The organism is Trinickia diaoshuihuensis, from assembly GCF_003390925.1.
GTDB classification, from domain to species: Bacteria; Pseudomonadota; Gammaproteobacteria; order Burkholderiales; family Burkholderiaceae; genus Trinickia; species Trinickia diaoshuihuensis.
In genome coordinates this window covers 172,156-229,826 of the sequence record NZ_QUBS01000027.1, presented here as the reverse complement: position 1 = coordinate 229,826, position 57,671 = coordinate 172,156, and the positions used below count along the sequence as shown (strand labels likewise).

The following is a 57,671-nucleotide window of genomic DNA, read 5'->3' as shown; positions in this document are numbered from 1 at the left end:
CGCAAAGCCTACCCGCCCGCGTGCCGCGTCTTCGCGGCGCGCGGACGGCGCCTACGTCTACACGCAGATCGGCGCTCGCATGTTGTGGCGGGATATCGTCGAATGCGCGCGCGAGAGCGCCGAACCGGGGCTCCTTTTCATCGACACGATCAACGCAGCGAACGTCCTCGCGCCGATCGAAACGATCGACGCGACCAATCCCTGCGGCGAACAACCGTTACCCGCATGGGGCAGTTGTGTGCTCGGACCGATCGACCTCTCGCGGCTCGTGCATCACCCGTTCGGCGCCGATGGCGAGCCATGCTTCGATTACGCGCGGCTCGCCAGCCTAGTACGCACGCAAGTGCGCTTGCTCGACAACGTCATTACCGCCACACGCTGGCCGTTGGCGGCTCAAGCGCGCGAGGCGCTGTCCAAGCGGCGTATCGGCGTGGGCGTCACCGGTCTCGCCGATGCACTCGCGATGATGCGCTTGCCCTACGACGCGCCGCCCGCGCGCGCGCTCGCCGCTCGCATCGCTGCCTGCATACGCGATCATGCCTACGCGGCGTCGAGTGAGATCGCCGCCGAGCGCGGTCCTTATCCGCTATTCGATGCCGCCTACCACCTCGCGCCCGGTAGCTTTGGTTCGCGTCTGCCGGAGCCGGTGCGAGTCGCGATTGCCCGGCACGGTCTGCGCAACAGCCACTTGCTGTCGTTTGCCCCGACCGGAAGCGTCAGTCTGGCGTTGGCCGATAACTGTTCGAACGGTATCGAGCCTGCCTACGATTGGGTGTATGGCCGCGCGGTGCGCTTGGGCGGTCGCGAGGCACGCGTCTATCGCGTCGAGAATCACGCGCACCGGCTTTACCACGCGATATATGGCGCGCAAGCGCCTTTGCCCGGCTACTTTCGCCGCGCGCGGGAGATCGGCGCGCTCGAGCATGTCTCGATGCTGGCCGCTTTGCAGCCATTCGTCGATGCGGCGATTTCGAAGACCGTGACGATCGACTCCGGCGCTTACGACGCGCAAGTCGATACGCTGCTCTTCGCCGCATGGAAAGCGCGGCTCAAGGGCATTACGGTGTTTCGTCCGGATCCGAAACTCGAGGCGGTGTTGACGCCGCGCTGTCCGACTTGCTAAAGCGCGGCAGCGACGCCGGTCGCGCCGCCGCCCATACCCGCTTCGAAACCTCAGTTGATTTGCAGATGCTTTTTCGCGGTCGTCGTCTTCTTCGGCAGGCTCAGCGAGAGCACGCCGTCTTGATAGCTCGCGGCAGCGCCGGCTTCATCGATATCGCTCTCCAACGAGAACGACCTGCTGATCATGCCCGAATAGCGCTCGCTGCGAATCACGCGCTCGCCTTCTTTCAATTCCTTGTTGCGCTCGGCTTTCGCGCTAATCGATACAACGTTGCCGTCGATCTTCACATCGATGTCCTTCTTGTCGACGCCCGGCATCTCGGCCTTCACCGTATAGGCGGTATCCGATTCGGTCACGTCGATCTTGACGTCCGCGAGCGGCATATCGCCGTTATGCAAGGCCAACGAACGCATCGGACGGAAAAAGCCTTGGAACAGATCGGGAATCGATTCGATCGAGAACGGGTCGTAACGCGTCACATTGCTCATTGCATTCGCTCCTAAAGTTAAGAGGACAAGCGAGCGTGCGCGCCTTCCGGCACCACGCACTTCGCTTGACTCACTGTAGGACGCGCTGCAAAAGCGCCATTGATTTGCGTCAACGGGGCAGCATGGGATGCGCGTTGCCGCCCCTTACCCCTTACCGCCGCAGCCCCGCCAACGTTTCTTGCGTCATCTCGACGACGGTCAGGCCCGCTCGCAATCCAGGCTTCACGGTACGGTTCGGGAACACGATTCGCTCTTCGTCGTGCGTCACCGTATACCGGTAGTCGCCGTCTCGCGCGAGCACGGTGCCGTGCGCGAAAGGCGTGAAGTTCGAGACGTCGTCCGCCATGAAAAGCTCGAACGCGTCGCTATGCTTCGTGATCTGGCCAATCACGGTGAACACGCGCGGCATCGGTGCCGCGTCCTCTTCGCCCGAACCCGAGACGAGCGCGCGCACGGCCGCATCGGCCGCCGCGAAACGCGTCAAGTCGTTCTCGCCGAACGGCCTCACTTTGCCGAGTTCGAGCGTGCAGGCGTTGGCCCCGAACGACTCCGCGGTGAAATGCGTATAGGTATTGCCCTTTGCCGTATGCAGCAATACCGCTTCGATACGCGCGTGGGCCAGCCATTCGAACATTGCGCGAGAAGGCGGGTTGCCCGTATGCGGCAGCAGCGCGAAGCGCTCGAACACCGAGGCTCGAATCGCCGTATGCATGTCGATATGCCAACGCAAGCGCGCATCGCCGGACGCGTCCGCGAAGAATTGCGCGGCCGCCGCTTCGAGCGCGCGCGCGCGCGGCGCCTCGCGACTCTCACCGAGTTGCGCGTGCCGTCCGCAAAATAGCCGGTTCAGATCGTCGTCGAGGTACCGGCAACCGGCTCGCATGGCCGCCACATTGCCTAAAACCACACCCAAACGGCAGGCCAGCGGCAGATCGCCGCGGGCGATATCGGCCAGCATCCGCGAGAGCAACTCGATCGGTGCCGTTTCGTCCCCATGCACGCCGGCCGAGACGAGCACGCTCGGCAAGGGCTGCCTATCGCCGGTCGCACGCGGCAAGTGCGGCGTAAGCTCGACGACACCGTCGTCGAGCCACCGATAGCGCACGCCGCCCGCGATCTCGCCCTGCGCCTGCCCGGGATCGGGGCGCGCGCCCGACAACGTATACGCCAGGAAATCGGCGAACATCGCCGGCTCAGCGCTGAAAGTCATAGAGCGAGCCGAGGCCCAGGATCTGCGTCAACTCGTCGAGCGCGGTGCGCGATTCGAGCAGCAAGCTCGGATCGGCGAGGTCGCTCGGCGCGAGGCGGTCGCGATAGTGTTTGCCGATCCAGGCATCGAGCCGCGCGAACAGCGTATCGTCGATCCACACGCCCGGCGCCACGGCGCCACGTTCCGCCTCGGTCAACACCACACGCAGGCGCAAGCAAGCGGGGCCACCGCCGTTTTTCATGCTTTCGCGCAAATCGAACACGAGCACGTCGTCGATCGGCCCCGACCCGCTGACGAGATCGTCGAGATAAGCCGCCACGTTCGGATTCTCGCGGCATTCCTGCGGAACGACGAGCACGTCGCGTCCGTCGGGCCGTGTCAGCAACTGGCTATTGAACAAATACGAAGACACGGCATCGCCGACGCTCACTCGCGCATCGGGCACCTCGATCACGTTCAACTGCGCGCCCGTGCGCGCTAGTTGCGCGCGCAACTGATCGTACACGGCGCTTTGTTCGACGAATGCCCGCTCGTGACAAAACAGCGTTTGCCGGTTGCCCACCGCGATGACGTCGTTATGAAAGACACCCGCGTCGATGACGTCGGGACGCTGTTGCGCGTAGACGGTACTCTCCTCCCCCAGCCCATGCCGCTGCGCGACGGCACGGCTCGCTTCGAACGTCTGCCGCGCCGGATACTTGACGGGTTCGGGGCCACGCCGGTACTCGCTGCGCCCATAAACGAAGAACTCCACGCCGCGTTCGCCGTACTGCCCGCAAAAGCGCGTATGGTTCGCGGCGCCTTCGTCGCCGAGCGCGGGGGTGCCCGGCAACGCCTCGTGCACGGCGAAGCGCGCCGGATCGGCGAAGATCGCCGACAGCGTGCGGCGCGTCGCCTCGTGCTCGATCGCGCGGTGAAGCTTGCTCGTCAGGTTGGCCGGCGTGAAGTGCACGCGCCCATCTTGCGTATCGGCCGACGGGCTGACCGTGGCCGCGTTGGCCGTCCACATCGCGGAGGCCGAACTTGCCGCGGCGAGCAGCTCGGGCGCGTCCTTGGCCGCGCGCTCGATCACCCGCTCATCGGAGCCCGAGAAGCCGAGTTCGCGCAGCAGCCGCAGCGACGGCCGCTCTTGCGGCGGCAATACGCCTTGCAAGAAGCCGAGGTCGGCCAGTTGCTTCATCTTGCGCAAACCTTGTTTGGCGGCGGCGAGCGGATTGGCGATCGATTTCTCGTTCGTTTGCGACGCCACGTTGCCGAACGACAGCCCCGCGTAGTTGTGCGTCGGACCTACGAGTCCGTCGAAATTGGCTTCCCGTGCTTGCATCGTCGATCCTTCATCTATCCTTAGAATTGAAGACCCGGCGAAACGCTCGCGGGCATCGTGAGTTGCGTGCTTTCGACCGAGGCCATCGGATAGGCGCAATAATCGGCCGCGTAATAGGCGCTCGGCCGATGATTGCCCGAGCGGCCCGTGCCGCCGAACGGCGCCGCCGACGACGCGCCGTTGGTCGGCCGGTTCCAATTGACGACCCCCGCGCGAATCGAACGATGAAACTGCGTCCAGCGCGCTTCGTCGTCGGCCAGCAATCCGGCCGAGAGGCCGTAGACCGTGTCGTTCGCGCGCGCGATCGCTTCGTCGAAATCCGCGTAGCGCACGACTTGCGCCAGCGGCCCGAAATGTTCTTCGTCGGGTAGATCGGCGACGTCGGTCACGTCGAGGATCGCCGGGCTTACGAAACCCAAGCCCTCGTCGCGTTGTTCCATTTTCAGGAGCGCTCGCGCGCCCGCCTCGACGAGCCGCTTTTGCGCCTCGACGAGCTTCGCCGCCGCGCGCGCCGAAACGACGGCGCCCATGAACGGCTGCGGCTCGGCATCGTACAAACCGTAGGCGATACGCGAGCTGACTTCGGTGAACCGTGCGAGGAACCGATCGCCGAACGCGCCTTGCGGCACGAAGATGCGTCGCGCGCAGGTGCAGCGCTGGCCCGCGGACAGATAGGCCGATTGGATCGTATGGTGCACGGCGGCATCGAGATCCTCGACGTCTGCGACGATCAGCGGATTGTTGCCCCCCATCTCGAGCGCGAGCACGATCTCGGGCCGCCCGCCGAACTGCTTGTGCAGCAGCGTGCCCGTATCGGAGCTGCCCGTGAAAAACAGCCCGTCGATCTGCCGATGATTGGCGAGCGCCACCCCGGTGTCCTTCTCGCCCTGCACGAGGTTGAGCACGCCCGCCGGCAGGCCGGCCTCGCGCCAAACCTCCACCGTGGCGCGCGCGACGTCCGGCGCAAGTTCCGACGGCTTGAACACGACCGTGTTGCCCGCGATCAGCGCGGGCACGATATGACCGTTGGGCAGATGGCCCGGGAAGTTGTACGGCCCGAATACGGCCACGACGCCATGCGGACGATGCCGCAAGACGGCGGTGCCGTCCGCCATCGGCATGCGCTTCTCGCCCGTGCGCTCGTGATAGGCCGTGATCGAGATGCCCACCTTCGCCGCCATGGCGGCGACTTCGGTGCGCGCTTCCCACAGCGGCTTGCCGGTTTCGCGCCCGATCGCGTGGGCAATGCTTTCCTTACGCTCGGTCAAGAGCGCCGCGAACCGTTGGACGATCTCGATGCGCGCCTCGAGCGGCAACGCCGACCACGCGCCGAACGCGCGGCGCGCGCCGGCCACGGCGCGGTCGACGTCCGTCCCCGAGGCGCTCTTGCCTTCCCACACCACCGCACCCGTTCCGGGGTTGCGCGATACGAAAGCCGGGCCGCCGGCCTCGCACCATTGTCCGTCGATAAAAAGTTCGCTCATGTTGTTTCGGTCCTTACTGATTCTTCTTGCTCAGCGCCAACACGCGCACGCGATCGCCGTCGCCCACCTCGAGCGCGGCCGCGTCCTCGGCCGACAGGCGCATCGCCCCATCCGTGACGACTCCCGGCGCAACGCCTACGCGAAAGCCCGCCATCGACAAATTGGAGACGAGCGAGCGCGCGCCTTGCGCACCCGCCTCGACGCTCACCGGCCCTACGACGACCGGCACGACCTCGCTCTCCCGCACGGTGCGCAAGTCGTTGATATGGCATTCGAGCACGGGGCCCGCGTCGAAAATATCGACATGGTTTTGATACCGCAAGCCTTCGGCTTCGAGCATCTTGCGCGCCGGCGCCGTGTCGCGATGCGTGAGCCCGATCACCGCTTGCGCCTCGCTAGGCAGCAGATCGGCGTAGACGGGATAGCGCGGCATCAACTCCGCGAGGAACGACTTGCGTCCGTGCGCGCTCAGATAATCCGCTGCGTTGAAATCGATCTGATAAAAATGCGAGCCGACCGCGCGCCAAAACGGCGACGTGCCGTCCGCGTCGAAGTGGCCGCGCAACTCCGCACAAAGGCGCTCGGGGAAACACTCGCGAAACTGCGCGATGAACATGAAGCGCGAGCGCGAGAGCAAGCCGCCCACGCCATGCGCGCGGTAACGCGGCGACAGAAACAGCGAGCACACTTCCGCATAGCCCGTGAGGTCGTGCGAGATATTGAGCAGCGACATCTTGGTCCAGACGCCGAGTTCCTGGCTCGCATGCACGACCGTGCTGACGCGGTAGTTGTAGAACGGCTGCTCGAGCCCGACTTGCACTTCGATACCGCACACGCCCGCGACGTCACGCGTCGCCGCGTCTTCCATCACGAAGAAATAGCCCGCTTCGTGCGGCGCCGCTTCTCCTCGCATGGTCCGCTGCGCGCGCACGATGCGCGCGGACAGCGCGTCGCGATCGGGCTTGAAGGTCGTCAAGCCGGGGCCCGTTTCCCCCGCGAGCGAGACGAGCGCATCGAGGTCGTCTGTCTTGACGGCGCGAACGACGATCATCGCTGCTCTCCGGTAGGTTTCGATTGGTCGGCCGCGAGCGCGCCGAAGGTTGCATCGTCGCCGGCGTCGTTCCCCACACCGCGATGCAGCGGCACGCAGCGTACGGTATCGCCGTGTACGACGTCGAGCGCGGCGCGTACCGGTCCCGTGAGCGGGGCATCCAGCGCCCGGCCGTCGGGCAGATCGGCCAGGACGCAGCGGAAGTCGCCCGCGCGATGGCTCGACACGAGGTAGGCACGCGAATGCGCGGCGCTCTTGCTGCCGGCCTCGCGTACCGTGCGCGTTTCGTTCGACACGACGCAGGCGCTGCGATCGATCTGCGCGGTCAACACCGGACCCGCATCGAAGATATCGACGAAACGATCGGGCTCGAAGCCTTCCTCGAGATGGATGTCGTAGGACAGCAGCGCCTTCGCGTCCGGCTCGCCGATCACGCGCTGCGCCGGCTCGGGCAACAGCGGTACATACAGCGGATACGTGGGCATCACCTCGGCGATGAACGTGCGGCTGCGCCCGCCCGACGCGATTTCGATTTGCGCGAAGTCGCGCCCGAAAAACTTGCGGCCCACGGCTTCCCAGAACGGCGACGTCCCGGCTTCATCGGTGACGCCGAGTAGCAGCGAGAAGACTTCCGGCGTGAAGCGCCGCCGGTTGGCGGCCATATACATCATCCGCGCGCGAGAGAGCAAATGTGCCGCGGCGTCGCCGGCCCCCGTCGCCGCGCGATCGATATAGAAGCCGGCGAGCCGGCTCTTTCCGGTCAACTCGTGCGACATCGTGAGCGCGTGGATCTTGCGATTGACATGCAGCTCGCGCGAAGCATGGATCAGCGCATCGTTGCGGAAGACGTAAAACGGTTCGGCATAGCCGGCGGCCGCGACGATGCTGGCGGTGCCGAGCAGCTTGCCCGATGCGCTGTCCTCGAGCACGAAGAGATAGAACTCCTCGCCCGGGAAGTCGACGTCGGCGCGAAACGAATCCTCGGACAGCGCGACGCGCGCTTCGAGCTCGCGGCGGTCGTGCGGCAGCGAATGCAACACGGGCCGGGCCGCAAGCGCCATCTGCGCGAGCGCATCGAGATCGGAAAGCCTGCCTGGGCGGACGAAGAGCATGGTGGTTTCCTTGGCCGTTGCACGAGGATCAGCGGGATTGCGCGTCCGCCGTGGCGCCGACGACTTCCTCGATCGCTTTCACGAGCCGTGCGAAGCCCTCGTTCAGGTCCTCCTCCGGGATCACGAGCGAAGGCGCGAAGCGCAGCACGTTCGGGCCCGCGATCAACAGCATCACGCCGTGCGCGGCCGCCGCGTTCACGAAGTCTTTCGCGCGGCCTTCGTAGGCCGCCGTCAATTCGGCGCCGATCAAGAGCCCCTTGCCGCGCACTTGCTTGAACAGGCCGAAGCGCCCGTTGATTTCGCCGAGCTTGGCCGTGATCTGCGCGCCGCGTTGCTTGACGCCTTCGAGCAACGCCGGATCGCTGACGAGTTCGACGACCTTATCGGCCACGGCCGCGCCGAGCGGATTGCCGCCGTAGGTCGTGCCGTGCACGCCGACCTTGAAATGCGCGGCGATCTCGTTGGTCGTCAGCATCGCGCCGATCGGGAAACCATTGCCGAGCGCCTTGGCCGTCGTCAGGATGTCGGGCGTGACGCCCGTGTCCATATACGCGTAGAACGCGCCCGTGCGGCCGACGCCCGTTTGCACTTCGTCGAAAATGAGCAGCGCGCCGTGCGCGTCGCAGGCTTCGCGCAGCGCGCGCAAGAACGCCGGGTCGGCCGGAATGACGCCGCCCTCGCCCTGGATCGGCTCGACGATCACCGCGCACGTCTTCGGGCCGATCGCCGCGCGCGCCGCCTCGATGTCGTTGTACGCCAGATGAACGATGCCGGCCGGTACCGGACCGAAACCCTCGGCATATTTAGGTTGACCGCCCACGCTGACCGTAAAGAAGGTGCGGCCGTGGAACGATTGTTTGAACGACACGATTTCGATTTTTTCCGGGCCGTGGCGCTCGATCGCAACGCGGCGGGCGAGCTTGAGCGCGGCTTCGTTGGCCTCGGCGCCCGAGTTGGCGAAGAACGCGCGATCGGCGAACGTCAGCGATTCGAGCCGCTTGGCCAGACGCAAGACCGGCTCGTTCGTATAGGCGTTGCTGACGTGCCACAACGTCTCGCCCTGGCTTTGCAGCACGCGTACGAGTTCCGGATGCGCGTGTCCCAGCCCCGTCACGGCGATACCGCCCGTGAAGTCGACGTAATCGCGGCCCTGCGTATCCCAAACGCGCGAACCTTTGCCGCGAGCCGGCACGAAGGAGGCGGGCGAAAATACCGGCACCATGACTTCGTCGAAAGTCTGGCGGTTCACTGCGATATCGTTCATGGCGGGTCCTCTGGGGATGAGTGGGCGCCCCTTCGACCCGCTCCGAGGTACCGGGTCACTTGCCAGGGCAATAAACGTTAGTTTAGAAAAGGATCGTCGCGGCGTCTTGCGTGGGCGCGACGCGATCTATCGCGTTCGTCAGTCGCGATCGGGCGGCTCGATCAGTGCGCCCGCGCGAGGTTCGCCCGCATAAGCCACGCCTGCTCCGTGCTGTTTGGCGATCCAGTTGCGGCGCTCCTCGCGCGGCGTCACGCCGAAACGCTCGCGGTAGGCATTCGAAAAGTGCGCGGCCGACGAAAATCCGCACGCGAGACTCACCTGCACGATCGACTTGCTCGTTCGCTGCAATTGCATGCGCGCCTTGGCGAGCCGCAAGCCGAGGTAATACTTCGACGGCATCGAGCCCAGATACTGGCGGAACAGCCGCTCGAGCTGCCGGCGCGAGACGCCGACGAGATTGGCGATGTCGTCCGTCGTCAAAGGGTCCTCGATGTTCGCCTCCATCAGTTGCAGGGCGTCGTTCAAACGCGGATGCCGCTCGCCGGGCGCGGTCACGTACGGGATGCGTTGGCGCTCCTCGCCCGAGCGCAGGACACCCACGCCCAGTGCATCGGCGATGCGCTCGGCGAGTTCGGGACCTTGTTCGCGCGCGATCATGGCGAGCATGAAATCGACGCTGGCCAGGCCGCCCGCGCACGTAGCGCGATCGCGGTCGATTTCGAAGATCTGCTGGGTCACGATCGAGCGCTCGAATTGCTCCGCGAACTGCTGGTACGTTTCCCAGTTCACGCTGACGCGGTAGCCGGACAACTGCCCCGCCATCGCGAGCCACCACACGCCGTGATGGATGCCGGTGACGAGCGGCGTGCGTTGCCCGACGCGCGCGAGCGATGCGAGAAAGAGCCGGTAATCGGCGAATTGTTGAAAGCGCTCGGCCAACACGATGAGCCAGTCGCACGACAGCCCGTCGCCGAAGGCATCGTCGGCCGGCAGCGTGGCGCCGCCCGCGAGCGGCACGGCACGCCCGTCCCAAGACAGCACGCGCCAGTGGTAGAGCGCACGGCCGTCGATCTCGTTGGCCAGGCGCAGCGCATCGACGATCGGGGCGAGGCCCGACATCGACACGGGCGGCAACGCGACGATCGCCACTTGCGTCGTCCTCGCCGGACCGGCTTGCACGCGCGCCACCATTTAGCCCTCGCGCTCAGTGAAAACCGAAGCCACGACCGTCATGCCGCCTTGCATGCCGTTACTTCAGACTGCCGGACAAGAATTGCTTCAGGCGCTCGCTGTTCGGTTGAGCCAGAACGACCGACGGATCGCCCTCTTCCTCGGTGCGCCCCTGGTGCAGGAACATCACGTGATTGGAGACGTTGCGCGCGAAGCCCATCTCGTGCGTGACGACGATCATCGTGCGTCCTTCCTCGGCCAGCTTTTGCATGACCTTCAGCACTTCGCCGACGAGCTCGGGGTCGAGCGCCGACGTGGGCTCGTCGAACAGCATGACGTCGGGATTCATCGCCAGCGCGCGCGCAATGGCCACGCGCTGCTGCTGGCCGCCCGACAGATGCGACGGATACTGCTTTTCAAGGCGCGGCGCGAGACCCACCTTCTCCAGATACATGCGCGCGCGTTCCTCGGCTTCGCGCTTGGAGAGTCCAAGGACGTGCACGGGTGCCTCGATCACGTTTTCGAGCACGTTCATATGCGCCCAGAGATTGAAGTGCTGGAACACCATCGAGAGCTTCGTGCGAATGCGCTGGAGCTGCTTGTGGTCGGCCACTTCGAGGTTGCCGGCGCGATCCGTTTTGGTGCGGACCGTCTCGCCGTCCACGACGATGCTTCCCGCGTTCGGCCGCTCGAGGAAGTTGATGCAACGTAAAAACGTGCTCTTGCCCGAGCCGCTCGCGCCGATGATGCTGATGACGTCGCCCGCCTTCGCCGTCAATGTGACGCCTTTGAGGACCTCGTTGTCGCCGTAGCGCTTATGGATGTCGAGCGCCGCGAGTTTGGCGGCGGCGGATTGAGAAGTCGCTTGGAGCACCGTGCTCTCCCGTATGAATCGATGGCGTTTGAATCAATGCCGGCTTCAATGCCGGCCGACGGCCAGGTAAGCCAGCCAGTGCCGCTCGGCACGCCGGAACGCCGCGACGAGTGCGAACGATACCGCAAGATAGATCAGCGCGGCGATCCCGAAGGCCTGGAACGACATGTATGTGGCCGAATTGGCGTCGCGGGCGACCTTGAGCACGTCCGGCACCGTGGCCGTGAACGCCACCGTCGTCGCATGCAGCATCAAGATGACCTCATTACTGTACAACGGCAGCGCGCGGCGCAGCGCCGAGGGCAGAATGACGCGGCGATACATCGTCCAGCGGCTCATCCCGTAGGCCCGAGCCGCTTCCACCTCGCCGTGCGAGATCGCGCGAATCGCCCCGGCGAAGATCTCGGTCGTATAGGCGCCCGTGTTCAGGCCGAAGGCCAAAATCGCGCAATGCAGGCCGCTGCGGAAAAATTCGTTCAGCACCTCGTGGGAACGGATGAATTGCAGGCTGTAGACGCCGCTATAGATCAGCAGCAGTTGGACGTAAAGCGGCGTGCCGCGAAATACGTACGTGTAGCAGCGCACGGGCGTGGACAGCCAGCGGTTCTTCGACACGCGTGCGACGGCCAGCGGTAAGGCCATGCAAAAACCGATCACGAGCGAGGCAACGAGCAGCCAAAGCGTGACGGCCAAGCCCGAGAGCCCCTGGCCGTCGTAATACAGAAACGCGCGGCCGTATTGGGAGAGGATTTCGATCATGGGGTGGTCTCATCCATCAAAGTTCGGCGTGCCGCACGCCGATGGAATAACGCTTCTCGAGCCAGAGCAGCACGACGTTCGACACCGTCGTGATCGCGAGATAGATCAACGCCGCGACGAGAATGAAAAAGAACATATTGAACGTGCTCTTGCCGGCGTCTTGGGCGGCTTTGACGACGTCGGCCAGCCCGATGATCGAGACGAGCGCCGTCGCTTTCACGAGCACCTGCCAGTTGTTGCCGATGCCCGGCAGCGCAAAGCGCATCATCTGCGGAAACAAGATGCGGGCGAACACGCGCACGCCGCTCATGCCGTAGGCACTGCCCGCCTCCAGTTGACCGCGCGGCACGGCGAGAAACGCCCCGCGAAACGTCTCGGTGAAATAAGCGCCGTAAATGAAACCGAGCGTCAGCACGCCGGCGACGAACGGATCGATGTCGATCTGCTCCATGCCGAGGGCGTCCGTCATTTGATTGACGGCGATTTGGATGCTGTAAAAGAGCAGCAGCATCAGGACGAGATCGGGCACGGAGCGAATCAGCGTGGTGTAAAGCGTCGCGGCGCTCGATATCGCCCGGTTGCGCGACAGCTTCGCCACCGCGCCGACGAGCCCCAGTAACACTGAGACGGCCAGCGAAAGCACCGACAATTCGATCGTTTTGACCGCGCCGGCGAGAAGGATCGGGCCGAAGCCGTAGAGGAACACGGGCGTCTCCATCTTTGAATGTGATTGCTGACTGGCGCGGATAGTCGCAAGCGAAATTTGTTTTTTCAAACGCCGGCGGCCGGTATATTGCAGCGCAGCATTGCCGGGATCAAGCCGAGAAGGCGTGCTGACGCGTCGTCGAACGAAGCTACGCCCGCGATGACGCGGCGGCCGGGCCGGGGCGATTGCGCAAATTTCGCGTCGCTTTTTCGATATTCGCGGCGGTCGTCGTCGCGGCGTCCGTGGATGGCCCTGGAGCCGAGGAAAGGCACGGCGGGCCCCAAAAAACAGAACCGGCCGTCACTCGCGTGAACGGCCGGCAATCATCATGGCGCGCGACGCAAAAATCGTCGGCAAAAAGCCGGACACCGGCAGAACGACGTCGTCCCTTTGCGCTGCGTCTTTGGCTTGCGATCGCCCGCCCGTGCGGTGCACATGGCGTTCGATCGCCCCCCGTAGCCGGCGCGGCGCTGCGTCGTCTGGCCTTCAATCGGTGTCGATTTAATTCGAATGACGTGTCCGGTTGGCATAAATGTAGGACGAGACACGGCCTCAATGCAAAGCGTGTTTACACGCATAGGGAACATCTGTACCGCGCCCGTTACTCCTTGGTGCGTTATGGAACGGACATCGATCGTGCCCTTCCGCGAATTAAGCCGGATTTTCAGACTATTCGAGCAGCGAAATCAGACTCAATAACCTAGCGCTTTACCGGTTGAAATGGGACGCTCTTGTTTCCGGCGCTCGAGCCCAAATCGAGCCCGAAACGTTAGCCGCGAGACATTCCAATGATCCTGCATCGAAGAAAACGAGTCTTAGGATTTTTCTCCCCACTCGAACCCAGCAGGCCGATTCTGCTAGCGGCGGCAATACTCGCCGGCATCTCGATGACAACCCGCGCCGAAATTGCCTCCCCTAGCGGGAACCAAACGACGAACGAATCGGCGCCGCAAGCGCGCCCGCCGGCCGAACGCGTGATCACGTTCGACAACGCTAAGGGGACGGCGACATTGGAGTTCCGCGAGAACCTGCGCCAACGGCAATGCGTCGCCACGGTCACCCCCGACGTTTTTACGCTCGCTCCAGGCGAGACGGCGCAGATTCGCATAGACGCCAGGGATAGCCAACCCTCGGGCTGCCTAGGCGAGCCCAAGCATGTCATGTGGACTGTCGCCTCGCTCGATGCAGCACGCAGCCCACTCAGTTATCAAGTGCTATTCAGTGTGGAGCCGAAGATGGACGACGAGGGGCGCGTCCGTATTGCGAGCACGCGATTTTCCAGACCGGGAACCCCATACGCCGCAATCTGCGGCAGTCACGCTTGCCTGGATGAATGGGTGCCCCTATCCGGCAGCAACAGCACCGTCTTTCTGTACCACCGCGAGTGAACCGGTCAGCGGCGAAAACGCGAAATAACTTTTAGGAGAAGTCGTAAGATGGCTTTACGCAAACAAGTTCCGTCACTGGCATCCCTCTATCGGTACCGATCGCGTTTCGCGGCGGCATCGATTTTTACCGCATTGGTCCTGGCATCGGCGGGAACCCGAGCGGAGGGCCACCCAACGACCGACAACCCAATCACGAACAACGAGAATCCGCAGTCGGCGCAATCGGAATCGCGCCGTTCCGACAAAGGCCCGAACAGCCACATCATCAGGCTAGACAATACAAAGGGAACGCACACGCTGGTGCTTCGCGACAAATTTGTCTCGCCTCAGTGCATCAGCGGCGTCGGCGCCAATTTTTCGTCGCTGCCGCCGGGTTCCGTCGGCGAGATCCACGTAACGGAGCAGCAGGGTATTCTTTCGGGATGCGGCGGCATGTTCGACGACAAGCATGTGACGCTTCAAATCGTCGCAACGAGAACCGGCACGCCCGCACTGAGCTACCACATTCAATTCGGCATCGAGGACAGTCCCGAAATACACGGGAAGGTGGAAATTGCGGAGCGCAACGTCCGCATCCTCAGTTCCGACTTCGGCAAGCCCGGCACTCCATATAAAGCCACCTGCGGCCGCCTGCAATGCTTGAACGAATGGGCGCTCGATTACGGCGACAAGAGCGCCGTGATTTATTTCTATCGGGATGGCGCACCGGGCTCGCGAAACGCTGATATTTCGCGCTTTCCCACATCGTGACGACCGTTTGGCGTAACGATGTGGTAGTGCTGATCACCGGCCAACGGTAAACGTATAACTCTCCATGCGCGCCCGGGCAGTGCAATTCGCTGCCGAACGCATCCTATTGGAGAGCCCGAATGATCGAACAAGCAAAAAAGCAAATACTAAGACGCAAACTCAAAGACCTCGCATTTCAAGCGCTTGCAGCCCTCCCCTCGCTGCTGGCCTCGGCCAGCCCGGTGGGCACGGTTTACGCGGCCCCGGCTGCCGAACCGCACGCGCCGCTCGCCCGACCGGTCGCATCCAATGCACGAGCGCGCGGCAAGGACGCCGACTTTGTAGACACCGTAACGTTCGAGAACACCAGCGCGTACACCTTGACCATTTCGAGCGGCCAAAGCAGTTGCATTCGATCAGCCCAGCCGGGCAGCGTCGTCGTAAAACCGCGCAGCAGTCAAGTGGTTACATTGACGGAGAGCGGCGCGGACGACGGCCAGACCGAGTGCGGGGGCAGATCGAAACAGTTGACATGGAACGCGAGCGTGGACTGGGGCGGAAGCAAACCGGGGCAGTACGCGATTCAATTTAGCGACCGGGTCTCGTACGGGATCGGACAGATCATGATCACGAGTCCGGTTTCGAACCTCCCCGGGACGCCAAGCGCCGCGACTTGCGTCAATGCCAGCAACGAACATAAGCCGGCCGACCAAAACTGTTTCTTTCAAACGGTCGCGCAGTTCGGCAGGACAGCCATCACGATCACGTTCCAATAGCCATCGGGAGCCGCGGACGCGGCCCCGCACTCAACGGACGAGATTGACGTCGCGCGTGGATCGCGACTTGCGCGCGCTGCGCCGAGCGACGGCGATTTCGGCCCACTGCCAAGACAGCAGCGCGGCGCACCCGAAAATCACCTCACGCATCCGCTTGACGAGCGCGAGCGAGAATCCCACTTCGCGGTCGATGCCGAACATCTGCGCGAGCAGGACAACGGCCACTTCTTGAATGCCTAACCCCGCCGGCACCATGAACGCGGCGTGCCGAACGGCCTGCGTCAAGGCTTCGATCGCGATCGCTCCACCCGCGGATACAGGATGACCGAGCAAGGCAAGCGCCCAATAGGTCTCGAGCGCCCCGATCAAGTAACCAAGAAACTGCCAGACGAATGCCTTGACGAGCAAGCCGGCGCGCGTCATCAACGCGTCGATTTCGGCATCGAGCTTCGCGCCGTCGATGCCTTGCAAGAGGCGATGCTCGCTGCCCAGCGCGGTGGCGGCGAATCGCTCGATGGCATGGAAAACACCGCCGCGGCGCAGCAGTAAGGCCGTCACGATCGGCAACGGCAGCGACAGAACAAGCGCGAGCGCAATCGTGCGCGCGTGGCTGCCGCCCGTCGCGGCAAGGATGAGAACGACACCGAGCGCGGAAAACGCATATTGCACGGCGATCGTCACGAGCACTTCGACGATCACCGAGGCGCTGACGACGCTCGCATCGCGCACTCGCCAACGTGCCAGCCGGATTCCGACGATCTCACCGCCGACGGCGAGCACCGGCAGCAGCCGGCTCACCGCCTCGCGAACGGTGGCCACCCACCAGAGAAACGCAAGCGACGCGCGGCCGCGCAGCAAGATGCGCCAGCCGTAGGCGTCCAATAACAACGGGACCGCGTGAAACGGCACGAGCCAAAGCAGCGCGAAACCGGCCTGAGCGATCACGTGTACGACGTCGGCTGCGCCATTGCGCACCACGAGCGCGATAAATAGCGCAATACCGATCGGCCAGCCCGCCCATTTGAGCCACTTCGTCATAGCGGTGCCCCTCCTCGCGCGGCGCCGCCCGCATCGCATGCATCGCCCATGCCTTGCCCACCGGCCGCACCGCCGAAGATATCGGCGAATCCGCCGCACACGAGCCCGGCCCGCGCAATCGCCTCGGCCACGCGCGGAGAAAGCAGTGCATCGAGTTCGTCGGCGTGACGATAGGCATGCATGGAAGCCGTGATCGGCCCCTCGCCCGCTTCCGCCGGATGGCTATAGATCTCGCCCACTCCCTCGGCCGGCATACGCGCGAGCGCGTCCAGCATGGCGGCTTCATCCATGCCGCCTGTGTGCTCGATCCCGACGACATAGTCGTTGTAAGCGATACCGGCGCGCGAAAGCCGCGCGCGCATGAGTCCGATCCACGGCTTGAGCCACGCCGGGGCGTTCGCCTCGAACGGCAGCCGCACGGCACGCAGACCGAACTCCCGCCCGATCGACAGCACGAGCGAAAGCACCGTGGGATGTAAATGAAAGTGCTTGTGGGCGTTGACGTGATCGAGCGTCAGGCCCGTCGCGGCGAACGCCTCGAACTGAGCGCGGATTTCCCGCGCCAGGGCTCGGCGCACGGTCGGCAGGAAGAAGAAACGGAAACCGTCGCGCACCATCGCATCGCCGAAGCGGCCGTCGGGCCCGACGAGCGCGCGAATTTGCTCGGGAGGTAAGGTGGCGGGCCCGTCGGCGAGCACGAGGTGCAAGCCCACGCGCAAGCTCGGCAGCGCCCGCGCGCGCTCGACGGCATCGTGCGCCGCCGGCGCGCCGACCATCAGGCTCGCGGCTTTGAGTACGCCCTCCCGATGCGCACGCGCGATACCCGCATTCACGCGCGGATGCAACCCGAAATCGTCCGCCGTGACGATGAGGCCGCGCCGGCCCGAGCGTGTCACGTTCTTACGCCTCGTGCGCGCGCAGGAAACGGAAGAACTCGACGCCTTCGCGCAAACGCCGCTTCATCATGTCCCAGCTCGTCAGCATCTCGCGCACGATTTCCCAGATCTTCGAGGGACGGAAGTAGAACTGGCGATAGAACTGCTCGAGATGGTGATAGATCTCGTCGCGCGACAGGTGCGGGTAGCCGATCGCTGCAAGCTGCACGCCTTCCTTGCTGACGAGGTTGATCGTCTTGTTCTCTTCCATCCACCCGTTTTCGACAGCCTGCTTGTAAAGCGTCGTGCCCGGATACGGCGCGGCGAGCGACACTTGGATCGTATGCGGATTGATCTCCTTCGCGTACTCGATCGTCTTCTTGATCGTTTCCTGCGTTTCGCCGGGCAAGCCGAGGATGAACGTGCCGTGGATCTTGATGCCGAGCTTCTTGCAGTCCGCGCTGAAGCGGCGCGCGAAGTCGGTGCGTACGCCCTTCTTGATGTTCACGAGGATCTGGTCGTCGCCCGATTCGAAACCCACGAGCAGCAGACGCAGGCCGTTTTCCTTCATGACCTTCAGCGTCTTGTAGGGCACGTTCGCCTTGGCGTTGCACGACCAGGTCATGCCGAGCTTGCCCAGACCGATCGCGATCGCTTCGGCGCGCGGCAGGTCGTCGGTGAACGTGTCGTCGTCGAACATCAGTTCCTTGACTTCGGGCATGTTGTCGCGGATCCACTTCGCTTCCTCGAGCACGTTCTCGACCGAACGCGTGCGGTAGCGATGGCCGCTGACCGTCTGCGGCCACAGACAGAACGTGCAGCGCGACTTGCAGCCGCGGCCCGTGTAAATCGACACGTACGGGTAGTTCAGGTAGCCGATGAAGTAGTTGTCGATCTTCAGATCGCGCTTGTAGATCGGGGCGACGAACGGCAGCTCGTCCATGTTCTCGAGGATCGGGCGTGCTTCGTTGTGCTCGATCGAGCCGTCCTTGGCACGCCAGGACAGCCCCTTGATCTCGGCAAACGGCTTGCCTTCGGCGAGTTCCTTGCAGGTGAAGTCGAATTCCTCGCGGCAGACGAAATCGATCGCCTCGGTCGCCGTCAGCGAGTTGTGCGGATCGACCATCACCTTGGCGCCCACCATGCCGACGAGCATCGACGGCTTGCGCTTTTTGATGTCTTGGGCAAACAGCGCGTCGGTCGGGAACGACGGCGTGCTCGTATGGATGATGATCAGTTCGTAGTCGTCGCAGATCTTCAGCGTTTCTTCGACCGACAGGCCGTCAGCGGGCGCGTCGAGCACGCGGCTGCCCGGCACGAGGGCCGCGGGCTGCGCGAGCCAAGTCGGATACCAGAACGAGCGGATTTCGCGCTTGGCTTGGTAGCGCGAACCGGCACCGCCATCGAAGCCGTCATACGACGGGGCCTGCAAGAACAGCGTTTTCATGAATGAAGCTCCGGCAACCTATAGGTGAAGCAAATGTTGTTAAGACGACGGCCGCGCGAGAACGGCCGACCGCGAAATACGAATACGGCTGCGCTCAGGACCCGTCCGACCCCTCGGCCACGCGAGCCACCACGGGCATGCGCGCACCGCGCCAGACGACGTGCGAGCCGAACGCGGCGACGAACCATTGCGCGGCCAGCAACGCGTCGCGCAGCGGCACGAGCGGCAAATCGCGCCAGAACTCGCCGCGCTCGCGCGACGCCCGCGCATGCAAGCCGATGCGCGCGCACACGCCCAGCGCGGTGGAAGCGGCCAGTACCGCCTCGCGCCCGCCCGCCTGGCCATGCAGGGCCAGCAGCGCGCCGGCCAGCACCCAAGGAAACGTGAACGTGATGAACAAGAAGGCGAAGCCGAGCGGATTGATCGAACGAATCGTGCGCAACCAGCGCGTTTCGCGCAGCCACAGCGTGCTGAAATCGGGCTCGATGACGTCGGTATCGACCACGACTTCCGAAAGCACGGTCGTCATCCCGCGCCTGCGCGTATATTCGGCGAGCCAGTAGTCGTCGGCCAGGCAATCCTTGAGCGCGTCGAAACCGCCGATGTCGGACAACACGCTCGAGCGCAGCGCGAGCGTCGCGCCGAACCCGAAACTGCGCGAACCGCCGGCGTGCGCGATGCGCACCGAGGGGGCGAACCACTCGTTGATGAATTGAGCGCCGATGCGCGTCCAGAATCCGCCCACGCTTTTCGCGTGATACAAGCAGGTCACGATGCCCACCTTCGGATCGGCCAGCGGCGCCGTCACCGCCTCCAAATAATCGCGCCCCACGGCGATGTCGCTATCGGCCAGGACGATCAGCGGATGCTTGGCCCGCGCCGCCAGGTTGATTAGATTGCTGACCTTCAGATTATGTCCGTGCACGCGCGAATCGACGACGAGCGCAATGTCGCGCTCCGGATACGCCGCCTGCAAGCGCCGCACGACCGCGATCGCCGGGTCGGCGGACGACGACACGCCGAACAGCAATTGATAGCAAGGATGCGTCTGCTCGCAGAACGTCGAAAGGTTTTCGTAAAGCCGCGGCTCCGCGCCGCACAGCGGCTTGAGCACGCTCACGGCCGCGGCGGACCGGCGTGCGCCGCCGCGGCCGTCGTTCGACGCACGCTTGACGAGCGAGCGCGCCGACGGCAGCGCCAGCGCGGCCACGACGACATAGGCCGTCGCGATGCAACACAGGCCGATCAGCAGCCAGTCCCAGAGCGAGCTAGCCGAAACGGTCATCGGACACCGCCTTTACCGGCCGAGCGCGCCGTGAGGGCACCGGCGGCCGCGTAGGCGCGGCGCACGGGCAACCCGTTCGATGAGACGCTTGCTGGCACGTTCGCTACTCCTTCGTTCTTCTCGACGTGCGGCGCCAAGCCTGCCGCGGCTTGCGCACCACCCGCTTTCATGTCGCGTGGATGTTCGCGTGCCGCACATATAGACAACGACAACGGACCTCGGCGCACCCGGGAACCGGTATGCGACAGGCTACGGGGCCGGCTCGAGGACCGTGCGCTATCGCGCGCTCAACTTGTCTGATGCGAGGCGAAACGAACACGAAGCGCGCTGAAGCGACACGCCCTGAGGCGCCGTCGAACCGGCCCGCGGAAAGCCGTCAGCTCGCTTTGTAAACTTCGGAAACAGGCAATTGTAGCAGTGCATGCGGGAATACGCTTAGGAGGCGGCGCGGTACGGCCCGATTTCGTCGGATGCAAGCAACGGCCGCTCCGCCGCCCGCGCGCCAACCGCGGCCTTATGGAGACCGTTGGGGCGCTTTCGGCGAAGCCGCCCGGACGAGCGGGCCCGCGGCATGCTGGAGGCGCCCGATGACGCGACGCAACAACTCATGTATCTTGCAAATACCGGGCTGCGGGCGGCGCGGCGTCGCATGGCCGGAACCGGTTGCGCCGCCGATTGGAGCCGTGGCGCTTCACGCGAGCAAACTCATCATGAAAAACGTCTTGAGCATTCAACCGCACGTGGTCTTCGGCCATGCGGGCAACAGCGCAGCCGTCTTTCCGATGCAGCGGCTGGGCGTCAACGTCTGGCCGCTCGACACGATGCAGTTCTCCAATCACATGCAATACGGCCATTGGGCCGGCAGCGCCATCGACCCGCCGCAGATGGCCGAACTCGTCGAGGGAATCGGCGCGATCGGCATGCTTAGGCGCTGCGATGCGATCGTCTCGGGCTACCTCGGGTCGAAGGCGCACGCGCAGGCGGTGATCGATATCGTGCGCACCGTGAAGGCAACGAACCCCGAGGCCTGGCACTTTTGCACGCCCGTCATCGGGGCGGGCGCCGGCGCGAGCGTCGACGAATACCTGCTGGAGACGATGCCCGCGATCGCCGACGGCCTTTCGCCGACGCACGACACGCTGCAAAAACTGGTTGGACGGACGATCGAAACCGTCGACGAGGCGCTACGCGCATGCCGCGAAATCATCCGCGGCGGCCCCCAGGTCATCCTCGTCAAGCAGCTCGTCGACCGCAACAGCCCGGCCGACCGCGTCAACCTGCTCGTCGTCACCGAGCGCGAAGCGTGGATGACCCAACACCCGCGATATCCCTTCGCGCGCCAGCCCGTCGGCGTCGGCGAGATCACGAGCGCCACGTTCGTGGCGCGGCGTCTGCACGGCGATTCGCTGCGCACGGCCTTCGAACATGCCGTGTCGGCGGTACATGCGGTCCTTAAAGCCACTTACGCCGCGGGCCGCTACGAGCTCGAACTCGTCGCGACCCAAGACGAAATCGCCAAACCGCGCGAGTGGCTGGGCGCATGGTCGATCGACGCGGTCTAGGTCTAATCGAGGCGGAACTGCGCGACCGCCCCGGCGAGGTTGACCGCCTGCGTCTGCAAGGCCGCGGCGGCAGCGGCCGACTGCTCGACGAGGGCCGCGTTTTGCTGAACCATTTCGTCGAGTTGCGAGACCGCCCGGTTGACCTCTTGAATGCCGCGGGTCTGTTCGTCGGCCGCGTGGGTGATCTCCGACATGATCGTCGTCACGCTCGACACATTGGAGACGATTTCCGTCATCGTGTCGCCCGCGCGCTTGACCTGGCTCGAGCCCGACGAAACGCTGTCGATCGTCGATTCGATCAGCGACTTGATTTCCTTGGCCGCCTGCGCGCTGCGCTGGGCCAGACTGCGCACCTCGCCCGCCACCACCGCGAAACCGCGGCCCTGCTCGCCCGCGCGCGCCGCTTCCACGGCCGCGTTCAGGGCGAGGATATTGGTCTGGAACGCGATGCCGTCGATCACGCCGATGATGTCGCCGATTTTGCCGGAGGCCGATTCGATCGTCCCCATCGTCGCGACGACTTCCGAGACGACCTGCCCGCCGCGCGATGCCACGGTCGAAGCCGACGCGGCCATGTCGTTCGCTTGTTTCGCCGAGCTGGCCGACTGCGTGACCGTGGAGGTGATTTCCTCCATCGAGGCGGCCGTTTCCTGCAAGCTGGCCGCCGCCGATTCCGTGCGCCCGGACAAGTCGAGGTTGCCCGCCGCGATCTCGTCGGCCGCCGTGCGCACCGACTCGCTCGTATCGCGAATCTGGCGCATCACGTCGAGCAGCTTATCGACGAACGAATTGAACGAGCGCGAGATTTGAGCCACTTCGTCGCGACCGTCGGACGGCAAACGCTGCGTCAGATCGCCGGTGCCCGAACCGATCGCATCCATCGCATCGCGCACTTGCGACAGTCGTTTGAATGCCTTCGAGGTGACGGCCGAAACGATCAGCGCGGCCAACACCACGATCACGACGAGCGCGAGCGCCGAGGTCGTCAGGAACGAGCGGATGCCCGCTTTCGCCTCGCTCTCGTCGAGCGCAACGATTACCGTCCAGTCGGTGCCGGGCACGGCCACGCCGCGCAGCAGCACCGAGCGGCCATCGGCCACGGTTTCGAGCGGTTCGGCCGCGCCTGGCAGCGACGCGATGCTCGCGGCGGTCATGCTCGGCATGAGCGTCGAGATCGGCTTGAGCGTGAGCTTCTGATCGGGGTGAGCGACGATCTCGCCCGCGCCGTCCACGAGGACGCCGAAACTGGCCGGAGTCGGGTGAATGGCCTTGACGTTGGCGATCACGCTATCCATCGCGACGTCGCCGGACACGACGGCCTTGAGCGAACCGTCGCGGATGATCGGCACCGCGAACGCGACGACGAGCTTGCCCGAGCCGGCGTCCACGTAAGGCGGCGTGACCACCGGCTTGCCCGCGGCGGCAGCTTGTTTGTACCAGGGCCGAGCCGTTGGATCGTAGCCGGGCGGAATGCCCGCCGGATCGCCGAACTTCGCGCTCTTATCGGCATAGCCCGCATAGACGTTCGAGAATCCACCGGCGGCCATGGCCTGTTTGAATTCCGCGGAAGGGTCGGTCGCCCCTAGCGTGATGTCCTGCAAGGCCTGGATGGCGGCCGTCTTCGAGGCGACCCATTCGCCGATGCCGGCATCGTGTCCGTTGGCGAGTGCAATGAGGTTGTTGTTGATCGAGTCGTTTTCGTGCGAGTCGACTACGAGGAAGTTCAGTGCTGCATTGACGACGAGGGAGCCGACGACGATGGCGAGACAAGCTGCGAGCACGCGAGCGCGTATTGAAGCAAACATGCAAACGATTCCTTCAGACAATTTGGCTGTGGGGACTTGTGATCCTCCGTACAGGTAAACGGCATGCGGCGGTGCAAACTTGATGCATGGTGCGCTAGGGATTGTTCGGAGTGCTATTTATTTCGAATGTCTCGCTGCGACGCAAAAATGCGACGAGTACGACGAATAGCGAACGCAATAGCGGGCGTATTACCCCGGATTGATGGGTGCGATCGGCTGTGCCGAAATGCGCACAGGAATCGTCGCGAAAGGTCAAGACGGAGCGTTATTGGCTCCATATAGTCGTCCCGAATGATCGCAGCGGCGCTTCTCACGCCTGAGCGGTTCGTTCAATACACGCGCTTGCAGGAGGTACCCGCCACACGCCGTAACCCGACGAACAAGAGCCGTGCACCGGCCGCCGCCTCGACCAAGCCTCGCGCGCCGCGCAGGCAAGCGAGCGACCCGGCATGCACGCCATCGCAGTCACTTATGCTTGCCGACAAAGGAAACAACATGCGTTTTGCGAAGACTCTCAGCCCTATCGCAGTTGCAGTTGGAGCACTTCTCGCGCTCGCCCCGCTCGCCTCTCGCGCGGATACCGTCGTTAAAATCGGCTTTGCCGCTCCGCTCACGGGGCCTAATGCGAGTTACGGCAAAGACCTCGAAAACGGCGTGAAGATGGCGCTCGACGATGCCAAGGCGCAGGGCGTCAAAATCGCCGGTCAACCGGTCTCGTTCGAACTCGTCACGGAAGACGATCAAGCCGACCCGCGCGTCGGCGTGCAAGTCGCGCAAAAGCTCGTGGACGAGGGCGTATCGGTGGTCGTCGGCCACTTCAATTCCGGCACGACGATTCCGGCTTCCGAACTCTACGAAAAAGCGGGTATCCCCGACATCGACCCCGCCGCCACCAATCCGATCATCAGCGGACGCGGCTACAAAAACGTGTTCATGGTGATTTCGAGCGACGCGCAAAACGCGGGTACCGCGGGCGTGTACGCCGTCGAGACGACGAAGGCCAAGCGCATTGCCGTCATCGACGACCGTACCGCGTTCGGGCAAGGCGAAGCCGATGAATTCGTGAAGGCTGCGAAGGCCCACGGCGGCAATATCGTCGATCGGGAATACACGACGAACCAGGCGACCGACTTCAAGACGCAACTGACGAACATCAAGGCGAAGAATCCCGACCTCATCTTCGTTGGGGCGCTCAATCCGCAAGCCGCGGGCATCATGAAACAGATGACGCAGCTCGGCATCAAGGCGCAATACGTCGGCGGCGGCGGCGTGAAGGACATCGATTTCATCAAGCTCGCGGGCGACACCTCGGAAGGCGCGATGGCCTGGGAATACGGCCGTCCGCTGGAGAGCACGCCGGTCGGCGCGAAGTTCGCGGAGCGCTTCAAGCAGAAGTTCGGTGTCGACGTGCTCTCGTACGCCCCATTCGGTTATGACGCGGCATGGGCGGCGATCAAGGCGATGCAAGCGGCCGGCTCGACCAAGCCCGACGTCTACCGTCCGAAGCTGCAAAGCATCAGCTTCGACGGCATCACGGGTCACATCGAATTCAATCCCGACGGTTCGCTGAAGAACGGCTCATCGACGATGTACCAAGTGAAGAGCGGCCAATTCGTGACGGTCGTGACGAAGGGCGGCTCCTGATCAAGTGAAGAGCGGCCAATTCGTGACGGTCGTGACGAAGGGCGGCTCCTGATCGCAGGCGTGCACCCGGTCCGGCCGTACGGCGCGGCGCCCCCGGGCGCCGCGCCTTTTTCGCAATTCGCTTTGGAGTGCTAATGGTTTCGAAGATCGTAGTGGTGGGGGGCGGCGTCATAGGCAGCGCCGTGGCGTACTTTCTGCGCAGCGCCGACCCGAGCGTGGATGTGACGGTAATCGAGCGCGACCCGAGCTACGCGCGCGCCTCCTCGGCGCTTTCGGCCGCCTCGATCCGCCAACAGTTTTCGACACCGCTGTCGGTGCAGATGTCGCTCTACGGTATCGAATTTCTGCGTTCGATCGGCGAGCGCTTGGCCGTCGATGGGAATCGCCCCTCGATCGATTTGCACGAGGGCGGATACCTCTTTCTCGCCACGCCCGCCGGCGAATCGATCTTGCGCGAAAACCACGCGCTGCAAACGTCGCTCGGCGCCGACATTCGCTACTTGCCACGCGATGCCTTGCAACAGACGTTTGCCTGGCTCAATACCGAAGACCTCGTGGCCGGTACCTACGGCGTATCGGGCGAGGGCTGGTTCGACGGCTACGGGCTCGTGCAGGCGTTGCGCAAGAAAGCGCAATCGCTGGGCGCGCGCTATATCGCCGCCGACGTGACGGCACTGCGGCGCGAAGGGCGGCACGTACGTGAAGTGCTGACGGCGAGCGGCGAGACGTTCGCGTGCGACGTGCTCGTCAACGCGGCGGGCCCGTGGGCGCGGCACGTGGCCGATATGCTCGGCATCGACTTGCCGGTCCATGCCCGGCGGCGCAGCATCTTCAACGTCAGTTCGCCCGCCAAGCTCGAACGTTGCCCGCTGCTGATCGATCCGACAGGCGTCTATTTCCGTCCCGAGGGGACGACTTATATTTGCGGCACCTCGCCGAGCGCGGATCGCGACCCCGACGACCTGCCGCTCGACGAAGTCGATCACGCGCTGTTCGACGACGTCATTTGGCCTACGCTCGCGCACCGCGTGCCGCAGTTCGAGGCGTTACGCGTCGAGCATGCTTGGTCGGGGTATTACGAGTACAACGTCTTCGACCACAACGCGATCATCGGATATCACCCCGACGTCGAAAATTGCGTCTTCGCGAACGGCTTCAGCGGTCACGGATTACAGCAAGGGCCTGCAACGGGGCGCGGCGTCGCCGAACTGATCTTGCAAGGAAGATTCGTGTCGCTCGACCTTTCGCCGCTCGGCTTCGATCGGGTGTTGAACGACCGTCCCGTCGTCGAACGCAACGTCGTTTAGCGTGCACGGCGCGCTGCCTCGTCATGAAGCCACGCGCGCAGTGCATCGATCGCGAGGCGCTTGGGATCGTCGGCGCGCCATACGACAAAGTGCGCGTAAATATCGGTTACGCGCCGCTTCCATAAGCGCACGAGACGGCCTTCGCGCAATTCGCGCTCCACGAGCGAGGCACGCGCGAGCGCGATCCCCTGCCCCTGTACCGCCGCCTCGATGAGCCTGCCGGCGTCGTCGAACAGCGGCGCGCCGCGCGGTTCCGTCAAATCGAGACCGACGGCCTGAAACCAAGGCTCCCACGGCTGCGCGCGGTGTTTGAGCAGCATGCAGCGCGCGAGGTCGGCCAAGCGCCGGGGCCGGACGCCTTCGTAGCGGTTCGGGCTCATCACCGGAAAGATCTGTTCTTCCATGAAACGCTCGCCTTGCAGCCCCGGCCAGGCGCCCGGGCCGTAACGCAACGCAACGTCGACGCCATCGCGGCCGTTGAGCCGCGCCAGCGCCGCTTCCTTGCGCAGTACCAACTCGATGTGCGGATATTTGCGCCGGAAACGGCCGAGGCGCGGTTCCAGCCAGCGATCGGCGAACGGCGGTAATACGCTGACCGTCAAACGCGTCGATTCGCGCGTGCGTACGCGCCTAGGGCCCGTGCCGCGCGCCGGCGTATCGAACGCACGCTCGAGCACGTTCAGGCCCTGCCGAATTTGCAACGCGAGTTCATACGCCTGCGGCGTCGCCACCGCACCGGCGCGCTCGCGCGAGAAGAGCGGCGTGCCCAATCTCGCCTCCAACGCACGGACGTGCTGGCTGACGGCGCCTTGCGTCAGCGCGAGTTCATCGGCCGCGCGCGTGAAGCTCGCGAGGCGCACCGCGGCCTCGAACGCACGCAACGTTTGGAGTGGGGGAAGATGGGGACGTTTTTGCATCGGGCATTAGTACCACTAATGGCTGATCTAGACAATTAATCGTTTGTCGGCCGCAGCCGCCGCTCGCTAGACTGCCGCCGTACGAACTGCATGCGCTTAGTGTCATCGCATCTACGACATCCTCATCAAACTGAAGAGCCAGCCTCATGGACTATCGACTCTATTACTCGCCGGGCGCCTGCTCGCTCGCCGTACACATCGTGCTCGAAGAAATCGGTGCGGCTTACGCGCTGCAAGAGGTCTCGGTCTCGCGCGGTGAAAACCGGCAAGCCAGCTACCTTTCGATCAATCCGAAGGGCTTTGTGCCCGCGCTCGAGATCGCCGGTGAACGGCGGGTCTTGACGGAGTTGCCTGCCGTCCTGATTTTTCTGGCGAGACAGCACCCGCAGGCCGCGTTATTGCCGCAAGCGAGCGCGCTCGACGAAGCGCGCGCGGTCGAATGGCTGGCGTGGCTCGCGGGGTGGGTGCACGGCATCGGTTTTGCGCAGATCTGGCGGCCTGAACGGTTCAGCGCCACCGACCCCGCCCCGCACGAGGCGCTGAAAGCGAACGGCCGCCGAATCGTTCATGAGGCCTACACGAAGATCGAGCAGGCGCTGGGCGATCGGCGCACATGGGCGCTGGAAAGCGGCTACTGCATCGTCGATCCGTTCTTGCTCGTGCTCTATCGATGGGGCAATCGCATCGGCCTCCCGATGCGCGAGCACTACCCGGCGTGGACCGCGCACGCCGAACGGATGCTCGAACGCGGCGCGGTGCGGCGGGCTTTCGAGCAAGAGGGCGTCGCGATCGAGTGAGTTCTTGATTTCTGTATCCGATAAGATGCAATGGCAATGCGTATACACCACGGCCCCGGGTACCGGGTCCATTTTGCCCAGGAAAGGCGGGTCGTCTATCTATTGCTTTGCGGCGGCGATAAGTCGACACAAAATGCCGACATCAAGGCCGCCAAGGCGATGTGGGAGCAAATTCATCGGCAGTAAGCCGATTCCAATGAGGTGGGTCATGAAACCGGTCAAGATTGCACGATTCGATGCAGCGGACTATCTCGACAGCGAAGAGGCGATCGCAGCCTACATCAGAGCAGCATCGGAGGAAGGAAACGCCGACTTGCTAGTGGCCGCGATCGCGGACGTTGCAAAGGCCCGGGGTATGGCCAAGGTCGCTTCGGATGCCGGTGTTGGCCGCGAAAGTCTATATAAAACGCTTACGCCCGGATCCAAACCGAAGCTGGAAACCGTCTTCAAGCTGCTACGTGCCTTAGGCGTCAAGCTCACCGTCGAGCCCGATACGGCGCACACCTAGCTTCATCGGCCTGACCCACGCCGCCCGTAAGACGGCGCGGCGCTCTCCGCCTTACATCCTGTCAACCGCCCGCCTCGCGGGCGTCACATTCCTTTCGCGCATACGTCATCGGCGGCCGGTATCGTTACCGGCACAAACGATTCGTCGATCGAATCAAGCAGGCAAAGGGGCGGAAAACCCGCCCTACCACCACGCTACGCTTCCCATCCCCGCAGTCGACTGTCAGTCAACGGAGAGGTCAATGAAGCGATATAGCAAGTTCAGACGTGGTCACCGCATTTTACGCGCCGGTCTGACGATCGGCGTACTGTCGGCCGCCGCGTGCGGCGCCCTGCTGCCCGCGCTCGCGGAAAGCCAGCCGCGCGACGCATCGACGGCGACGATCACGCCGATCAAGCACGTGATCGTCATCGTCGGCGAGAACCGGACCTTCGATCAGGTCTTCGGCGCCTTCAAACCGCGCGCCGGTCAGCACGTATCGAACCTGCTCTCGAAAGGCATCATCACCGCCGACGGCGCACCCGGTCCCAACTTCGCCCTAGCCGCGCAAAAGACCGCGCAAGCCGTCGATCCGTCGCGCTTCGAAATGAGCCCCGGCGGCAAACAAAACTACGGCGTGCTGCCCGCGCCGAACACCGGCTCCGCACCGACCGCCGCCAGCGACACGAACGCCCCGCCGTTCGCCACGCTTGCCGCCGCGCAAGCCTTCGAGGCCGGCGTGCTCGAGCCGCAAGACGTCGCGCAATTGACGACCGGCGCGACAGGGCTGCCCCATCACGTGCCCGATACGCGCTTCGGCGCGAATACGTTCGCGCTGCCGAACGGCCCCTATCAGATCTCGCGCGTCGGCCCCAACTACGATCAGTACATCGCGAGCCCCGTGCATCGCTTTTATCAAAACTGGCAGCAAGCCGACTGCAACGTGACCCACGCGACGCTCGGCAATCCAAGCGGTTGCGCGATGGACCTGTTCGCCTGGGTCGAAACGTCGGTCGGCGCCGGCAGCAACGGCAAACCGCAGCCCGCCAATTTCACCGATCAGACCACCGGAGAAGGCTCCACGGCGCTCGGCTACTACAACACGAACGCGGGCGATATGCCCTACTTCACCGAACTCGCGCGCCGCTACACCATCAGCGACAACTATCACCAGCCGGTGATGGGCGGCACGGGCGCGAACAGCATCATGATCGGCGCGGCCGACGCCTTTTACTACACGGACGGACACGGCCACATCGCCACGCCGCCGTCCAATCAAATCGAAGATCCGCGCCCGGCGCCCGGCACCAACAACTGGTATGCGCAAGACGGCTATTCGGGCGGCTCGTACAGCAATTGCTCGGATCCGCACGCACCGGGCGTCGACGCGGTCAGAAGCTATTTGGATTCGCTGCCCTATCATCCGCAGGCCAACTGCGCCCCCGGCACCTATTACCTGCTCAACAACTACAACCCCGGCTACAACGGCGACGGCACCGTGAACACGAGCGCGTTCACGATCCCGCCATCGCCCGTTCGCACGATCGCCGATACGCTGCTCGAACAAGGCATCTCGTGGAAATATTACGGAGAGGGCTGGAATTCGTTCGTCAAGAATTCGCCGACCAGCGTCTACTGCAACATCTGCAATCCGTTTCTCTATGAAACGGCGATCATGACGAAGCCTGAGCTCGTCAAAGCGCACTTGCAGGATGCGACCGATCTGTACGCCGATATCGCGAGCGGCGCGCTGCCCGCCGTATCGTTCGTGAAGCCGGGCGGCCTGCTCGACGGACATCCGGCTTCGTCGAAGTACGGCTTGTTCGAAGCGTTCTCGCGCAAGATCATCGATGCCGTGCACGCCAATCCGAAGTTGTGGGCATCGACGGCGATCTTCATCACGAACGACGAGGGCGGCGGCTACTACGATTCGGGTTACATCCAACCCGTGGACTTCTTCGGCGACGGCCCGCGCATTCCGCTGATCGTCGTGTCGCCGTACTCGCGCGGCGGCCGCGTCGTGCATCAATACGCCGATCACGTCTCGCTCGTGAAGTTCATCGAACGCAATTGGCGGCTCGCCCCCATCACCGGCCGCAGCCGCGACAACCTGCCCAATCCGGTGCAGTTGCCCTTCGATCCCTACGTACCGGTCAATGCGCCCGCGATCGGCGATCTGTTCGACGCCTTCCATTTCGACCATCGGCACCATGGCGACGGCGATGACGACGGTGACGACAGCGGCCACGGCGATGCACACGCGCAAGGCGGGCTCGGCTGGTCGCCGTTCTAATGTTTTAACGCCCTAACGCTGCTCCGTTTTGCGCGGCACGCCGCACGACGATTTGCGCGGCCGTGTCGCGTTCGATGCGCACGAGGGCGTCTCGCATCGATTTGAAATCGCGAGGACTACACACTTGCTTCCCAAAACGGGCCTGCAGCCGTCGCGAGATCTGCACGGCCCGCGAAACGGGATCGAAGACATAGTGTGCTTCATACTCGATCGGGCCCGAATCGATGGCGAGATCCGGCGGCACATAGACGAGCGCCAAGTTCCGCGGCAACGTGACGATACCGTCCTCGACGAACGTGCCGCTCATGCAGACAAAAGATTGCGTTCGCACGGGATCGGTAAGCCAGCCGCCGACTTGCGAAGCAATACCGCCCGCGAAGCTCGATAAAGCGGGCAGCGCGCTCATGCCGTCCGTCCACGCCAGGTGTTCGATATCGCCCGTCGTCGTCGCCTCGAACGGGCCGCTCGTTGCATTCACGTCGCCCGTCTCGATCGACGCCGTGCCGCGCAGCCCCGTTTGCCGCAACCGTTCGCGTGCGATCAGCGCGGCCCGCGCCGGCGTCGCCCGGCGAAACACATTGCGCTCCAGTTCGGCCGTAAAACCGTCGTCTTCCACGCGATAGCCGTAACGCGCATCGCCGCTTTCACCGATTTCGATTTCGAGCCGTGCTTGCCGGCTTCGCGCTTGCGTGGCAGGGGTACGCGCGAGCACTCCTTCGTCGACGAGCAAAGCGGGCCGGTCCATAACGCTCGGCGGCAGAAATCCGAAGGCGATGCCGCCGCCTGCCGTCGTATCGGCGAATCGATCGAGCGACGGAATCCATACGATCACATGGTTGATCGCACCGGCGCCATAACCCGGCACCGACGGCAGCGTATAGACCGAGCCCGAGCCCAACAACGCCGGTTCGTTGCGAATACCCACGGCCGCGAGCAACGCCCCGTACAACGCCACGTGGTCCTTACAGTCGCCATAGCGGTGCTGAACGATATCGACTACGCGATGCGGCTTGGCCGCTGTCTCGCCGAGAAACAGCGCGACGTAGCGGATATTGGCCCGCACCCAGTCGTAGAGCAGCGCGGCCTTCGACCAATCGTCGGGGGCCTCGCGCGTGATCGCTTGGGCAAGCGCGACGACCTGCGGATCGGTTGCGCTCGGATCTTTCGCATTGTCCCGGTATCGCGCGGCAAATGCCGCATAGCTCGGGACCGTCGTCACCATGAGGCGATCGCCGTCGTTCGCGGCGCCCACCGCGCCGTACTCGCGCGGCGCGGAGGCGCCGTGCCGGTAATCGAACTCGTAGCGCGTGCGCCCGCCGCTCGTCGACGGGGCGAGTGCCATATAGCCGCGCGCGTCGTAGTAAAGCGGCATGTCGGCAGGCAAATCGAAGATAAGCCGCTGATCGAGGACGCTCTCGGGCGCCGGCACGGCGAAGTATTCGAACATGCCCGGCTGCGCCGCCGTTCGCGATTTGCTAAACGCTAGACGCGTGCGCCAGCCAGGTTCGACGCCGGGGAAGACGACGGTGCGCAACACGCCGTCCTCGAACGTGGGCGCGCCGGACGCGCGCGGTTCCTGAACGTCGCGGATCGCATCGGCGCCGACCGGATGCACGCCACCTTGCGGATCGACCGATGCGGCCGTTAGCGCGTCGATCCGTTCGATGTCCTTGTTGAACCAGACATAGCGCTGCGCGATGTCGTCGATGCCGGCGACGGTGTCGGCCCGCATCACCGAGTCGTCACGTTCGACGACGGAGCCGTCGCGCGCCACGATAAAAACGTGAACGTCCGATTCGATCGTCGCGGGGGTCGCGCCGTCCGGCTGCGCCGCGCCGGAAGCCGCGCGCGCGAGCGGCACGGCAAACCCGGCGGCCCAGAAGCACCACGCCAAAATCAAGCTCCTGCTCGCCCCGCGAACATGCCGCGATACGCCTGAGCGACGCATCGGCTCGTCGTTCATGGCCGCCAGCGCTTGCGATAGGCACGCGGCGCAACGCCGAATTCGGCGCGAAACGCCCGGTTGAAATTCGATAGATCGGCAAAGCCGCAAGCGAGCGCAATGTCCACGATCTTGTCGGGCATATCGGCCAAACGCTGCGCGGCCATCCGCAGACGCGCGCGCAAAACGTATTGATGCGGCGTCACGCCGGTTGCACGCTCGAACGTGCGCAAGAAGTGGTAAGGACTGAGTCCGGCGTGCTCGGCGAGCGCCTGCAGGCCGAGCGCCGCGTCGGGCGCGTCGTCGATTCGCTCGAGGGTGTCGATGACCCGCGCGAGGGCCGCGCGCGGCACCGGTTTCGCATTCGAGGGGCCGGCGCCGTTCGTATGGCGCAGCACCTGTGCGGCCAAGCTGAGCGCCATCTCATCCCACGAAACATCGGCGTAAGCGGGCATCGCCGTAATGGCCGCTCCAGCGGCGGCTACGAAAGGCGTCAATGCGCGCGTCGGCTCGATCCGGGCGCCGGCCAACGAAGGCGAGCGGCCGACATAGCCCGCATCGGCAAACAGGCGTTCGAAAAATTCGGGCCGATAGTGGAATGCAATGCAGCGATCGCCGGCACGATGGCGGTGACCGCATTCGAAACAATCCCCGTGATTGCCGAGCAATACGGCCCCCGGCGTCATCAGCGCGCGCCCGGCCGGGCTGCGGTATTCGAACGCGCCGGCCACGACGAGTGCGATGCAAAACGCGCCGTGGCGCTCCTCGAAGATTTCGTCGCGTGGGCCGCACGTGCACACGACGTCGGCCACTGAAAAACCGTCGCCGCTCGCGATGACGCGCGACACCGTCGCACCCTTAGAAGCCTCCCGCGCGCGGCGCGCCAGCGCGCGTTCCAGATCCAGCGCAATTTTTGCCAAGATTCGCCTCGCTGCAGGCCTTATCGTGGATCGGTAGTCCGTTGGACGTACCCTTCCCGCTGCGCCGCAACAGGCGGCGCCGGGCCATGACACTCACAAGGGAGAATGACATGAACCCTATCGGAAGCGGCGCGCCCGCCGCGTTCCTCTCCGCCCTCGCCTCGCCCGGCCGCGCGACGCAGATCGACGAAGCCGACGACGTCTACGGCTGGCTAGTCGGGAGCTGGGCGCTGCAGGTCCTCCACTACCGCGGATACGACGTGCGTGAGCAGGGGCTGACAGGCGAGTTGCATGCCTGCTGGGTGCTCGACGGGCGCGCTATCCAAGATGTATGGATTATGCCCGCTCGCGAGGATCGGCGTGCGGGCCGCATGGCGAGCGATCCGCAAAACGATATGTACGGCTCGACGCTGCGTGCATGGGACCCCGGCTTGCGCGCCTGGCGCATCTCGTGGAACAACCCCGCGCGCGGGCATCGCGAAACGCAGACCGGCCGGCGCATCGGCTCGGAGATCGTGCAAACGGGCGCGCGCGCCGACGGCCAAGCGACGCGCTGGCGCTTCACCGACATCACGGCCGAACGCTTTCACTGGATCGGCGAGGCACTCGACCCCGACGGCGAGACCTGGCGGCTCGAAGGCGAATTCATCGCCACGCGTATCGGTAGCGGCGCCTAAAACGCGCTATGCCCGGCGGCGGACGCCTTCGTCGAGCGCCCGGCGCAGCGACAGCGCGATGACCGCGCCCGCTTGCTCGATTTGGGCCGCGCTCGGGCAGCTCGGCGCGATACGCAAGTGCCGGTCGCGCGGATCGTCGCCGTAAGGAAAGGCGGCGCCGGCCGGCGTCAGGACGACGCCGGCCTCCGCAGCCAATTCGACCGTGCGCTTCGCATAGCCATCCGGCGTGAACAGGCTGACGAAATAGCCACCCTTCGGCCGGGTCCATGACACCTCGGCCAGATCCCCGAGCAACGCGTGCAAGGACGCGTCGAGCGCCGCGAACTTCGGTTGCAAGATGGCGCGGTGGCGATCCATCAACCGTTCGAGCGTCGCGCGATCCCGCAGATAGCGCACGTGCCGCAACTGGTTCAGCTTGTCGGGACCGATCGTGCGGACCGACGCGCAGCGCTGCCACCAATCGACGTTGCGTCGCGAGGAGGCGAACAAGGCCATCCCGGCGCCGGCCAGCGTGACCTTCGAGGTGGACGCGAAGATCAGCGCGCGATCGGGATGGCCCGCGCGCGCGCACTCGGCCAAGATGGCGGGACTGGCATACCGCTCTTCGGTCAGGTGATGGAAGCGATAGGCGTCGTCCCAAAACAAGCGGAAGTCGCTCGCCGCCGTGGTCATCTGAGCGAGACGCCGCACCACCTGCGGCGAGTATATCGCTCCGGTCGGGTTGCTATAGAGCGGTACGCACCAGATTCCCTTGATCGCGGGGTCCGCCGCGACGAGCGATTCCACGCGATCCATATCGGGCCCGTCGTCGTTCATCGGCACCGCGATCATGCGAATGCCGAGCGCCTCGCAAATCGCGAAATGCCGATCGTAGCCGGGCACCGGACAGAGAAACGCCACCTCCCCGGCGCGGCACCACGCCTCGCCGGGCACGACGCCGTGGAGCATCGCGAAGACGATCGCATCGTGCATCAGTTCGAGGCTCGAGTTGCCGCCCGCCACCACTTGATCCGCGGGCAGTCCAAGCAACTGGCCGCCCAACTCCCTTGCCTCGGGCAAGCCTAGCAAGTGACCGTAATTGCGACAGTCGATCCCGTCGCGCGATAGATAGCCGGCCGCCGCCACGTCGTCGATCAATGCTTGAGAAAGATCCAATTGATCGGCCGCGGGCTTGCCGCGCGTCATGTCGATGCTAAGGCGCTGCGCCCTGAGCTCTTCGTAAGTCGTCGTCATCGTTGTTGTCTTGTCAATGAAGGGGGGGACCGGCCAGTCGCGATCGAGTATGCCGCCCAGGTTGCCTTCAGGCAAACGCGTTATATTGATCCGCATCTTCAGTTTTTCTGATGGCGGGTTGGCGATGAAATCACTCGATCTGGACGCGCTGACGATGGTCGTCGCCGTGGCCGACGCAGGCAGCTTCGTGCGCGGCGCGGCCGCTGTGCATCGTTCGCAGTCGGCCGTCAGCATGCGTATCAAGACGCTCGAGCAGGCGCTCGGCAAACCGATTTTCGAGCGGCGCGCGCGCAGCGTCGTCCCGACGCCCGAAGGCCTCGTGCTCGCCGATTACGCGCGGCGCATGCTCGCGCTACGCGACGAAGCGTGGGCGGCGCTCGTGCATCCGCAGGTGAAGGGGCGCGTCGTGATCGGGGTTCCCGACGACTATGCGTCGTCGCTGCTGCCGCCGGTACTGCGCAAGTTCTCGGCGAGCTACCCGAAAGTCGAAATACAGGTAATGGGCTTGCCCAGTCATGCACTGGCGCCGCTCGTGCACGAAAACAAGGTCGATCTCGCCTGTATGACGCGCGTGAGCGGCTTGCGGGGGGAAAGGGTTCGGCTCGAGCCGACGGTGTGGGCCGGTGCGCCGCGCGGCTCCGCCGTGTGGCGCGAACGCCCACTGCCGATCGCGGTGTTCGCGGCGGGCAGCGTCGCGCGAGAAAACGCCATTCGCGCGCTCAAACGCGAGCGCATCGCCTACCGCACTTCGTATGAGAGCCCGAGCCTGCTCGGTTTGTTCAGCATGGTCGAAGCCGGTTTGGCGGTCGCACCGATCGCGCGATGCGCGATGCCCGCGCATTTCGTCGAACTCGGCCGCGCGCATGGTCTGCCGCCGCTGCCGCCACTCGAAATCGTACTCGCGCGTAGCGCGGGTTCGGCCCGCCCGGAATGCGATTTCCTCGCCGAGCAAATCTTGGAAGAACTGCGAACCTGAAAAACCGAAGAGGCACCGCTTTAAATGGAGCGTTGCCTCTTCGACTTCAAAACAACGAACGCTGACGCTGTTGCGCCATCGAGATGACGTTCAATTCGTCGAGACGTTTGCGCGCTTTCGCCAAATCGTGCACCAACTGGCGTTGGAGCCAGGTCTCGGCACCGCCGCCGAATGCTTTGTCCAGGCGCAGCGCCATCTCGGGCGAAATGCCGGCCTTGCCGCTCAGCAGATTCGTTAGCGCCTGACGGCTCACGCCGAGCACCGTCGCGCCCTCGGTCACGCTCAGATTGAAGCGATCGAGGCAAAGCTGGCGCACCATCGCGCCGGGATGAATGTTGTCGGTATCGGCCATGGCCCGAAACCATAGCGGCGAAGCAAGGATCCGTCAATCGACAAGTGCCGGTTGTCTACAAGACGCATCATCGCGACGTTCGGCCGATTGACAGGCGCGCGGCGTTGCGCTGCGCGCAGCGAGATCAAATCCGGGCCAACCGGTCGAGCGCTACGTCGATCAGCGTGTCGAGCAGAGGTTCGACGCGTCCGGCCAGCGCTTCGTCGTAGGCATAGGGCCGCGTCTCTTGCATGTAGGTGATTTGCGACAACTCCAGTTGCACTGCGTGGATGCCTCGATCGGGCTCGCCGTAGTGCCGCGTGATGTAGCCGCCTTTGAACCGGCCGTTCGCCACGGCCGTGTAGCCGCCGTGGCGATTCACGCATTCGGCCAGCGCCTCGCCTATCCCCGGCGCCGCGCTCGCTCCGCCCGCGGTACCGAAATTGAAATCGGGCAGCCGTCCGTCGAAGAAACGCGGCACGTGCGACCGGATCGAATGCGCCTCCCATAGCAGTACGGCGCCATGGCGCGCCTTCAACTCGGCGAGCGTGCGCGCAAGCGCGTCGTGATAGGGCTGCCAATACCAGGCGACGCGGCGCGCCACCTCGGCCTCGGTCGGCTCGCCGCCGGGGTGATAGAGCGGCGCCTTATCGAACGTATCGACCGGTAGCAGGCCCGTCGTATCCTGCCCCGGATAGAGGTTGGCGTTGTCGGGCGGCCGATTCAGATCGACGACGTAACGTGCGTGCGACGGTACGAGCAAGGACGCACCGCGGCGTGCCGCGAATGCATACAGACGTTCGAGGTGCCAGTCGCAGTCGTCGACGTGGCGCGCAACATCGGTCATCGTCGCCAAGATATCGGCCGGAATATGCGTGCCGACGTGCGGCATCGAAATCAGAAGCGGCAACGTGCCGGGCCGGACGGAAAACACGGCGGGTTCGAGCGTGGTCATCGTGGGAAACCGGTCGAGTTCGGAAACGGGGTTGAGAAGTGACGCACCTTACGCGCGTAGCCGCGCGAGTGCTTCGCGATAGGCGGCATACGCATTCGCTTCGTCCACGTGGCGTCCCTCGCGCACGACGCAGCGCCCGCCTGTATAAACGTCAGCGATCGGGGAGTGGCCATGCTCGCAAAACACGAGCGCGGCGAGCCACTCGTCCGGCACGCGCCCATCCAAGCTCGGATGCCCGGCGTCCAGCACGAGCCAGTCGGCCCGGTGGCCCGGCGCCAACGCGCCGATGGTGCGGCCGCTTGCCCGCGCGCCCCCGGCCAATGCCGCCTCGAACAGCCGCTCGGCCACCTGCGGCCGCGCCGCCGATGCCAGCACGTTGCGTTGATGCAGCGCCAGGCGCTGCCCGTATTCGAGCAAGCGCAATTCGGAGCGCCAATCGACGGCGATATGGCTGTCGGAACCCACGCCGATCGCACCGCCCGCATCGAGATATCGTGGTGCGGGAAAAATGCCGTCGCCGAGGTTCGCCTCGGTCGTCGGACATAGGCCGGCCACGGCCCCGCTCGCAGCCAGTGCCGAAGCTTCGGCCTCATCGACGTGCGTCGCATGCACGAGGCACCATCGCGCATCGACCTCGAAACGTTCGAGCAGCCACGCGACAGGACGCGCGCCGGTGGCGGCCATGCATTCGTCCACTTCGCCCGTCTGCTCCGCGATATGGATATGCACGGGCGCGCCCGGAAGGTGCGCGTCAAGCCCGTCGAGCAGCGCGCGCAGCGACGCCTCGGACACCGCGCGCAGCGAATGCGGCGCGACGCCGTACGCCAATGCGCCATGCTCGGGCCGGGCACGGCGCAGTGTTAGCAAGAGCTCCAGCAGCGAGCGCGGCGTATTGATGAAGCGGCGCTGATCCGGGCGCGGCTCGCGCTTGCCGAAGCCGCTGTGCTCGTAGAGCACGGGCAGCATGGTCATTCCGATACCGGTCTGCGATGCCGCGTCGACGACGCGCTGGCCCAACTCGGCGGCGTTTTCATAGGGACTGCCGTCGAGTGCATGATGCACGTAGTGAAACTCGCACACCGACGTGTATCCGGCCTTGAGCATCTCGATATAGAGCCAGCGCGCGACCGCCTCCAGCGCGTCGGGCGTGATGCGCGCGGCCAGCCGGTACATGAGATCGCGCCAGCTCCAAAAGTTATCACCGGCCTGCGCGCGGTACTCGGCCAACCCCGCCATCGCGCGTTGAAACGCATGCGAATGCAGGTTGGGCATGCCGGGCAGCAGCGGGCCGCTTGCGCGCGCGGCCCCCGCCGGCGCCGGCGAATCGGGCGTGACGGCCGTCAAGACGCCCTCGCCGTTCCATTCGAGCAGCACGTCGCGCCGCCAGCCTTGCGGCAAATAGGCGTGCGCGGCGAATAAGGTATGGCCGCCAGTCGTCACTTCCCACTCCTTTCCGATGCGGCGGCTCGCGTATCGATGCGTCCTGTCCAAGGCGACGCGGGCGCCCTATAAACCGTTTCGCCGCCGCGTACGACGCGAGCCGCAAGCGGCCGGCCGATCCAATAGGCCAACTCGGCCAGCGTGCCGACCGACCATGCGACGAAATCTGCCGCCCGTCCCGGCGCGAGCTCGCCGTGGCGGTCGCCGCGTCCCAATGCGCGCGCCGCATGTCGCGTGACGCCCTGCAACGCTTCCGGCACGGTCAAGCGAAACAGCGTGCAGCCGAAGTTGAGCATCGCGAGCAAGGACGTGACCGGCGACGTGCCGGGATTGCAATCGGTGGCGAGCGCGATCGGCACACCATGGCGGCGCAGCAAGTCGATCGGCGGCAGTTGCGTCTCGCGGATGAAGTAATAGGCGCCCGGCAGCAGCACCGCCACCGTGCCAGCCTCTTTCATCGCCTGCACACCGGCCTCGTCGAGATATTCCAGATGATCGGCCGACAGCGCGCGATAGCGCGCGGCGAGCGCCGTGCCGCCCGATAGGCTCAGTTGCTCGGCATGCATCTTCACAGGCAAGCCGCGACGCTGAGCGGCTGCGAATACGCGTTCGCTCTGCTCCAGCGTGAAGCCGATACGCTCGCAAAAGACATCGACCGCATCCACGAGTCCTTCGTCCGCGAGCGCCGGCAGCATGCGTTGGCAAACCTCGTCGATGTAGGCGTCGGCGCGTCCCGCGTATTCGGGCGGCAGCGCATGCGCGCCGAGGAACGTCGTGTACACCGACACGGGATAGCGCCGCTCCAGCGCCCGTGCGACGCGCAACATCTTGCGCTCGTTCGGCAGGTCGAGCCCATAGCCCGATTTGATTTCGATTGCTCCAACGCCTTCGGCGAGCAGCGGTTCGAGCCGTGCGCCGGCCGATGCGATCAACGCCTCCTCGCCCGCCTCGCGCGTCGCGCGCACGGTCGAGACGATGCCGCCGCCACGCTTGGCGATCTCTTCGTAGCTCGCGCCGGCGAGCCGCAAAGCGAACTCGTCGGCACGCAGCGCGCCGAATACGAGATGCGTATGGCAATCGACGAGACTCGGCGTCACCCACGCGCCGCCGAGGTCCTCACTCGGCCACGCGGCGAATTCGGGCGGCAGATCGCGCGCGGCGCCTTGCCACGCGATCGTGCCGTCACGGACGGCCAGTGCGGCGTCCTCGATCGATTCGCTCGTATCGCCCCTCGGACAGAGATTCAAGTGCCGCCAAACCCGTTCGCTCATGATGATCCCGGAATATCGGCTGCAGCCGCTGCGCCTAGCGCGGCCGCGGCCCGTTAGAGGTACTGCAACAGCACGGCCAACGCGGCGCCCTCGCCCTTCACGTCGCAGCGCAGCGCCCGCGGTGCATCGAGCACGAGCGTATCCATCGGCCCGAGCGTCGCCTGGGCCGGGTCCACGTCCGCAGCGCGGCGATCGGCGCCGGTCAGACGAAGCGCGAGTTCGCCATGCGCGCAAAAGACGAGCGCGACGTCGGCTTCGAGCACGTGCCGTCCCGAATCTCGCCATACATGCAGCGCGGCGCGCGCGCGATCGCGGCGCACCATCAGGTTGAAGTCGCGCGTCGCCCCATCGATTAGTTGCGCCTCGAGCTGCGCTGCGCCGTCGAACCTCGCCACGGCGAGCGGCGCCGTCAACGCGTGCGCGAGACCGCCGTTTTCGAGCAAACGCATCCCGCTGCCCGCGAGCAGCACGAGCGTCCGCTCGACGCCCTCGAACGTCGAAAACGGCCCCGTCTGCTCGACGTCGGCCACGCTGACGCGCCACACGAAGGTATCGAGGCCGGCCCCAACCGGGTACGCCGCGATCTCGCGCGTGAGGCCGCCGCCGTTCTTCCACGGCATCGCCGTCAAGGCGCCGGCGCGAACGATACGCAGCGGCCCGTGCCCGCGCCGTGGCCCGGCCGACACGCGGCGCGCCGCCCGCGATGGCGTGTCCATGCGCGTCAGCGCCCGAGCATCGGGAGCTTGAGCCCCACTTCCCGCGCCGTGTCGCGCGCGAGCTCATAACCCGCATCGGCGTGCCGCATGATGCCCGTGGCGGGATCGTTGAACAGCACGCGCTCGATACGGCGCGCCGCCGCATCCGTGCCGTCGCACACGATCACGACCCCCGCGTGCTGGCTAAAGCCCATGCCCACGCCGCCGCCGTGGTGAATCGAAACCCACGTCGCGCCGCCGGCCGTATTGAGCAGCGCGTTGAGCAGCGGCCAATCGGACACCGCATCGGAGCCGTCCTTCATCGCTTCGGTCTCGCGATTGGGGCTCGCCACGGAGCCCGTATCGAGGTGATCGCGGCCGATGACGATCGGCGCCTTCAACTCGCCGCGTTTGACCATTTCGTTGAACGCGAGGCCCAGGCGATAGCGATCCTTGACGCCGACCCAGCAAATGCGGGCGGGCAGCCCTTGGAACGCGATACGCTCGCGCGCCATGTCGAGCCAGTTATGCAGATGCGGATCGTCGGGGATCAACTCCTTGACCTTCGCATCCGTCTTGTAGATGTCTTCCGGATCGCCCGAGAGCGCGACCCAGCGGAACGGTCCCTTGCCCTCGCAAAAGAGCGGCCGCACGTAGGCGGGCACGAAGCCCGGAAAATCGAACGCGTTTTCGACGCCCATATCGAGCGCCATCTGCCGGATGTTGTTGCCGTAGTCGAGCGTGGCGGCGCCGCGCGCTTGCAACGTCAGCATCGCCTGAACTTGGCGCGCCATCGATTGCTTGGCCGGCACGACGATGCTTTGCGGATCGGTCTTTTGCCGTTCGCGCCACGCCTCGACACTCCAGCCCTGCGGCAGATAACCGTTGATCGGATCGTGCGCGCTCGTTTGATCGGTCACGCAATCGGGCGTGATCCCACGCGCGACGCATGCCTCGAACACGTCGGCCGCGTTGCCCACGAGCCCCACCGATACCGGCTTGCCGCTCGCGCCGGCCGCCTCGACGATCGCCAGCGCTTCGTCGAGCGTCTTCGCCTTGCGATCGACATAGCGCGTCTTCAGGCGGAAATCGATCCGCGTTTCGTCGCACTCGACGGCGATCATCGAAAAGCCCGCCATCGTGGCGGCCAGCGGTTGCGCCCCACCCATGCCGCCGAGGCCGCCCGTGAGGATCCAGCGGCCCTTCGCGTTGCCGTTGAAATGCTGATTGGCCACCGCATAGAACGTTTCGTAGGTGCCTTGAACGATCCCTTGGCTGCCGATGTAGATCCAGCTTCCGGCCGTCATTTGGCCGTACATCATGAGGCCCTTGCGATCGAGCTCGTGGAAGTGCTCCCAGGTGGCCCAATGCGGGACGAGGTTGGAGTTCGCGAGCAGCACGCGCGGCGCATCCGCATGCGTGCGGAATACGCCGACGGGCTTACCCGATTGGACGAGGAGCGTTTCGTCGTCTTCGAGATCCTTCAGCGATGCCAGGATCTGATCGAAGCAATCCCAATTGCGCGCGGCACGCCCGATGCCGCCGTAGACCACCAGCGCATGCGGATGCTCCGCCACCTCGGCATCGAGGTTGTTCTGGATCATCCGGTAGGCCGCCTCGGTGAGCCAGCTCTTGCACGTCTTTTCGGCGCCGCGCGGGGCGCGGATCGTGCGCGTCGGATCGAGACGCGGATCGAAAGGTTTCGGATCGTTCATGAGAGTCCTCTGTTGTACGGCTTTCGTGCGGCTCAAAAATGTCCAGTGAAGCGATAGCGGCTGCCCGGGTGCCACAAGTCCGCGACGGATGCGACCTGCTCGCGCGACCATGTGCGCCGATGCAGCACGAGGCAGGGTTCGATTTCGTCCATGCGCAACTGCGCGCGCGTCTCGGCCTCGGGCTGCGCGGCTTCGATCCGGTATTCCACGCGCTGCAACGGCGCCACGCGCGTCAGATATTGATTCGGCGTCACGCGCGCGAAATCCTGCAGCGCGTATTCGGGCGCGACGGCGGGGTTGACCCAGCGCGCCTCGAGTTGCACGGGCTCGTCGTTCTCGAAATGCAGCACGCGCGAATGAAACACCGGGCTGCCCGGCGCAACCTGCATTTCGTCGGCCAGCGCCTCGCCCGCCACCGTCGCGTCGAGCTCGAGCACCTTCGCGTGATAGCGATGACCGCGCGCGGCGATTTCGTCGGAGATGCTGCGGATCGCCACGAGCGTCGATTCGTATTTGGGCCGGGCCACGAAGGTCCCGGCGCCTTGAACGCGCGTGAGGACTTGCTCGGCCGTCAGTTCGCGCAACGCGCGATTGACGGTCATGCGCGCGACTTTGAAGTCGCGCGCGAGCTCGTTTTCCGACGGGACCTGATCGCCCTCCGCCCACTCGCCCGAGTGGATCCGCGCGAGGATGAAGTCTTTGATGCCCTGGTACGCCGGCGCGTTCATCGCTTTGATGCTGTCCATGTTCAAGCGGCGGCGCTCGCCTCGGAGGCGAATGAAAGCGGGCTCGCTTGGGCGATCGTGCCGTTCGTGACCAGGCGCGCGATGCTCGCGATGTCGGGCGCGAAATACCGGTCGAGGTCGTAATGCGGCACGTGCGCGCGTAGCGTATCCATCACGCGCTGCAATGCGCCGCTCGTGCGGTGCGGCGCGCGCAAATCGACGCCTTGCGCGGCCGCCAGGAGTTCGATGGCGAGGATATGGGCCGTGTTCTCGGCGATATCGGCGAGCTTACGCGCCGCGAACGTGGCCATCGAAACGTGGTCCTCTTGATTCGCCGAGGTGGGCAGTGAATCGACCGAAGCCGGGTGAGCCAGCGTCTTGTTCTCCGAGGCCAGCGCGGCCGCGGTTACGTGCGCGATCATGAAGCCGGAATTGACGCCGCCATCCTTGACGAGGAACGGCGGCAGACCCGAAAGCGTGGCGTCGATCAAAAGCGCGATGCGACGCTCGGCCAGGGCGCCGATTTCGGCGGCGGCGAGCGCGAGATTGTCGGCCGCGAACGCGACCGGCTCGGCGTGAAAGTTGCCGCCCGAGAGCACTTCACCGGTATCGGGGAACACGAGCGGGTTATCCGAGACCGCATTGGCTTCGATGAGCAGCACCTGCGCCGCGTGGCGCATCTGATCGAGGCACGCGCCCATCACTTGCGGCTGGCAGCGCAGACTATAGGGATCTTGCACCTTGCCGCAATCGCGATGCGAGAGATTGATGCCCGAACCGTCGAGCAACGCGCGATAGGCCTCGGCGGCGTCGATCTGGCCGCGATGACCGCGCAGCGCGTGGATCCGCGCGTCGAACGGCTTGACCGAACCGGCCGCCGCATCGACGGAAAGCGCCCCGGCGACGATGGCCGTGCGAAACAGATCCTCGATCGCGAACAGATTGAACAGCGCGAGCGCCGTCGAAGCCTGGGTCCCGTTCAGCAACGCAAGCCCTTCCTTCGCTTGCAGCGACAACGGCGCAAGGCCCGCGAGCTTCAGGCCCTCGGTAGCGCTCATGCGTTCGCCGCGCGCCGTGACTTCGCCGATGCCGAGCAGAACGGCCGACATATGCGCGAGCGGCGACAAATCGCCCGACGCGCCGACCGACCCTTTGACGGGGATCACCGGCAAGATGTCGGCATTCAGCAGCGTGACGAGCGCATCCATCACTTCCAGGCGAATACCGGAGTGGCCGCGGCCGAGGCTAGACAACTTCAACGCCATCAACAGCCGCACGACCGGCTCGGCCATCGGCTCGCCCACCCCGACCGCGTGCGACAGTACGAGATTGCGCTGCAACAGCTCGAGCTGATCGTGCGGGATATGCGTGCTCGCCAAACGGCCGAAGCCCGTATTGATGCCGTATGCCGGCTCGCCTTTCGCGGCGATGTCCGCGACCGCTTTCGCGCCGGCCTCGATGACGGCGCGGCTGGCGGGATCGAGCGTGAACGTGACGCGTTCGCGCGCGATGCGGCGCAGTTGAGGAAGCGTCAGGTGGCCCGGCGTAAGAATCATCATGGAAAGCATCCTGTATGTGCTGTGTATTTGTGCGTCCCGGACAGCGGGCGGGCATCCCGCCCCGCCCGCGCGCCTCGATCTGACACGCAGTCTAGTGTCGCCAACTTGTATAGACAAGCAATTTTCAAAAAAGGCGGACTAGGGATAACCATTAGAAAATATGCAAGGCGCGTAAGCTTGCATACATTGGCTTCCGGTGCTTTTGTCAGCCGCTCGGGCGCTAAAAAATCGTACCGCACCGGCGTGAGATGCTGCGGCGCTAGGGGCGCCCATCTTGTCTATACAAATCGGTTGTGAGGGGCAGCGCGCGAACGCGGACGCTACGGGCGCAAGTAGGTACGCCTCGTGCTTCAACTAGGGTGGGGCTCACGCGAAACGTGTCGCGTTGGGCGCGGGGCCGCGGCAGCCGGCGTGGCCCGAGCGCGCGCCCCGGCATCAGCGAGCGACACTTTCGACGACCATGAACAAGACGCAAGGGCAACCACCGCAAATGGACCTCATCGAACTGGCACGCGAATCGGGCATGGCCGTCCTGCTCGATGCGAGGATCGGCCGCGAGCAATACGTGAGCGTGAGCGGCTCGCTCGCGGCACTCGCGCGCTTCGCGGACGCGGTCCGCGGCGAGGCGGAGACCGACGGGTCGGATGACGAGCATTGAAACGATTTCAGCCTCGCCGCTATCGTTTCGATGCTATCGCCGTATCGCCTCTTCGACGGTTCGGCGCTCCGGTTCGAACCCGCTTCGACTTCCGTTAGAACACCGCTTCCACACGCCGCCACGAATATTTTTTGCCCCACTCGGCGGGCCTCGCATCCCCGTGTCGAGGCGGCCTCGGCATGCGCCTACCAAATGTGTCAGTTACGGTTTCGCATAAGAATGGCTTAAATCCGGCACGATCCGCTGCGTTTGTTGCGAACGCATCTAAATGGAGAAATGCCGATGAATGCGACCGTCTCGAGCAAGCGAGGAATCGACGGCATGCCCTGCCCGCGCGCCGTCCTCGCTTGCCCTGCGACGCACCGAGACGCGCTCGCCGGGCGTAGCCTGCGCGAGGGATGCCGTTTCGAGCCATTGCAGCACGATAGGCCATAGACGGGTCTGGAACCGGCTATGGAAAAACGCGAAATGTCCGATCGCATCCGCATCGAACGCACTCGGTTCGAGACGCAGGTGCGTGCGCGTTTCGCAGCCGTCGAAATAATCGAGCAGGCGCTCGATGGCCGCGACGGTGCCGAACGGGTCGTCCGTCGTGCTAATGGCGAGCAGCGGCGCCCGCAGGGCCGTGAATTGCCGCACGAGCTGGGCGACGCGCTCGTCGGCCAATGCGAACGGAGGCGCGCGATAGGTTTGCTCGAAGCGCGCGCGGCTCTTGGCCCACGAATGCGCGACGCCGCGCGGCGTGTCTTCCATCCAGCCGAGGCGCCGCGCCGGAACATAGCCGAAGACAGCGGCGAGCGCGGGCATCGCGATATGCCATTTGAGCAGCATGCCGAGTCGATGTTCGCGCGCGTAATCGCGCCAATACGCATATTGGGCGCCCATCGTCACAGCGCGGCGAATCGTCGCGTTCGAAGGCGCGAGCCCGATCAAGCAGCCGCCGATACTATGGGCGACGACGTCGATCGCTTGGCCGGCGAAATGGTCGGCCGCGAAACGCAGCGCCGCCTCGAAGTCGAGCGCGCCCCAGTCGATCCAGTTCGCATCGAAGCCGGCGAGTTTGGCGGGCCGCGATTCGCCGATCCCGCGATAGTCGTAGAGCAGCACGTCGCGCCCGTGCGCGAAAAGGTAGTCGGCAAAACGAAAGTAGTAGCGGCAACGCACCGACGTCGCCGGATTGACGATGACGACGGGCCGCGTGCGGGAACCGGCTTGCCACGCGAAACCGCCGATCGGCGTGCCGTCGGGTGCGTCGAACGTCACCTTGCGGGGCTCGATCGCCTCCGCGCGCGCTGGGTTCATCAATGCTTCCTATGCCGTAGTCGAAATTCGCACATGGGGCGCGTACAACCGCGCCCGTGGCCCAGAAGTTCCCATTTGATCCGATGCCTCGCTTCGAATCAATTTACTTTCCTGTCACTTTCGCATGAGGTAGACGCATGGCAACGCCTCTCGTTCGACTTGCTCCGCTCGATTTAATCCGCGGCTTTGTCGCTGTCGGCCGCCGTATGAGCGTTACGCTCGCGGCGGAGGATCTGTGTCTCACGCAATCGGCCGTCAGCCGGCAGATTCATTCGCTCGAAGACGCGCTCGGCGTGTCGCTGTTCCATCGCGGCTACCGGTCGATTTCGTTCACGCCGGCCGGCGAGCGCTTGTTCCGCACGGCCGACGGCGTCGTCCGTCAGCTTCAGGACGCGTTCGAAGCCATAACGCGCCCCGCCGAAAAGCAGCCCGTGACGATTACCGCCAGCATCGGCGTAACGGCCTTGTGGCTGCTGCCGCGGCTCTCCGAGCTACAGCAGCGCTATCCCGCGCTCGACGTTCGAGTCGCGGCCAACGACAAGCTACTCGACCTGCGCGCGGAAGGCATCGACCTGGCGATTCGCTATGCGGGCATCGCCAATGCGCCGGCCGGCGCCACGCGCCTATTCGACGAAACCATCGTAGCCGTCGCGAGCCCCTCGCTCGGCCTCGCACGCGTCGATGCGGACGCCCTCGCGCATCATGTCCTGATCGAATTCGACGGCCAGCGCCGCCCGCTGTTGCGCTGGTCGGATCATTTGAGCGCGCTGGGTCTCGCTGAGACCAAGCCGCGCAGCATGCTGCACTTGAACCACTACGACCAGGTCGTGCAAGCAGCGCTTGCCGGTCAAGGGATCGCGCTCGGACGCGCCGCGCTCGTCGAACCGCTGATCGCCGAAGGCAAGCTCGTCGCGCTCGATGGCGGCAAGGGCAAGCCGAGCGGACACGCGTATTGGCTCGTCCAAGCCGAGACGACGGCACGCCAAGACGTGCGCGAGGTCGCCCAGTGGATCGTCGAGCAAGCGCGCAGCGCCGCCGAGCCGCTCGTTAGCGCAAGCCCCGCCCCCGCACGCAGCACCGCTCCGGCGCACGGCATCCCGGCCGAGCGCGCCGGCGGCCCCGCGATCGAGATCGAGGCAGCGGCAGCGGCCGGCGAAGGCGTCGCATTGTCGTGAGCGCGGCAGCCGACGCAAGATCGCGCATCGGGTTATGCCTACCATTTGTGGTAGTTGCTGGTTAGCGAATCGGCGGGTGAAATCGACGGAATTCGAGTACGGCGCGCCGCTGAGTACGTCGTATCCGTTTCCGGAGGTGACACCCGATGCGCATGCCTTTGCTGCAAGTCGAATCGCTCGCCGCCGGTTACGGCAAGGGCGAAGTCCTCGACGACATCTCGTTCGCACTCTTCCCAGGCAGCCTAGCCTACTTCCTCGGCCCTTGCGGCTCCGGCAAAACCACCTTGTTCATGGCGATCGCGGGCATCGTGCGCCCCAAGCGCGGCATGATCCGCTTCGACGGCGAGGACCTGCGCCGCAAGCGTCCCACCGAATTGCTCGCGCGCGGCATTGCCTACGTCCCGCATAACCGCCTGCTGTGCAGCTCCCTGTCCGTCCGCGAGAACCTCTTGGCGGCTGTTTGGCGCGACACGGACCGGGCGCGCGTCGAGGAACAAGCAGCGCGCCTCGTGCATCGGCTTCCCTTTTTGAAAGCGTGCGAGCATCAAAGCGCGAGCCGGCTCACCGACGGCGAGCGGCAGCTTCTAGCAATCGCACGGGCGCTGATGACGCGGCCCCGTCTGCTTTTGCTCGACGATCCGTTCGACGCGCTCTCGCCGGCGGAGGCCGACGAGGTGGCCGGGCTCGGCGCCGAATTGGCCGGCGAAGGAACGGCTGTGGTAATTGCGCAACGAAGCGCGGCGCCGGCCGCCTGTGCCGGCGTGACGGCTTACCTGCTCGACGCGGGGCGCCTGTCCCGGTCGCAAGCGCCGCAGGGACCCGCCCGCCCCGGACTTGCCGCGGCTTCGTGAAGGCGCGGCGCGCGGGCCGCCGGCATAGCGTGAATGCCCATTACACCACGCACGTTCAGTTTATTTCGATTGCCGATTATCTCGCGCCGATCGAATCAAACCGAGGAATTGCAAATTTTCACGATTTTGAGCGTGCGAAATATAAACGAATATTTCGCTTTGCAGTGGAATTGCCTGACGACAATTGTCGCCAGGCAACCTTATCCGGAGAACTTGCTTTCCATCAAACGGCGCCGCCCCGCAACCGACGGGCAGTTAGCGGACAGACAAGTCATTGCAATAAGCCGAGCATCGCGGCACGGACGACAGCGGCCGTTTTGTTCGTCGTCTTTAACTTGGTGACGGCATTCTTGACGTGAAAATTGACCGTATCGACGGAGATCACGAGGATCTTCGAAATCTCGCCGGAGGTCTTGCCGTCAGCGGCCCATTTCAGCACCTCGACCTCGCGATCGGTGAGGCCGCGCTCCGGGTCCGACATCAGCGTCGGCATCAACACGCGCTTGAGCGAAAGATGCGCGGTGCTGACGAGCCAACGCATCTTCACTTCGTTCTCGGCGAGTTCGGCCGCCGTGAGCGGGCCGCTCGAGCGAGCAAGCGTCAGCATGCCGCCCACGCCGCAGCTATCGAACGCCGACTGTGCCCAGCCGTAGCGCAAACCGTGCGACTGCGCCTCGCGCCAAAACTCCGGCACGCTGCTGAACAGCGCATCGCTCCAGACGATGGGTGATTGCGACCGGCGTGCGTGCTGCACGGTCGGATCGATGTCCAGGTAGCGCGCTTCCTGATACCGCTTTTTCCACGCCTCGGGATAATTGCTCAGCCAGCGCGTCTTCGGCTTGGACAGCGGCCACGGCGCCCGCAAGCCGTACGAACAGAACTCGAAACCCAAGCCCTTCGCCGCGGCCTCGATTTTGCTGAAGATCTCCGCATCGGAGCTTGTGTGACTCAATTCGTGCAACAGTTCCTCGGCCCAGCTTTTCATTTATGCCTCCTTGTCGTCGCGACGGACCGTGCGAATGGCCCACGCGATTCCGAAACGGCCGCGCCCGGCGGCCGGAACATCGACATCCCGGCACACGTCTCCCACCGCTCGGTACGACCCGAGCCGCGGCTCTCGTTGAGACGCATGCCAAAGGCTCTTTATTTCAATGCTGATACTTCGATTTGCGGCGCCGCGATTCCCGTCGTTTCACATTGCGCGACGAGTGCGCGGGTTACGGTATTGCATTAGCGCCGCAGCGGTTTTAGCCGGCGCTCGCCCGCGCCGATTAAAACGATCGTAATCATCTCACATTTTCGGCCGACGAAAATCGAACCAAAGCTCGTTTAAGCATTAAACGCTTTTACGAGAAATTAATACCGAAAGAAACGCCGCGTTGTTGGCGCGGCGTCATATTTACGCGCAATCGCGCGCGTAATCCATAAATGCACTGACGATGCACCATTTGCACGCCGACGCGACGCACGCCGGGCGGGCCTGCCCATTGCTGGACCGTAGCGGCGGGACATCGGCGCCGATGAACGCTGCGACGCGAGCAGATTCATCCGTGCGCCAGAGCACATCACGCGCCCTGCACAGGCGCTCGGCTCATGATTAAACTAGTACGAGCGTCGTCAGCGCGGTGGCGGCGCCGCCCACGGAGCCCATCATGAATCGGCCGCTCGCTCGTCTGCCCTTGCGCTACATCTCGACGATGTCGCCGGGCGCGCGATGGAAATGGCTCACGTTCGTCGGCATCGCCGCGCTCGTCGGGCTGCTGGCCTACTTCGTCTCGCTCGAGATGCAGACGTCCCGGCTCCAAGCGGGCTACTTCACCCGTATCGGCCGGCAGGTATCGTTTTCAGTTCAGGCGGGCCCCAGCGGGCAGATCCGCTTTCCTGCGCCGGGCGGCCCCTACGACACGCGGCTAGGCTATGCCCGTTTGCCCGATTTCGAGGCCCGGCTGCGCGCGCGCGGTTATGTGGTGACGAGCCAAGCGCGCGATTCGTCGATGATGACCTCCCTCGCCGACCGCGGTTTGTTCATTCCGTACGCCGAAAAGGACCAGGCCGGGCTGCGCTTGTTCGATGCGCAAGGCGCGCCGCTATTTAGTGCAAGCTATCCGGCCCTTGCCTATCCGGACTTCGATTCGATTCCGCCTGTCGTGGTGGGCGCGCTGACGTTCATCGAAGACCGCTACTTGCTCGACTCGAACGAACCGGACCGGAATCCGGCCATTGATTGGGGCCGCTTCGCGCGAGCGCTGTCGGATCAGGCGCTGCGCCTCGTCAACCGGCATCAATCGACACCGGGCGGGAGCACGCTCGCGACGCAGACCGAAAAATTCCGGCACTCGCCGGGCGGCCGCACGGCCACGCCGCCCGAAAAACTGCGCCAGATCGCTTCGGCGTCGATTCGGGCCTACCTCGGCGGAGAAAACACGACGGCCGCGCGCAAGGCAATCGTCGTCCATTACTTGAACACCGTGCCGCTCGCGGCGCGTGCCGGCGTAGGCGAGGTGCAAGGGCTCGGCGACGGACTGACAGCGTGGTACGGACGCGACTTCGCCGAAGTGAACCAGTTGCTGTCGCAGATCACCGCGGAAACGGGCAACGGCCCGGCCGCACCAGGCGTACTGGCCGAAGAAGCGCTCGCATTCAAGCAAGCCTTGTCGCTATTGATCGCTCAACGCGCGCCGTCCTACTTTCTCGTGCGCAATCGCCCCGCCCTCGAAAAGCTGACCGACAGCTATATTCGCGTGCTGGCGGCCAATGGCGTCATCTCGGCGCCGCTGCGCGACGCCGCGCTGGCCGCGTCGCTCGATACGCACAAAGGCGCTCCGCCGGCGCCCACGGCATCGTTCGTCGCCCGCAAGGCCGTCACGCTCGTGCGCTCGCGTTTGCAGCAGGCGCTCGGCCTCGCGAGCTTCTACGATCTCGATCGCCTGGACCTGACCGTACGATCCACGTTGAACGACTCCGTCGAGCGCGCGGTCGCCGACAAGCTCGCGGCCGCGGCCACCGTGGACGGTGCGAAAGCCGCCGGGCTTTACGGCTTCGAAATGCTGCGGCCCGGCGACGATCCGTCGAAAATCTCGTTCAGCTTCGCGCTATTCGAGCACGAGAAGAGCGGCCACGACGTCGTACGCATCCAAACGGACAGCGTGAACCAACCGTTCGATATCAATGGCGGCGCGCGCCTAAACTTGGGTTCGACGGCGAAACTGCGCACGGTGATCACGTATTTGCAAATCGTCTCGACGCTGCATGCGCGTTATGCCGGCCTCGGCGCGACGCAGCTCAAGCACGTGAACGTCGATCCGCTCGATGAACTCTCGCGCTGGGCACTCGACTATCTCGCGCACACGAACGATCGCTCGCTTCCCGCGATGCTCGAGGCGGCCGTCGAACGAAAATACTCGGCCAGCCCCGGCGAAACGTTCTATACGGGCGGCGGCGCGCAAACGTTCTCGAATTTCGACAAAGCCGAAAACGGCCGCATTCTCACCGTGCGCGAGGCGTTCCAACACTCGGTCAATCTCGTGTTCGTGCGGCTCATGCGGGACATCGTCCATTACGAAATGGTCGAAACGGCAGGGCCGTCGGCGCATTGGCTCGACGATCCCGCGTTGCGGCGCCGTTACCTCGACGCGTTCGTCGATCAGGAAAGTCTCGTCTACCTGCATCGGTTCTTCGTCAAATATCACGGGAAGCGCGCTGACGATGCGCTCGACACGCTCGTCGCCGACATGCGCAAAAGCCCGCCGAAACTCGCGACGGCGCTGCGCAGCGTCGCGCCCGACGAGCCGTTTCCGTGGTTCGCGCGCCGCATGCGCGACGCGCTCAGCCGCACGCCCAGCGCATCGATTTCCGATGACGATCTCGCCAAGCTCTACGCGAAGTACGCGATCGACAAGTTCAACTTGAACGATCGCGGGTATATCGCCGGCGTGCATCCCATCGCGCTGTGGATGCTCGAGTATTTGCGCCGGCATCCGAATGCAACCGAAGACGAGCTGCGCAAGGCAAGCCGCGATGCGCGGATCACCTCCTATCGATGGCTCTACAAAACACGCCACCATCTCACGCAGGACCGCCGCATTCGCCATATGGTCGAGTTGCAAGCCTACGACGCCATCGGTAAGTCGTGGCGCGCGCTTGGTTATCCGTTCGAGACGATCACGCCTTCGTTCGCGGCCTCGATCGGTGCGTCGGGCGACCGCCCCGATGCCCTGGCGCACTTGATCGGCATCGTCGCCAACGACGGCAAATCCGACCGCGCGCAAAGCATCGATACGTTGACGTTCGCCGCCGGCACGCCGTTCGAAACGCATTTCGGGCGCGCACCGGGTGCCGAGCGTCAGGCCATCTCGCCCGACATCGTGACGGTCGTACGCGGCTTGCTGCACGACGTCGTGCAAGGCGGCACGGGCGGACGTCTCGCCACCGGGCTACCGCTCGGCGACGGACGCGTGCTCGAGGTCTACGGCAAAACCGGCACCGGCGACCAGCGTTTCGGCGTCTATGCGCGCGGCGGCCGGCTCATCGAATCGCGCAAGGTCAATCGCACCGCCGTGTTCGTGTTCGTGATCGGCGATCGGTTCTACGGAACGCTGACCGCTTATGCGCACGAACCGTATGCGGCGCGTTACGACTATACGAGCGCAATGGCTGTCCAACTGCTCAAATCGCTGGGCCCCTCGCTCGCGCCCGTGCTCGAGGCGAACGGCACGCCGACGCAACCCGCGGCATCGATCGCGAACGCACGCGGCGCTTCATCCGCCGCCGCCACGCCCTCTTTCTGAGCGGCGTCCCTCCCCCACCGCCGTTATTCGTTCGGACCCCGCGCCTGGCGTGGGGCCTGGCACGCGCGATGCGACGGAAAGGATGTCGCACGTGCGGCACACCCTACGAAGCAGACCTTTAAGGAGAGCTCACATGAACAAGGACCAAGTGAAGGGCGTGACGGAAAAGATGAAGGGCAAGGTGAACCAGGCGGTCGGCAAGGTCACCAACGATCCGGCGCAGGAAGCCAAGGGCGACCTTCAGGAAGCAGCCGGCGACGTGCGCAAGGGCTACGGCGACGTCAAGGAAGACGTGAAGGACGAACTCAACCGTGACCGGGACGTCAAAAAGCACCACTAATCGCGACAAATAGCGCACGCCGATGAGTGCATCAGTGCGCGCCGGGCGGGCCGGACGATCAGCCGGTCCGCCCGGCTTTTCGTGCTTTGTCGAGCACGAAGTCGATGAACGCGCCCGCGGCTCGCGTTTGATGGCGATCCGGCATGTAAAGCAGGTACATATGGGTGCCGAAGATACTGAGCCGCCACGCATCAAGCGTCGTCACCACTTCGCCGCGACGGATATCGTCCTGTACGACGTAGTCGGGCACGATACCGACTCCGAGGCCCGCCAGCACCGCTTGGCGCAGAAACAGAAAGTTTTCCGAGATCAGCGTCGGCTCCAGCAGCACCTCGTGGCGCTCCTCGCCTAAGTAAGCCGCCACACGCAATTGACGGCCGACGACGGTCGCCGTAATAAGCGGCGTCGTGCGCAACGCGTCGAGTTCGACCGGCAATCCATATTCGTCAGCATAGGCCTTCGACGCACATGCGACGTACCGCACGGCGCCCATATCGCGCGCCACGAGGTTTTGCGGCGGCTCGGACATGACGCGCACGGCGATATCGACTTCGTCGCGCAGCAAATCCTCCACGCGATTTTCGAACATCACATCGAGCACGATGCCGGGATGCAGCCGTTTGAATTCGAGCAGCCAGTCGGCCATGACCAACTGCCCGTAGCCGCTCGGTACCGACAGGCGCACGCGCCCCTGCGGCGTCTGGCCGAGCGTTTCGACCGTCTCCTGTGCCGCCTCGAGCGCCCGGCGGATCGCCCGCCCGTGCTCGACGAGGCGCAAGCCCGCCTCGGTCGGCTCCACGCGGCGCGTGGTGCGCCGCACGAGTTGCAGCCCGAGCGTGCGCTCGAATTGATTCAGGTGATAGCTGACATTGGCGCGCGTCATCTTGAGCCGGCGCGCGGCCTCGCTGAGATTGCCGGCCTCCAGGATTTCGACGAGGAGCGAAAGCGAATTGAGGTCCATGGAGGGGCGGCGGCGATGAACAACGCACGTTTCGCACGTTTCAATGTCAAGGAAATTTTTACAGTCTGTCAACAGAAGCTTGAATTGTCAATTGCCGCTATCCGATCGACAATCGCACGATCGTCCACCTTTGCCGTCCGTCCGCCATGACCGCTTCCACGCAAGCTCCCGTCGTCTCTCGCACGCTGCACGGCAACGTGCTCGTCGTCACCATCGATCACCCGCCCGTCAACGCGCTAAGCGTGGACGTGCGGCGCGGCGTGGCCGAGGCCATCGATGCCGCGCAGTCCGACGCCGACGTCGCCGCGGTGCTCATCGTCGGCGCGGGACGCAATTTCATCGCGGGGGCCGACATCCGCGAGTTTGGCAAGCCTCCGTTGCCGCCCCTGTTGCCCGCGGTCTGCAACAGCATCGAGGCGTCCGCGAAACCCGTCGTCGCGGCGATTCACGGTGCGGCGCTCGGCGGCGGCCTCGAAATCGCGCTGGCCGCGCATTACCGAATCGCCGTGCGAGGCGCCAAGCTCGGTCTGCCCGAAGTGCAACTCGGGTTGCTGCCCGGCGCCGGGGGCACGCAGCGCACGCCGCGTCTGATCGGCGCGGCGCATGCGCTCGACCTCATGCTCTCGGGCCGTCACGCACGCGCCGAAGAGGCGCTATCGATGGGCCTCGTCGATCGGATCGGCAAGACCGACGACGTGCTCGGCGAAGGGCTTGCTTACACGCGCGAGTTGCTCGCCGCCAAGGCCGGCGTGCGACCCACGCGTGCGGCCAACGCACTGGCCGATGCGCAGGCGAGCCGCGAAGCGGTCGAGGCCGCGCGCAACGAAACGGCCGCGCGCGCCCGCGGACTCTTCTCGCCGATGAAGATCGTTCAGGCCGTCGAAGGCGCCTTGACGTTGCCGTTCGACGAAGGCTTGGCGCTCGAGCGGCAACTGTTCATCGAATGCCTGGAGAGCCCGCAGCGCGCGGGGCTCATCCACGCCTTCTTCGCTGAACGCGAAGTAGCGAAGGCGCCCGAAACGAAAGCCGCCGCGGCGCGCCCGATTGCGGCGGTGGGAATCGTCGGCGGCGGCACGATGGGCGCCGGCATCGCCGTAGCCGTGCTCGACGCGGGCCTGCCCGTTACGATGATCGAACGCGACGATGCCGCGCTCGAACGCGGCCGGGCGCATATCGAACGCGTCTATGATGGACTGCTTGCCAAGGGCCGTATCAAACCCGAAGTCAAGGCCGCGGCGCTCGCCCGCTTCACGGGAAGCACCGCTTATGACGCACTCGGGCACGTGGATCTCGTGATCGAAGCCGTGTTCGAGGACATGGCCGTGAAAAAGGCCGTGTTCTCCGAACTCGACCGCGTCTGCAAACCCGGTGCGATTCTGGCGACCAATACGTCGTATCTGGACATCGACGAAATCGCCGGGGCGACCGCGCGACCTGCCGACGTCGTCGGCCTGCACTTCTTCTCGCCGGCCAACATCATGAAGTTGCTCGAAATCGTCGTACCCGCGCGCGTAAGCGCCGATGTCGTCGCGACGGCGTTCGAGTTCGCGAAGCAACTGCGCAAGGTACCCGTGCGCGCGGGCGTATGCGACGGCTTCATCGGCAATCGCCTGCTTGCCGTCTATCGCACGGCCGCCGACTACCTGATGGAGGACGGCGCCTCGCCCTACCAGATCGACCGCGCCATGCGCGAGTTCGGCTACCCGATGGGCCCGTATCAAGTCGTCGATCTCGCTGGCGGCGATATCGGCTGGGCCGCGCGCAAACGGCGCGCCCCGACGCGCGATCCGCGCATGCGCTACGTCGAAATCGCCGACCGCCTTTGCGAACGCGGCTGGTTCGGACAGAAGACCGGGCGCGGGTTTTACCGCTACGAGCAAGGCGCGCGCACCGGCACGCCCGATCCCGAAGTCGAGGCGATCATCGAGGCCGAGCGCGCACGCGCCGGCATCACGCCGCGCAGCTTCACCGATGACGAAATCGTGCGCCGCCTCATGTGCGCAGTCATCAACGAAGCGGCCAACGTCGTGCGCGAAGGCATCGCGCTGCGCCCGCTCGACGTCGACGTCGCATTGATCTACGGCTACGGCTTTCCGCGCTACCGCGGCGGGCCGATGAAATACGCGGACATGCTCGGGCTGCCGAACGTGCTGACCGAGCTCACGCGCTTGTCGCAAGAAGACGCGTTCTTTTGGCGGCCCTCGCCGCTCATCGTCGAACTCGTCGAACGCGGCGCGGACTTC

At 64.8% G+C, this 57,671-nt stretch carries 49 protein-coding genes and 1 pseudogene (2 of these 50 only partly in view); 19 read left to right on the top strand and 31 right to left on the bottom strand.

All coding sequences use genetic code 11. From position 1 onward, the window contains the following. A protein-coding gene (locus DXT59_RS09095) for an adenosylcobalamin-dependent ribonucleoside-diphosphate reductase (RefSeq protein WP_116136565.1) crosses the window boundary here: on the top strand, positions 1-1,123 show its 3' portion. 644 nt of this gene lie to the left of the window's left edge; the window shows 1,123 of its 1,767 coding nt (coding positions 645-1,767); its start codon lies off the left edge, out of view; its stop codon occupies positions 1,121-1,123. A gap of 50 nt (positions 1,124-1,173) precedes the next feature. Here DXT59_RS09095 and DXT59_RS09090 read toward each other — a convergent pair whose 3' ends face one another. From DXT59_RS09090 to DXT59_RS09040, 11 genes are all read right to left on the bottom strand, one after another. Then, the gene (locus tag DXT59_RS09090) at positions 1,174-1,611 is read right to left on the bottom strand and encodes an Hsp20/alpha crystallin family protein (protein ID WP_116136564.1); all 438 of its coding nucleotides are present in this window, start codon (positions 1,609-1,611) and stop codon (positions 1,174-1,176) included. Between the two features lie 151 nt (positions 1,612-1,762). After that, on the bottom strand, positions 1,763-2,821 hold the full coding sequence (astE, locus tag DXT59_RS09085) for a succinylglutamate desuccinylase (protein WP_116136563.1): 1,059 nt from the start codon (positions 2,819-2,821) through the stop codon (positions 1,763-1,765). After that, complete coding sequence (gene astB, locus DXT59_RS09080) at positions 2,805-4,145, bottom strand: N-succinylarginine dihydrolase (protein WP_116136562.1); 1,341 nt, start codon at positions 4,143-4,145, stop codon at positions 2,805-2,807. The genes astE and astB overlap by 17 nt, the downstream gene beginning before the upstream one ends. A gap of 20 nt (positions 4,146-4,165) precedes the next feature. Next, positions 4,166-5,629, bottom strand: a complete 1,464-nt coding sequence (gene astD / locus DXT59_RS09075; protein WP_116136561.1) for a succinylglutamate-semialdehyde dehydrogenase — start codon at positions 5,627-5,629, stop codon at positions 4,166-4,168. Positions 5,630-5,642: 13 nt separating this feature from the next. Next, positions 5,643-6,680 (bottom strand): arginine N-succinyltransferase, encoded by a 1,038-nt coding sequence (gene astA / locus DXT59_RS09070; protein ID WP_116136560.1) that lies wholly within the window; start codon positions 6,678-6,680, stop codon positions 5,643-5,645. Continuing rightward, positions 6,677-7,792: an arginine/ornithine succinyltransferase subunit alpha gene (gene aruF, locus DXT59_RS09065; RefSeq protein WP_116136559.1), complete on the bottom strand. Its 1,116-nt coding sequence runs from the start codon at positions 7,790-7,792 to the stop codon at positions 6,677-6,679. The genes astA and aruF overlap by 4 nt, the downstream gene beginning before the upstream one ends. A 28-nt stretch (positions 7,793-7,820) precedes the next feature. Next, on the bottom strand, positions 7,821-9,056 hold the full coding sequence (locus DXT59_RS09060) for an aspartate aminotransferase family protein (protein WP_116136558.1): 1,236 nt from the start codon (positions 9,054-9,056) through the stop codon (positions 7,821-7,823). Positions 9,057-9,194: 138 nt separating this feature from the next. Beyond that, complete coding sequence (locus DXT59_RS09055) at positions 9,195-10,247, bottom strand: GlxA family transcriptional regulator (protein ID WP_420823376.1); 1,053 nt, start codon at positions 10,245-10,247, stop codon at positions 9,195-9,197. A gap of 58 nt (positions 10,248-10,305) precedes the next feature. After that, entirely contained in the window at positions 10,306-11,100 is a 795-nt protein-coding gene (locus DXT59_RS09050) for an ABC transporter ATP-binding protein (RefSeq protein ID WP_116136557.1), read from the bottom strand. A 45-nt stretch (positions 11,101-11,145) separates the two neighbouring features. Continuing rightward, a complete protein-coding gene (locus DXT59_RS09045) occupies positions 11,146-11,859 on the bottom strand; it encodes an ABC transporter permease (RefSeq protein WP_116136556.1) in 714 nt (237 codons plus the stop codon). A 16-nt stretch (positions 11,860-11,875) separates the two neighbouring features. After that, a complete protein-coding gene (locus DXT59_RS09040; protein ID WP_116136607.1) occupies positions 11,876-12,565 on the bottom strand; it encodes an ABC transporter permease in 690 nt (229 codons plus the stop codon). Between the two features lie 887 nt (positions 12,566-13,452). Here DXT59_RS09040 and DXT59_RS09030 point away from each other — a divergent pair. The 3 genes from DXT59_RS09030 to DXT59_RS09020 all read left to right on the top strand — a co-directional run bounded on the left by DXT59_RS09030 (position 13,453) and on the right by DXT59_RS09020 (position 15,458). After that, positions 13,453-13,953, top strand: a complete 501-nt coding sequence (locus DXT59_RS09030; protein WP_162878005.1) for a hypothetical protein — start codon at positions 13,453-13,455, stop codon at positions 13,951-13,953. A gap of 48 nt (positions 13,954-14,001) precedes the next feature. Continuing rightward, positions 14,002-14,703: a hypothetical protein gene (locus tag DXT59_RS09025; protein WP_116136553.1), complete on the top strand. Its 702-nt coding sequence runs from the start codon at positions 14,002-14,004 to the stop codon at positions 14,701-14,703. A 119-nt stretch (positions 14,704-14,822) separates the two neighbouring features. Then, a complete protein-coding gene (locus DXT59_RS09020) occupies positions 14,823-15,458 on the top strand; it encodes a hypothetical protein (RefSeq protein ID WP_116136552.1) in 636 nt (211 codons plus the stop codon). A gap of 30 nt (positions 15,459-15,488) precedes the next feature. Here DXT59_RS09020 and DXT59_RS09015 read toward each other — a convergent pair whose 3' ends face one another. The 4 genes from DXT59_RS09015 to hpnI all read right to left on the bottom strand — a co-directional run bounded on the left by DXT59_RS09015 (position 15,489) and on the right by hpnI (position 20,103). Then, positions 15,489-16,496, bottom strand: a complete 1,008-nt coding sequence (locus DXT59_RS09015) for a lysylphosphatidylglycerol synthase domain-containing protein (RefSeq protein WP_116136551.1) — start codon at positions 16,494-16,496, stop codon at positions 15,489-15,491. Then, complete coding sequence (hpnK, locus tag DXT59_RS09010; protein WP_116136550.1) at positions 16,493-17,392, bottom strand: hopanoid biosynthesis-associated protein HpnK; 900 nt, start codon at positions 17,390-17,392, stop codon at positions 16,493-16,495. The genes DXT59_RS09015 and hpnK overlap by 4 nt, the downstream gene beginning before the upstream one ends. 4 nt (positions 17,393-17,396) lie before the next feature. After that, positions 17,397-18,818, bottom strand: a complete 1,422-nt coding sequence (gene hpnJ / locus DXT59_RS09005; protein ID WP_116136549.1) for a hopanoid biosynthesis associated radical SAM protein HpnJ — start codon at positions 18,816-18,818, stop codon at positions 17,397-17,399. A gap of 94 nt (positions 18,819-18,912) precedes the next feature. Continuing rightward, positions 18,913-20,103 carry a bacteriohopanetetrol glucosamine biosynthesis glycosyltransferase HpnI gene (gene hpnI, locus DXT59_RS09000; RefSeq protein WP_116136548.1) on the bottom strand — a complete coding sequence of 397 codons (1,191 nt, stop codon included), beginning with the start codon at positions 20,101-20,103 and terminating at the stop codon, positions 18,913-18,915. 710 nt (positions 20,104-20,813) lie between these two features. On the opposite strand from hpnI, the gene pdxY reads away from it, so the two are divergent. Next, positions 20,814-21,665, top strand: coding sequence for a pyridoxal kinase PdxY (pdxY, locus tag DXT59_RS08995; protein ID WP_116136606.1), 852 nt, complete (start codon positions 20,814-20,816; stop codon positions 21,663-21,665). Positions 21,666-21,667: 2 nt separating this feature from the next. On the opposite strand, the gene DXT59_RS08990 is transcribed toward pdxY, so the two are convergent. Next, complete coding sequence (locus tag DXT59_RS08990; RefSeq protein ID WP_116136547.1) at positions 21,668-23,470, bottom strand: methyl-accepting chemotaxis protein; 1,803 nt, start codon at positions 23,468-23,470, stop codon at positions 21,668-21,670. Between the two features lie 495 nt (positions 23,471-23,965). On the opposite strand from DXT59_RS08990, the gene DXT59_RS08985 reads away from it, so the two are divergent. Together DXT59_RS08985 and DXT59_RS08980 are read left to right on the top strand one after the other, a co-directional pair. Continuing rightward, positions 23,966-25,114, top strand: a complete 1,149-nt coding sequence (locus DXT59_RS08985) for a branched-chain amino acid ABC transporter substrate-binding protein (RefSeq protein WP_116136605.1) — start codon at positions 23,966-23,968, stop codon at positions 25,112-25,114. A 134-nt stretch (positions 25,115-25,248) separates the two neighbouring features. Continuing rightward, complete coding sequence (locus DXT59_RS08980; protein WP_116136546.1) at positions 25,249-26,421, top strand: NAD(P)/FAD-dependent oxidoreductase; 1,173 nt, start codon at positions 25,249-25,251, stop codon at positions 26,419-26,421. On the opposite strand, the gene DXT59_RS08975 is transcribed toward DXT59_RS08980, so the two are convergent. Next, positions 26,418-27,338: a LysR substrate-binding domain-containing protein gene (locus DXT59_RS08975; RefSeq protein ID WP_116136545.1), complete on the bottom strand. Its 921-nt coding sequence runs from the start codon at positions 27,336-27,338 to the stop codon at positions 26,418-26,420. The genes DXT59_RS08980 and DXT59_RS08975 overlap by 4 nt on opposite strands. 146 nt (positions 27,339-27,484) lie before the next feature. On the opposite strand from DXT59_RS08975, the gene DXT59_RS08970 reads away from it, so the two are divergent. The 4 genes and pseudogenes from DXT59_RS08970 to DXT59_RS08955 all read left to right on the top strand — a co-directional run bounded on the left by DXT59_RS08970 (position 27,485) and on the right by DXT59_RS08955 (position 30,915). Further along, positions 27,485-28,135: a glutathione S-transferase family protein gene (locus DXT59_RS08970; protein ID WP_116136544.1), complete on the top strand. Its 651-nt coding sequence runs from the start codon at positions 27,485-27,487 to the stop codon at positions 28,133-28,135. A 36-nt stretch (positions 28,136-28,171) separates the two neighbouring features. Continuing rightward, a pseudogene (locus DXT59_RS08965) lies at positions 28,172-28,321 on the top strand (type II toxin-antitoxin system RelE/ParE family toxin); the annotation flags it as partial. Positions 28,322-28,343: 22 nt separating this feature from the next. After that, positions 28,344-28,643, top strand: coding sequence for an addiction module antidote protein (locus DXT59_RS08960; RefSeq protein ID WP_116136543.1), 300 nt, complete (start codon positions 28,344-28,346; stop codon positions 28,641-28,643). Positions 28,644-28,884: 241 nt separating this feature from the next. Next, entirely contained in the window at positions 28,885-30,915 is a 2,031-nt protein-coding gene (locus DXT59_RS08955) for an alkaline phosphatase family protein (protein WP_116136542.1), read from the top strand. Positions 30,916-30,919: 4 nt separating this feature from the next. Here DXT59_RS08955 and DXT59_RS08950 read toward each other — a convergent pair whose 3' ends face one another. Both DXT59_RS08950 and DXT59_RS08945 read right to left on the bottom strand, forming a co-directional pair. Further along, positions 30,920-32,863 carry a DUF3857 domain-containing transglutaminase family protein gene (locus DXT59_RS08950; protein ID WP_116136603.1) on the bottom strand — a complete coding sequence of 648 codons (1,944 nt, stop codon included), beginning with the start codon at positions 32,861-32,863 and terminating at the stop codon, positions 30,920-30,922. 11 nt (positions 32,864-32,874) lie between these two features. Continuing rightward, positions 32,875-33,777: a helix-turn-helix transcriptional regulator gene (locus DXT59_RS08945; protein WP_116136541.1), complete on the bottom strand. Its 903-nt coding sequence runs from the start codon at positions 33,775-33,777 to the stop codon at positions 32,875-32,877. Positions 33,778-33,887: 110 nt separating this feature from the next. Here DXT59_RS08945 and DXT59_RS08940 point away from each other — a divergent pair, with 110 nt between their 5' ends. Next, positions 33,888-34,454, top strand: coding sequence for a hypothetical protein (locus tag DXT59_RS08940; RefSeq protein ID WP_116136540.1), 567 nt, complete (start codon positions 33,888-33,890; stop codon positions 34,452-34,454). Positions 34,455-34,460: 6 nt separating this feature from the next. Here DXT59_RS08940 and DXT59_RS08935 read toward each other — a convergent pair whose 3' ends face one another. Continuing rightward, on the bottom strand, positions 34,461-35,705 hold the full coding sequence (locus tag DXT59_RS08935; protein WP_476718428.1) for an aspartate aminotransferase type Ic: 1,245 nt from the start codon (positions 35,703-35,705) through the stop codon (positions 34,461-34,463). Between the two features lie 106 nt (positions 35,706-35,811). On the opposite strand from DXT59_RS08935, the gene DXT59_RS08930 reads away from it, so the two are divergent. After that, a complete protein-coding gene (locus tag DXT59_RS08930) occupies positions 35,812-36,663 on the top strand; it encodes a LysR substrate-binding domain-containing protein (protein WP_116136539.1) in 852 nt (283 codons plus the stop codon). Between the two features lie 46 nt (positions 36,664-36,709). Here the strand turns inward: DXT59_RS08930 and DXT59_RS08925 are convergent, their stop codons facing one another. From DXT59_RS08925 to hutH, 8 genes are all read right to left on the bottom strand, one after another. Further along, positions 36,710-37,015, bottom strand: a complete 306-nt coding sequence (locus tag DXT59_RS08925; RefSeq protein WP_116136538.1) for a HigA family addiction module antitoxin — start codon at positions 37,013-37,015, stop codon at positions 36,710-36,712. A 124-nt stretch (positions 37,016-37,139) separates the two neighbouring features. Then, on the bottom strand, positions 37,140-37,949 hold the full coding sequence (hutG, locus tag DXT59_RS08920; RefSeq protein WP_116136537.1) for an N-formylglutamate deformylase: 810 nt from the start codon (positions 37,947-37,949) through the stop codon (positions 37,140-37,142). A 48-nt stretch (positions 37,950-37,997) separates the two neighbouring features. Continuing rightward, positions 37,998-39,389 (bottom strand): formimidoylglutamate deiminase, encoded by a 1,392-nt coding sequence (locus DXT59_RS08915; RefSeq protein WP_116136536.1) that lies wholly within the window; start codon positions 39,387-39,389, stop codon positions 37,998-38,000. Continuing rightward, positions 39,386-40,660, bottom strand: a complete 1,275-nt coding sequence (gene hutI, locus DXT59_RS08910; protein ID WP_116136535.1) for an imidazolonepropionase — start codon at positions 40,658-40,660, stop codon at positions 39,386-39,388. Before hutI ends, DXT59_RS08915 begins: the two co-directional genes overlap by 4 nt. Positions 40,661-40,713: 53 nt before the next feature. Next, complete coding sequence (locus tag DXT59_RS08905; RefSeq protein WP_116136534.1) at positions 40,714-41,376, bottom strand: HutD/Ves family protein; 663 nt, start codon at positions 41,374-41,376, stop codon at positions 40,714-40,716. Positions 41,377-41,381: 5 nt separating this feature from the next. Next, positions 41,382-43,070: a urocanate hydratase gene (gene hutU / locus DXT59_RS08900; RefSeq protein ID WP_116136533.1), complete on the bottom strand. Its 1,689-nt coding sequence runs from the start codon at positions 43,068-43,070 to the stop codon at positions 41,382-41,384. Positions 43,071-43,102: 32 nt separating this feature from the next. Continuing rightward, a complete protein-coding gene (gene hutC / locus DXT59_RS08895) occupies positions 43,103-43,798 on the bottom strand; it encodes a histidine utilization repressor (RefSeq protein ID WP_116136601.1) in 696 nt (231 codons plus the stop codon). 20 nt (positions 43,799-43,818) lie between these two features. Continuing rightward, positions 43,819-45,354: a histidine ammonia-lyase gene (hutH, locus tag DXT59_RS08890; protein WP_116136600.1), complete on the bottom strand. Its 1,536-nt coding sequence runs from the start codon at positions 45,352-45,354 to the stop codon at positions 43,819-43,821. Positions 45,355-45,814: 460 nt separating this feature from the next. On the opposite strand from hutH, the gene DXT59_RS08885 reads away from it, so the two are divergent. Continuing rightward, complete coding sequence (locus DXT59_RS08885) at positions 45,815-46,012, top strand: hypothetical protein (protein ID WP_116136532.1); 198 nt, start codon at positions 45,815-45,817, stop codon at positions 46,010-46,012. Between the two features lie 264 nt (positions 46,013-46,276). Here the strand turns inward: DXT59_RS08885 and DXT59_RS08880 are convergent, their stop codons facing one another. Next, positions 46,277-47,314, bottom strand: coding sequence for an alpha/beta hydrolase family protein (locus DXT59_RS08880; RefSeq protein ID WP_116136531.1), 1,038 nt, complete (start codon positions 47,312-47,314; stop codon positions 46,277-46,279). Between the two features lie 137 nt (positions 47,315-47,451). Here DXT59_RS08880 and DXT59_RS08875 point away from each other — a divergent pair, with 137 nt between their 5' ends. Both DXT59_RS08875 and DXT59_RS08870 read left to right on the top strand, forming a co-directional pair. After that, complete coding sequence (locus DXT59_RS08875; protein WP_116136530.1) at positions 47,452-48,489, top strand: LysR substrate-binding domain-containing protein; 1,038 nt, start codon at positions 47,452-47,454, stop codon at positions 48,487-48,489. 146 nt (positions 48,490-48,635) lie between these two features. Then, positions 48,636-49,340: an ATP-binding cassette domain-containing protein gene (locus DXT59_RS08870; protein ID WP_116136529.1), complete on the top strand. Its 705-nt coding sequence runs from the start codon at positions 48,636-48,638 to the stop codon at positions 49,338-49,340. 271 nt (positions 49,341-49,611) lie between these two features. On the opposite strand, the gene DXT59_RS08865 is transcribed toward DXT59_RS08870, so the two are convergent. After that, positions 49,612-50,325, bottom strand: coding sequence for an autoinducer binding domain-containing protein (locus DXT59_RS08865; RefSeq protein ID WP_116136528.1), 714 nt, complete (start codon positions 50,323-50,325; stop codon positions 49,612-49,614). A gap of 667 nt (positions 50,326-50,992) precedes the next feature. Between DXT59_RS08865 and DXT59_RS08860 the strand changes: the two genes are divergently transcribed. Beyond that, entirely contained in the window at positions 50,993-54,127 is a 3,135-nt protein-coding gene (locus DXT59_RS08860) for a transglycosylase domain-containing protein (protein WP_116136599.1), read from the top strand. Between the two features lie 133 nt (positions 54,128-54,260). Next, positions 54,261-54,467 (top strand): CsbD family protein, encoded by a 207-nt coding sequence (locus DXT59_RS08855; protein WP_116136527.1) that lies wholly within the window; start codon positions 54,261-54,263, stop codon positions 54,465-54,467. A 58-nt stretch (positions 54,468-54,525) separates the two neighbouring features. On the opposite strand, the gene DXT59_RS08850 is transcribed toward DXT59_RS08855, so the two are convergent. Continuing rightward, positions 54,526-55,428 (bottom strand): LysR family transcriptional regulator, encoded by a 903-nt coding sequence (locus DXT59_RS08850; protein WP_116136526.1) that lies wholly within the window; start codon positions 55,426-55,428, stop codon positions 54,526-54,528. A 146-nt stretch (positions 55,429-55,574) separates the two neighbouring features. On the opposite strand from DXT59_RS08850, the gene DXT59_RS08845 reads away from it, so the two are divergent. After that, positions 55,575-57,671 carry the 5' portion of a 3-hydroxyacyl-CoA dehydrogenase NAD-binding domain-containing protein gene (locus DXT59_RS08845; RefSeq protein WP_116136525.1) on the top strand. 27 nt of this gene lie beyond the right edge of the window, so 2,097 of the gene's 2,124 nt are visible here — the first part of the coding sequence; it begins with the start codon at positions 55,575-55,577; its stop codon lies beyond the right edge, outside the window.

What these genes read in the sequence shown, in the direction of transcription:
- DXT59_RS08885 (WP_116136532.1), top strand. Translation starts at nt 45,815, where the DNA reads ATGAACAAGACGCAAGGGCAACCACCGCAAATGGACCTCATCGAACTG.
- DXT59_RS08875 (WP_116136530.1), top strand. Translation starts at nt 47,452, where the DNA reads ATGGCAACGCCTCTCGTTCGACTTGCTCCGCTCGATTTAATCCGCGGC.
- hpnJ (WP_116136549.1), bottom strand. Translation starts at nt 18,818, where the DNA reads ATGAAAACGCTGTTCTTGCAGGCCCCGTCGTATGACGGCTTCGATGGC.
- DXT59_RS09015 (WP_116136551.1), bottom strand. Translation starts at nt 16,496, where the DNA reads ATGACGAAGTGGCTCAAATGGGCGGGCTGGCCGATCGGTATTGCGCTA.
- DXT59_RS09055 (WP_420823376.1), bottom strand. Translation starts at nt 10,247, where the DNA reads ATGGTGGCGCGCGTGCAAGCCGGTCCGGCGAGGACGACGCAAGTGGCG.
- DXT59_RS08980 (WP_116136546.1), top strand. Translation starts at nt 25,249, where the DNA reads ATGGTTTCGAAGATCGTAGTGGTGGGGGGCGGCGTCATAGGCAGCGCC.
- DXT59_RS09045 (WP_116136556.1), bottom strand. Translation starts at nt 11,859, where the DNA reads ATGATCGAAATCCTCTCCCAATACGGCCGCGCGTTTCTGTATTACGAC.
- astA (WP_116136560.1), bottom strand. Translation starts at nt 6,680, where the DNA reads ATGATCGTCGTTCGCGCCGTCAAGACAGACGACCTCGATGCGCTCGTC.
- DXT59_RS08990 (WP_116136547.1), bottom strand. Translation starts at nt 23,470, where the DNA reads ATGTTTGCTTCAATACGCGCTCGCGTGCTCGCAGCTTGTCTCGCCATC.
- DXT59_RS09060 (WP_116136558.1), bottom strand. Translation starts at nt 9,056, where the DNA reads ATGAACGATATCGCAGTGAACCGCCAGACTTTCGACGAAGTCATGGTG.
- DXT59_RS08860 (WP_116136599.1), top strand. Translation starts at nt 50,993, where the DNA reads ATGAATCGGCCGCTCGCTCGTCTGCCCTTGCGCTACATCTCGACGATG.
- DXT59_RS08930 (WP_116136539.1), top strand. Translation starts at nt 35,812, where the DNA reads ATGAAATCACTCGATCTGGACGCGCTGACGATGGTCGTCGCCGTGGCC.
- aruF (WP_116136559.1), bottom strand. Translation starts at nt 7,792, where the DNA reads ATGCTCTTCGTCCGCCCAGGCAGGCTTTCCGATCTCGATGCGCTCGCG.
- DXT59_RS09090 (WP_116136564.1), bottom strand. Translation starts at nt 1,611, where the DNA reads ATGAGCAATGTGACGCGTTACGACCCGTTCTCGATCGAATCGATTCCC.
- astD (WP_116136561.1), bottom strand. Translation starts at nt 5,629, where the DNA reads ATGAGCGAACTTTTTATCGACGGACAATGGTGCGAGGCCGGCGGCCCG.
- DXT59_RS08880 (WP_116136531.1), bottom strand. Translation starts at nt 47,314, where the DNA reads ATGAACCCAGCGCGCGCGGAGGCGATCGAGCCCCGCAAGGTGACGTTC.
- DXT59_RS08865 (WP_116136528.1), bottom strand. Translation starts at nt 50,325, where the DNA reads ATGAAAAGCTGGGCCGAGGAACTGTTGCACGAATTGAGTCACACAAGC.
- DXT59_RS08855 (WP_116136527.1), top strand. Translation starts at nt 54,261, where the DNA reads ATGAACAAGGACCAAGTGAAGGGCGTGACGGAAAAGATGAAGGGCAAG.
- hutC (WP_116136601.1), bottom strand. Translation starts at nt 43,798, where the DNA reads ATGAACGCGCCGGCGTACCAGGGCATCAAAGACTTCATCCTCGCGCGG.
- hutU (WP_116136533.1), bottom strand. Translation starts at nt 43,070, where the DNA reads ATGAACGATCCGAAACCTTTCGATCCGCGTCTCGATCCGACGCGCACG.
- DXT59_RS08955 (WP_116136542.1), top strand. Translation starts at nt 28,885, where the DNA reads ATGAAGCGATATAGCAAGTTCAGACGTGGTCACCGCATTTTACGCGCC.
- pdxY (WP_116136606.1), top strand. Translation starts at nt 20,814, where the DNA reads ATGAAAAACGTCTTGAGCATTCAACCGCACGTGGTCTTCGGCCATGCG.
- DXT59_RS08975 (WP_116136545.1), bottom strand. Translation starts at nt 27,338, where the DNA reads ATGCAAAAACGTCCCCATCTTCCCCCACTCCAAACGTTGCGTGCGTTC.
- DXT59_RS08970 (WP_116136544.1), top strand. Translation starts at nt 27,485, where the DNA reads ATGGACTATCGACTCTATTACTCGCCGGGCGCCTGCTCGCTCGCCGTA.
- DXT59_RS09025 (WP_116136553.1), top strand. Translation starts at nt 14,002, where the DNA reads ATGGCTTTACGCAAACAAGTTCCGTCACTGGCATCCCTCTATCGGTAC.
- DXT59_RS08940 (WP_116136540.1), top strand. Translation starts at nt 33,888, where the DNA reads ATGAACCCTATCGGAAGCGGCGCGCCCGCCGCGTTCCTCTCCGCCCTC.
- DXT59_RS09020 (WP_116136552.1), top strand. Translation starts at nt 14,823, where the DNA reads ATGATCGAACAAGCAAAAAAGCAAATACTAAGACGCAAACTCAAAGAC.
- hutG (WP_116136537.1), bottom strand. Translation starts at nt 37,949, where the DNA reads ATGACCACGCTCGAACCCGCCGTGTTTTCCGTCCGGCCCGGCACGTTG.
- DXT59_RS08905 (WP_116136534.1), bottom strand. Translation starts at nt 41,376, where the DNA reads ATGGACACGCCATCGCGGGCGGCGCGCCGCGTGTCGGCCGGGCCACGG.
- DXT59_RS08870 (WP_116136529.1), top strand. Translation starts at nt 48,636, where the DNA reads ATGCGCATGCCTTTGCTGCAAGTCGAATCGCTCGCCGCCGGTTACGGC.
- hpnI (WP_116136548.1), bottom strand. Translation starts at nt 20,103, where the DNA reads ATGACCGTTTCGGCTAGCTCGCTCTGGGACTGGCTGCTGATCGGCCTG.
- DXT59_RS08960 (WP_116136543.1), top strand. Translation starts at nt 28,344, where the DNA reads ATGAAACCGGTCAAGATTGCACGATTCGATGCAGCGGACTATCTCGAC.
- hutH (WP_116136600.1), bottom strand. Translation starts at nt 45,354, where the DNA reads ATGATGATTCTTACGCCGGGCCACCTGACGCTTCCTCAACTGCGCCGC.
- astB (WP_116136562.1), bottom strand. Translation starts at nt 4,145, where the DNA reads ATGCAAGCACGGGAAGCCAATTTCGACGGACTCGTAGGTCCGACGCAC.
- astE (WP_116136563.1), bottom strand. Translation starts at nt 2,821, where the DNA reads ATGACTTTCAGCGCTGAGCCGGCGATGTTCGCCGATTTCCTGGCGTAT.
- DXT59_RS08950 (WP_116136603.1), bottom strand. Translation starts at nt 32,863, where the DNA reads ATGCGTCGCTCAGGCGTATCGCGGCATGTTCGCGGGGCGAGCAGGAGC.
- DXT59_RS08850 (WP_116136526.1), bottom strand. Translation starts at nt 55,428, where the DNA reads ATGGACCTCAATTCGCTTTCGCTCCTCGTCGAAATCCTGGAGGCCGGC.
- DXT59_RS08925 (WP_116136538.1), bottom strand. Translation starts at nt 37,015, where the DNA reads ATGGCCGATACCGACAACATTCATCCCGGCGCGATGGTGCGCCAGCTT.
- DXT59_RS09030 (WP_162878005.1), top strand. Translation starts at nt 13,453, where the DNA reads ATGACAACCCGCGCCGAAATTGCCTCCCCTAGCGGGAACCAAACGACG.
- DXT59_RS08985 (WP_116136605.1), top strand. Translation starts at nt 23,966, where the DNA reads ATGCGTTTTGCGAAGACTCTCAGCCCTATCGCAGTTGCAGTTGGAGCA.
- hutI (WP_116136535.1), bottom strand. Translation starts at nt 40,660, where the DNA reads ATGAGCGAACGGGTTTGGCGGCACTTGAATCTCTGTCCGAGGGGCGAT.